The organism is Hymenobacter cheonanensis (assembly GCF_030581075.1).
Lineage (GTDB): Bacteria > Bacteroidota > Bacteroidia > Cytophagales > Hymenobacteraceae > Hymenobacter.
In genome coordinates, this window is the sequence record NZ_JAUQSW010000007.1 from 1 (window position 1) to 56,720 (window position 56,720).

General features: G+C 63.4%; 47 protein-coding genes, 1 pseudogene and 1 riboswitch (1 of these 49 running past the window's edge). Of the genes and pseudogenes, 19 read left to right on the plus strand and 29 right to left on the minus strand.

Annotation, left to right across the window (positions count from 1 at the left end; all coding sequences use genetic code 11):
* Window positions 1-274 precede the first annotated feature (274 nt).
* Together Q5H89_RS13975 and Q5H89_RS13980 are read left to right on the plus strand one after the other, a co-directional pair.
* A complete protein-coding gene (locus tag Q5H89_RS13975; RefSeq protein WP_305019950.1) occupies window positions 275-595 on the plus strand; it encodes a transposase in 321 nt (106 codons plus the stop codon).
* An 86-nt stretch (window positions 596-681) separates the two neighbouring features.
* The gene (locus Q5H89_RS13980; protein WP_305019951.1) at window positions 682-969 is read left to right on the plus strand and encodes an integrase core domain-containing protein; all 288 of its coding nucleotides are present in this window, start codon (window positions 682-684) and stop codon (window positions 967-969) included.
* Window positions 970-1,047: 78 nt separating this feature from the next.
* On the opposite strand, the pseudogene Q5H89_RS23280 reads toward Q5H89_RS13980, so the two are convergent.
* Window positions 1,048-1,834 (minus strand): annotated as a pseudogene (locus Q5H89_RS23280) (transposase).
* A gap of 133 nt (window positions 1,835-1,967) precedes the next feature.
* Here Q5H89_RS23280 and Q5H89_RS13985 point away from each other — a divergent pair.
* Entirely contained in the window at window positions 1,968-2,099 is a 132-nt protein-coding gene (locus tag Q5H89_RS13985; protein ID WP_305019952.1) for a hypothetical protein, read from the plus strand.
* A 597-nt stretch (window positions 2,100-2,696) separates the two neighbouring features.
* Here Q5H89_RS13985 and Q5H89_RS13990 read toward each other — a convergent pair.
* The 18 genes from Q5H89_RS13990 to Q5H89_RS14075 all read right to left on the minus strand — a co-directional run bounded on the left by Q5H89_RS13990 (window position 2,697) and on the right by Q5H89_RS14075 (window position 29,054).
* The gene (locus Q5H89_RS13990) at window positions 2,697-4,022 is read right to left on the minus strand and encodes a TSUP family transporter (RefSeq protein WP_305019953.1); all 1,326 of its coding nucleotides are present in this window, start codon (window positions 4,020-4,022) and stop codon (window positions 2,697-2,699) included.
* Window positions 4,023-4,042: 20 nt separating this feature from the next.
* A complete protein-coding gene (locus Q5H89_RS13995) occupies window positions 4,043-5,755 on the minus strand; it encodes an NADPH-dependent assimilatory sulfite reductase hemoprotein subunit (RefSeq protein WP_305019954.1) in 1,713 nt (570 codons plus the stop codon).
* A gap of 101 nt (window positions 5,756-5,856) precedes the next feature.
* Window positions 5,857-8,754 carry a TonB-dependent receptor gene (locus tag Q5H89_RS14000; protein ID WP_305019955.1) on the minus strand — a complete coding sequence of 966 codons (2,898 nt, stop codon included), beginning with the start codon at window positions 8,752-8,754 and terminating at the stop codon, window positions 5,857-5,859.
* A 213-nt stretch (window positions 8,755-8,967) separates the two neighbouring features.
* Complete coding sequence (locus Q5H89_RS14005) at window positions 8,968-10,794, minus strand: assimilatory sulfite reductase (NADPH) flavoprotein subunit (protein WP_305019956.1); 1,827 nt, start codon at window positions 10,792-10,794, stop codon at window positions 8,968-8,970.
* Window positions 10,795-10,827: 33 nt separating this feature from the next.
* On the minus strand, window positions 10,828-12,123 hold the full coding sequence (locus Q5H89_RS14010) for a sulfate adenylyltransferase subunit 1 (protein WP_305019957.1): 1,296 nt from the start codon (window positions 12,121-12,123) through the stop codon (window positions 10,828-10,830).
* A 24-nt stretch (window positions 12,124-12,147) separates the two neighbouring features.
* Window positions 12,148-13,044 carry a sulfate adenylyltransferase subunit CysD gene (cysD, locus tag Q5H89_RS14015; protein ID WP_305019958.1) on the minus strand — a complete coding sequence of 299 codons (897 nt, stop codon included), beginning with the start codon at window positions 13,042-13,044 and terminating at the stop codon, window positions 12,148-12,150.
* Between the two features lie 38 nt (window positions 13,045-13,082).
* Entirely contained in the window at window positions 13,083-13,838 is a 756-nt protein-coding gene (locus tag Q5H89_RS14020; RefSeq protein WP_305019959.1) for a phosphoadenylyl-sulfate reductase, read from the minus strand.
* Between the two features lie 274 nt (window positions 13,839-14,112).
* Window positions 14,113-14,206, minus strand: a riboswitch (SAM riboswitch).
* Between the two features lie 305 nt (window positions 14,207-14,511).
* A complete protein-coding gene (gene pruA, locus Q5H89_RS14025) occupies window positions 14,512-16,179 on the minus strand; it encodes an L-glutamate gamma-semialdehyde dehydrogenase (RefSeq protein ID WP_305019960.1) in 1,668 nt (555 codons plus the stop codon).
* Window positions 16,180-16,364: 185 nt separating this feature from the next.
* The gene (locus Q5H89_RS14030; RefSeq protein ID WP_305019961.1) at window positions 16,365-16,565 is read right to left on the minus strand and encodes a PID-CTERM protein-sorting domain-containing protein; all 201 of its coding nucleotides are present in this window, start codon (window positions 16,563-16,565) and stop codon (window positions 16,365-16,367) included.
* A gap of 87 nt (window positions 16,566-16,652) precedes the next feature.
* Window positions 16,653-23,153 carry a putative Ig domain-containing protein gene (locus tag Q5H89_RS14035; RefSeq protein ID WP_305019962.1) on the minus strand — a complete coding sequence of 2,167 codons (6,501 nt, stop codon included), beginning with the start codon at window positions 23,151-23,153 and terminating at the stop codon, window positions 16,653-16,655.
* A gap of 142 nt (window positions 23,154-23,295) precedes the next feature.
* Window positions 23,296-24,255 carry a methionyl-tRNA formyltransferase gene (locus Q5H89_RS14040; protein WP_305019963.1) on the minus strand — a complete coding sequence of 320 codons (960 nt, stop codon included), beginning with the start codon at window positions 24,253-24,255 and terminating at the stop codon, window positions 23,296-23,298.
* A gap of 97 nt (window positions 24,256-24,352) precedes the next feature.
* Window positions 24,353-24,892 carry a phage tail protein gene (locus Q5H89_RS14045; protein ID WP_305019964.1) on the minus strand — a complete coding sequence of 180 codons (540 nt, stop codon included), beginning with the start codon at window positions 24,890-24,892 and terminating at the stop codon, window positions 24,353-24,355.
* Window positions 24,893-24,939: 47 nt separating this feature from the next.
* The gene (locus tag Q5H89_RS14050; protein ID WP_305019965.1) at window positions 24,940-25,479 is read right to left on the minus strand and encodes a phage tail protein; all 540 of its coding nucleotides are present in this window, start codon (window positions 25,477-25,479) and stop codon (window positions 24,940-24,942) included.
* A gap of 21 nt (window positions 25,480-25,500) precedes the next feature.
* On the minus strand, window positions 25,501-26,046 hold the full coding sequence (locus Q5H89_RS14055) for a phage tail protein (protein WP_305019966.1): 546 nt from the start codon (window positions 26,044-26,046) through the stop codon (window positions 25,501-25,503).
* A 71-nt stretch (window positions 26,047-26,117) separates the two neighbouring features.
* Window positions 26,118-26,615, minus strand: a complete 498-nt coding sequence (locus Q5H89_RS14060) for a phage tail protein (protein WP_305019967.1) — start codon at window positions 26,613-26,615, stop codon at window positions 26,118-26,120.
* Window positions 26,616-27,589: 974 nt separating this feature from the next.
* A complete protein-coding gene (locus Q5H89_RS14065) occupies window positions 27,590-28,288 on the minus strand; it encodes a YjjG family noncanonical pyrimidine nucleotidase (RefSeq protein ID WP_305019968.1) in 699 nt (232 codons plus the stop codon).
* Between the two features lie 26 nt (window positions 28,289-28,314).
* Window positions 28,315-28,632, minus strand: a complete 318-nt coding sequence (locus Q5H89_RS14070) for a (2Fe-2S) ferredoxin domain-containing protein (RefSeq protein WP_305019969.1) — start codon at window positions 28,630-28,632, stop codon at window positions 28,315-28,317.
* Window positions 28,633-28,664: 32 nt separating this feature from the next.
* Window positions 28,665-29,054, minus strand: coding sequence for an ArsR/SmtB family transcription factor (locus Q5H89_RS14075; protein WP_305019970.1), 390 nt, complete (start codon window positions 29,052-29,054; stop codon window positions 28,665-28,667).
* 105 nt (window positions 29,055-29,159) lie between these two features.
* On the opposite strand from Q5H89_RS14075, the gene Q5H89_RS14080 reads away from it, so the two are divergent.
* Complete coding sequence (locus Q5H89_RS14080) at window positions 29,160-29,834, plus strand: carboxypeptidase-like regulatory domain-containing protein (RefSeq protein ID WP_305019971.1); 675 nt, start codon at window positions 29,160-29,162, stop codon at window positions 29,832-29,834.
* Window positions 29,835-29,920: 86 nt separating this feature from the next.
* The gene (locus Q5H89_RS14085) at window positions 29,921-31,318 is read left to right on the plus strand and encodes an NAD(P)/FAD-dependent oxidoreductase (RefSeq protein WP_305019972.1); all 1,398 of its coding nucleotides are present in this window, start codon (window positions 29,921-29,923) and stop codon (window positions 31,316-31,318) included.
* A 135-nt stretch (window positions 31,319-31,453) separates the two neighbouring features.
* On the opposite strand, the gene Q5H89_RS14090 is transcribed toward Q5H89_RS14085, so the two are convergent.
* On the minus strand, window positions 31,454-32,878 hold the full coding sequence (locus Q5H89_RS14090; protein WP_305019973.1) for an NADH-quinone oxidoreductase subunit N: 1,425 nt from the start codon (window positions 32,876-32,878) through the stop codon (window positions 31,454-31,456).
* Window positions 32,879-33,005: 127 nt separating this feature from the next.
* Window positions 33,006-34,484: a complex I subunit 4 family protein gene (locus tag Q5H89_RS14095; protein ID WP_305019974.1), complete on the minus strand. Its 1,479-nt coding sequence runs from the start codon at window positions 34,482-34,484 to the stop codon at window positions 33,006-33,008.
* A 201-nt stretch (window positions 34,485-34,685) separates the two neighbouring features.
* Here Q5H89_RS14095 and mnmH point away from each other — a divergent pair, with 201 nt between their 5' ends.
* From mnmH to Q5H89_RS14115, 4 genes are read left to right on the plus strand one after another with little or no spacing between them, the layout of a single operon-like run.
* On the plus strand, window positions 34,686-35,762 hold the full coding sequence (gene mnmH, locus Q5H89_RS14100; protein WP_305019975.1) for a tRNA 2-selenouridine(34) synthase MnmH: 1,077 nt from the start codon (window positions 34,686-34,688) through the stop codon (window positions 35,760-35,762).
* Entirely contained in the window at window positions 35,725-36,114 is a 390-nt protein-coding gene (locus Q5H89_RS14105) for a VOC family protein (RefSeq protein ID WP_305019976.1), read from the plus strand. The genes mnmH and Q5H89_RS14105 overlap by 38 nt, the downstream gene beginning before the upstream one ends.
* 19 nt (window positions 36,115-36,133) lie before the next feature.
* Window positions 36,134-37,195, plus strand: a complete 1,062-nt coding sequence (selD, locus tag Q5H89_RS14110; protein ID WP_305019977.1) for a selenide, water dikinase SelD — start codon at window positions 36,134-36,136, stop codon at window positions 37,193-37,195.
* Window positions 37,177-38,064, plus strand: a complete 888-nt coding sequence (locus Q5H89_RS14115) for a glutamate--tRNA ligase family protein (protein ID WP_305019978.1) — start codon at window positions 37,177-37,179, stop codon at window positions 38,062-38,064. Before selD ends, Q5H89_RS14115 begins: the two co-directional genes overlap by 19 nt.
* 240 nt (window positions 38,065-38,304) lie before the next feature.
* Here Q5H89_RS14115 and Q5H89_RS14120 read toward each other — a convergent pair whose 3' ends face one another.
* Window positions 38,305-38,733 carry a winged helix-turn-helix transcriptional regulator gene (locus Q5H89_RS14120; RefSeq protein WP_305019979.1) on the minus strand — a complete coding sequence of 143 codons (429 nt, stop codon included), beginning with the start codon at window positions 38,731-38,733 and terminating at the stop codon, window positions 38,305-38,307.
* 174 nt (window positions 38,734-38,907) lie between these two features.
* Here Q5H89_RS14120 and Q5H89_RS14125 point away from each other — a divergent pair, with 174 nt between their 5' ends.
* Window positions 38,908-39,672 carry an SDR family oxidoreductase gene (locus Q5H89_RS14125; protein ID WP_305019980.1) on the plus strand — a complete coding sequence of 255 codons (765 nt, stop codon included), beginning with the start codon at window positions 38,908-38,910 and terminating at the stop codon, window positions 39,670-39,672.
* 243 nt (window positions 39,673-39,915) lie between these two features.
* On the opposite strand, the gene Q5H89_RS14130 is transcribed toward Q5H89_RS14125, so the two are convergent.
* Window positions 39,916-40,227 carry a winged helix-turn-helix transcriptional regulator gene (locus Q5H89_RS14130; protein ID WP_305019981.1) on the minus strand — a complete coding sequence of 104 codons (312 nt, stop codon included), beginning with the start codon at window positions 40,225-40,227 and terminating at the stop codon, window positions 39,916-39,918.
* 149 nt (window positions 40,228-40,376) lie between these two features.
* Here Q5H89_RS14130 and Q5H89_RS14135 point away from each other — a divergent pair, with 149 nt between their 5' ends.
* On the plus strand, window positions 40,377-41,135 hold the full coding sequence (locus tag Q5H89_RS14135; protein ID WP_305019982.1) for an SDR family NAD(P)-dependent oxidoreductase: 759 nt from the start codon (window positions 40,377-40,379) through the stop codon (window positions 41,133-41,135).
* 112 nt (window positions 41,136-41,247) lie between these two features.
* Here Q5H89_RS14135 and Q5H89_RS23370 read toward each other — a convergent pair whose 3' ends face one another.
* Complete coding sequence (locus tag Q5H89_RS23370) at window positions 41,248-41,307, minus strand: hypothetical protein (protein ID WP_449271982.1); 60 nt, start codon at window positions 41,305-41,307, stop codon at window positions 41,248-41,250.
* Here Q5H89_RS23370 and Q5H89_RS14140 point away from each other — a divergent pair.
* Complete coding sequence (locus tag Q5H89_RS14140; RefSeq protein WP_305019983.1) at window positions 41,278-41,442, plus strand: hypothetical protein; 165 nt, start codon at window positions 41,278-41,280, stop codon at window positions 41,440-41,442. The genes Q5H89_RS23370 and Q5H89_RS14140 overlap by 30 nt on opposite strands.
* 236 nt (window positions 41,443-41,678) lie before the next feature.
* On the opposite strand, the gene Q5H89_RS14145 is transcribed toward Q5H89_RS14140, so the two are convergent.
* Complete coding sequence (locus Q5H89_RS14145) at window positions 41,679-44,879, minus strand: M43 family zinc metalloprotease (RefSeq protein ID WP_305019984.1); 3,201 nt, start codon at window positions 44,877-44,879, stop codon at window positions 41,679-41,681.
* A 181-nt stretch (window positions 44,880-45,060) separates the two neighbouring features.
* Complete coding sequence (gene nfi / locus Q5H89_RS14150; protein WP_305019985.1) at window positions 45,061-45,750, minus strand: deoxyribonuclease V; 690 nt, start codon at window positions 45,748-45,750, stop codon at window positions 45,061-45,063.
* 192 nt (window positions 45,751-45,942) lie between these two features.
* Here nfi and Q5H89_RS14155 point away from each other — a divergent pair, with 192 nt between their 5' ends.
* From Q5H89_RS14155 to Q5H89_RS14170, 4 genes are all read left to right on the plus strand, one after another.
* Window positions 45,943-46,527, plus strand: coding sequence for a DUF1990 family protein (locus Q5H89_RS14155; protein ID WP_305019986.1), 585 nt, complete (start codon window positions 45,943-45,945; stop codon window positions 46,525-46,527).
* A complete protein-coding gene (locus Q5H89_RS14160) occupies window positions 46,520-47,203 on the plus strand; it encodes a DUF1990 family protein (protein ID WP_305019987.1) in 684 nt (227 codons plus the stop codon). Before Q5H89_RS14155 ends, Q5H89_RS14160 begins: the two co-directional genes overlap by 8 nt.
* Window positions 47,204-47,291: 88 nt before the next feature.
* Window positions 47,292-48,341, plus strand: a complete 1,050-nt coding sequence (locus Q5H89_RS14165) for an NAD(P)-dependent alcohol dehydrogenase (RefSeq protein WP_305019988.1) — start codon at window positions 47,292-47,294, stop codon at window positions 48,339-48,341.
* Between the two features lie 170 nt (window positions 48,342-48,511).
* Window positions 48,512-49,102 carry a DUF4468 domain-containing protein gene (locus Q5H89_RS14170; protein WP_305019989.1) on the plus strand — a complete coding sequence of 197 codons (591 nt, stop codon included), beginning with the start codon at window positions 48,512-48,514 and terminating at the stop codon, window positions 49,100-49,102.
* A gap of 12 nt (window positions 49,103-49,114) precedes the next feature.
* Here Q5H89_RS14170 and Q5H89_RS14175 read toward each other — a convergent pair whose 3' ends face one another.
* The 3 genes from Q5H89_RS14175 to Q5H89_RS14185 all read right to left on the minus strand — a co-directional run bounded on the left by Q5H89_RS14175 (window position 49,115) and on the right by Q5H89_RS14185 (window position 53,094).
* Entirely contained in the window at window positions 49,115-51,439 is a 2,325-nt protein-coding gene (locus Q5H89_RS14175; protein WP_305019990.1) for a M20/M25/M40 family metallo-hydrolase, read from the minus strand.
* A gap of 128 nt (window positions 51,440-51,567) precedes the next feature.
* Window positions 51,568-52,266 carry a potassium channel family protein gene (locus tag Q5H89_RS14180; protein ID WP_305019991.1) on the minus strand — a complete coding sequence of 233 codons (699 nt, stop codon included), beginning with the start codon at window positions 52,264-52,266 and terminating at the stop codon, window positions 51,568-51,570.
* Window positions 52,267-52,281: 15 nt separating this feature from the next.
* Window positions 52,282-53,094, minus strand: a complete 813-nt coding sequence (locus tag Q5H89_RS14185) for a ribonuclease H-like domain-containing protein (RefSeq protein ID WP_305019992.1) — start codon at window positions 53,092-53,094, stop codon at window positions 52,282-52,284.
* Between the two features lie 79 nt (window positions 53,095-53,173).
* Between Q5H89_RS14185 and Q5H89_RS14190 the strand changes: the two genes are divergently transcribed.
* From Q5H89_RS14190 to Q5H89_RS14200, 3 genes are all read left to right on the plus strand, one after another.
* Entirely contained in the window at window positions 53,174-54,472 is a 1,299-nt protein-coding gene (locus Q5H89_RS14190; protein ID WP_305019993.1) for a helix-turn-helix domain-containing protein, read from the plus strand.
* Window positions 54,473-54,563: 91 nt separating this feature from the next.
* On the plus strand, window positions 54,564-54,929 hold the full coding sequence (locus tag Q5H89_RS14195) for a hypothetical protein (RefSeq protein ID WP_305019994.1): 366 nt from the start codon (window positions 54,564-54,566) through the stop codon (window positions 54,927-54,929).
* Window positions 54,930-55,134: 205 nt separating this feature from the next.
* Window positions 55,135-56,720, plus strand: the 5' portion of a protein-coding gene (locus Q5H89_RS14200) for a TonB-dependent receptor domain-containing protein (protein WP_305019995.1). The gene runs 940 nt beyond the window's last position; only the first 1,586 of its 2,526 coding nucleotides appear in the window; it begins with the start codon at window positions 55,135-55,137; the stop codon falls past the right edge of the window.

Here is a 56,720-nt window from a genome sequence, read left to right on the forward strand (position 1 = left end):
CCTTCACCGGTGGGAGAGTCGGTCGCCGCCAACTTTATATGCCGGGCCCCGGGGGGTCGCTTTCACCAGCGACCCCCGGGGCTTTTGCTGTTTGGCAATAACACACCTTAGCAAGTGTTAGCAGTCACGCAGCCAGCGGACGGTTGCGGCCAGGTGAATAAAAGCCAGAAGATGCACATCCAGCTTGTCATAACACGTTGCCACCCGACGAAACTGCTTCGGGTGAGGTGGTCTAGGGAGGCCGGACAGAAGCAGGATGTATATTTCTTCTGTCATGGCAACCAAAACCAGCGGGGTGTCGCCCGACAAACGGCGCAAGTACGACGAGGCGTTTAAGGCCGAGGCCCTGCGCCTGGCCAGTGAAAGCTGCAGCACCCAGGCTGCGGCCCGGCAGTTGGGCATCAGCCCCAAGCTGCGCTACCGCTGGCAGCAGGCGCAGCTCGTGGCCGAAGGGGGCAGTGAGCAGGTGGCCCGCGACCCGGAGGCCCGGGCCCTGCGCGCCCGCCTCAAGCGGGCGGGGCAGGAGCTTGACATTTTAAAAAAAGCCTTGGTCAGCAAATGCTGTAGCCGCATTATCGGCCAGCCGACCCGGTGAGCACCTGCCAGCACATCGCCCAGCGCCAGGCTCACGTGCCGGTGCGCCAGGTGCGGCGCGTGGCCGGGCCGGCCTAGCCAGGCGCGGTGCGCGAAGCGTTTGCGTACCACAGCCAGCATTATGGCCCGCGCTGGCTGCGGTGCAGCCGGCGGGGCAACTGCTATGACAACGCGCACGCCGAATCGTTTGGGAGCCGCTTCAAAGCCGAATTACTCGACGGCGGCAGCTTCGCCGGCCTGCCCGAAGCCACGCTCGAAAGCAGCCACCCCATCGCCTGCTACAACGCCGAGCGGCGGCATTCGGCGCTCGGCTACCGTGCCCCAAACCAATTCGAAACACACCTGCAAACAACGTCCCAACTCTGTCCGGCTTAGCTAGGCCACATCATAGTGAGTGTCGTAAAAATAAAAAAATAATTATAAATATTATATTATTAATTTGATTAGAGTGTATCATGAGTTTGTAAATAGGTGCAGCGTGGTGGCCCTGGCGAGCATGAGGCCGACAAAGGCCAGGTAGGGAAACCATTGCAAGCTCCGGGCTAGCAGCTGCTCATAATCGCGCGTCAGCCGTTTGTAGCGGGTGCTCCAACGCAGACTTCGCCCTGCGACGCAGCGGCGCGGCAGCAACACAAAGCTGCGCTTGGGCTGGGACAGTTTGACGACCTGCAAGGCGCTACCCTGCCGGGAAGCGGCCTCGTGCGGGGCGTCTCTGGTAGAGCCGCGGTCAGTATAGGTTGGTTTAACCTGCTGGCACTGCTGCCGCTCGTCTATCATGCGCACGGTTTTGTTCGTTAGCGGGCGTGACAACGGCTGCCGGCAGGTGCCCGAGCGTAGCTACGGTTACGGACACTTTGCGGCCTTTGCGTCGCTTCGCCCCGTCATAGCCCGTGCGGTGACCACTTTCAGGCGGGCTTTGCACGGTGCGCGAGGCCAGAATACCGGCGCTGGGCGCGGCCGCTCGCTACAAAGCCGCAATACCCGACGCCGGTCGGCGGTCAGCGCCCCGAAGACCGGGGCAGCGCGCCTACTGCTGGTAGCAGGCAGCCCAAGGGGGGAGGTGGTGGGGTAGCTGGCGCCAGGAACAGCCGGCGCGCACGACCCGGCGTAGCGCAGTAACCAGCTTACGCAGCGCATGCTGACATTGCCCGGCATCTTCCCGCAGCAGCAGCCAAGAAAGGACAAAAGTCCATTTCTCGTCGCTTACATCGCTAGGATAGGCGTGCTGGCTAAGTTCCAAGCCCTCGATGGGGGCAATGATAGTGCATATGCCATTGTAGGATAGGCACGATGGATAAGTTGCAAGCCCCTAATTTCGTCACAAGTCTACAACAGGAGATAGGAAGTATTAACAGTGGGTAGTGCTTTAGGTTATGGAACAGATGCTGACCGATGTGCAGTGGGCGCGGTTAGCCCCGTTGCTGCTGGGCGGCGAAGGCACGAGCGGCGGGCGCGGGCGTGACAACTGCCAGTTTGTCGAGGCCGCGCTATGCCCGGCGACCTAGGCGAGCCACTGGCGGCTATTTGCAGCAGCCTCTCCTTCAGATGTGCTAGGGTGTATTCTTGAGCAGCTAGCCCCCGGCCCCGGCCTGAAACGCGGCAAAAATGCGAGTCCTCCTGCATGGCGTACACGCCGAGCAGGAGGACCCGCACCTCGGGTAGGCGGGCCCAAATCAGGGGGAGCCCCTCACTGACCGCACCCGGGTAAGCCAATGTCCGGCAGCAGTAGCTGGGGGGGGCGGGCTCTCTCGCTGACAGGGGCGCCAGCAGCTTTTCGACCGAGCCGCCTGCCGCCACGCACCGAAACGCGGGCTGGGCAGCCAGATACTCCTGCCGAGTTTCCCGCATGGCAACCTCCTCTTATCCTCTTCCAGCAGGGCTAGGGCATAAGGAGCTTGCATCGGGCAAAAGTATCGGCTTGGCCAGCGGAGCACTATGACATGAAGCTGTTCTTTTTCGGCGTAGCTGAAGGAGCTGCCTTACGCTAAAAACTGCTCGGGGCGCGGGTGCCCAAAGAAGCGTGGCCGTGGCAGAGCCTTCGGCTCTGCCCAGTTTCTTGTTTTCCGGTGCTTACTTCGGGGGAAGGCTTCCCGGGGGGCGGGCTAGGCAGCGAATGGCAAGTGCGTTTGGGCATAGTGCCAGATGGCAGGGATGTCTACCTTACGCAAAGCCCAGAGGCTCCATACTACCACCATCGACCCAACGCCGATAAACATCCAGCGGGTGGGCAGGCGGCCGGCCAGCCGGGCGGCCAGCGGCGCGGCCGTAACGCCGCCGACAATGAGACCCAGCACAATTTGCCAGTTAGAAAAGCCCATCAGGGAAAAGAAGGTGAGCGCACTGGCAAACGTCACAAAAAACTCCACCAGGCTTACGGTGCCGATAACGTAGTTGGGCGTGCGGCCATTGGCGATAAGGGTGCTCGTAACCAGCGGGCCCCAGCCGCCGCCGCCGAATGAGTCCAGAAACCCGCCCGCACCAGCCAGCCAGCCGGCATTCTTCACCTTGCGGCGCTTTTGGGCTTGCTTGCGCACGGCTTTGCTGATGATGCGCAGCCCTAGCAGGAGCAGGTAGACCGCTAGAACCGGCTTAATAATGCTGGCGTACTGCTCGCCGAAATGCGTGAGCAGCAGGGCGCCGCTCACGGAGCCCAGGATGCCGGGCACCAGCAACACCTTGAACAAGCGCTTGTTAACGTTGCCGAAGCGGTAGTGGTTGTAGCCGGAAGCGCCGCTGGCAAACATCTCGGCCGTATGAATACTGGCGCTCACCGAAGCCGGACTTAGCCCCAGCGACATCAGGCTGATGGCCGACACTACGCCGTAGCCCATGCCCAACATGCCATCGATGAGCTGGGCCACGAAGCCCACGCCGACGAACGTGTAGAAAGTGCCTGAGTTACTGACTACATACCATGCCTGCTGCCAGGTGAAGTAATACGATAAGATATTGACTATCAAGAATAAGGCAAATACCCCTAGCGTGCCGGTGGCCACCCGGCGCCAGTAGTCAACAGCCGTTGCCTCATCGGCGGGGCCTAGCGCGGCCACGGCGTGGAGGCGGCGGGCCGAGGAGGCGGCCCGCACGCGGCCGTGCAGGTCGGCATCGTCGGTGGCAACGAGCACCAGGTCGTGCCCGGTCAAATCGTCGGGCTCGAACGGGCGCGCCCGCAATAGCACCTGGCCATGCTGAGCGGCCAAGGCCTGCAAGGCCGGTAAAAAATGAGGTGCTACTACCGTAACCGCCGCCTGAGGGTGCTTGTGGAGCACGGCGGTGAGCTGCGCCAGGGCCTCGGCGCCACCACCCACCAGCAGCAGCCGGCGCTGCTCCAGGTCCAGGAAAACGGGTAGCCCCGGGCCGGCTAGCAGCCCGGGGCGGCCGTCATCCGTTACCGCGGCGGGAGCGGCCGGGAGAAGGTCAGTAGCCATAATTGCTTGTAAAATAAGGCTTAGTTGTGAAAATCCAGCCCGCGCACCGTGGCTTTTACGATGCCGGTGCGCACTACAAAGTCGCCGAAGCCTTCGCCAGGCTGGCGGTCGGTGGCGTAGGCGGCCAGCAGCGGGGAAAGCTCGCGCAGGATGCCGTCCTCGTCGAGCATTTCGCGGTAGAGCTTGTTGAGGCGCTCGCCGGCGTGGTCGGCACCGAGGTAGAGGTTGTAGCGGCCGAGGGCCTTACCCACCAGGCCAATTTCGCCGAGGTAGGGGCGGGCGCAGCCGTTGGGGCAGCCGGTCATCCGAATGAGGATGCCGGTTTCGGCCAGGCCGTGGGCGCGGATGACGGCGTCGAGCTTGTCGAGCAGGTGCGGCAGGTAGCGTTCGGCCTCAGCGAAGGCTTGCGAGCAGGTGTTGAGAGCCACGCAGGCCAGCGCGCCGCGCCGTAGGGCAGTAAGCTGGTCGGCCTTGGGGGCGGCACCGGCTTCGTCTAAGATGGCCTGGACGCGGGCCACGTGCTGGGGCTCAATATTGGCCAGAATGAGGTTCTGGTTGCCCGTAAGGCGAAACTCGCCGGTGTGGAAACCGCTGATTTCGCGTAGGGCCGACTTAAGGCGGTAGCCGGGGCGGTCGAGCACGCGGCCACCTTCCACAAACAGTACGAGCTGCGCGAGGCCGCCAGGACTTTCGGTCCAGCCGAAGGCATCGCTGGAGCTATGGAACTGGTAGGGGCGGCTAGGGGCTAGTGGATAGCCCAGGCGCTGGTGCAGCTCGGCCACGAAGGCGGGCAGGCCCACGCGGTCGATGGTGTACTTGAGGCGCGAGAGCTTGCGGTTTTCGCGGTTGCCCCAGTCGCGCTGGATGGTTACGATTTTCTCGCACACGTCGATAACCTTATCAGCGGGCACGAAGCCGATGAGGTCGGCTAGCCGGGGGTAGGTTTCGTTCATGCCAAACGTCATGCCCAGGCCGCCGCCTACGGCTACGTTGAAGCCGAGCAACTGGCCATTTTCCTCGATGGCGATGAGGCCGATGTCGTTGGAGAAAATGTCAGAGTCGTTGTAGGGCGGCAGAGCCAGCGCGATTTTGAACTTGCGCGGCAGATAGGTGTGGCCGTAAATGGGCTCGTCGTCCACGGCCTCGGTGGTTTCTACCAAGTTGCCGTCGAGCCAGATTTCGCGGTAGGCGGTGGTGCGCGGCGTAAGGTGGGCGCTGATTTCTTGGGCAATGCGCACGACCTCGCCGTGCACGGCCGATTCGTGCGGGTTGGTGTTGCACATCACGTTGCGGTTCACGTCGCCGCAGCCCGCGATGCTGTCCATCTGCACCTCGTTGAAGCCCTGGATGGCGGCCGGCAGGTTACGCTTGAGTACGCCGTGGAGCTGGAAGGTCTGGCGTGTGGTGAGCTTGAGGGTGCCGTTGCCGTAGGCGTCGGCTAGGGCATCCATGCGCTGCCACTGCGGGGCCGAGGCCACGCCGCCGGGCACACGCACCCGAATCATGAACGAGAACAGCGGCTCCAGCTTCTGGCGCTTGCGCTCGCTTTCGAGGTCGCGGTCGGTTTGCTGGTACGAGCCGTGAAATTTGATGAGGTGCGTGTCGTCGGGGTTAAGGGCGCCGGTGAGGCGGTTGGCCAGGCTCTCGACGAGCGTGCCGCGCAGGTAGCGGCTGGCAATTTTGACGTGCTCAACTTCGGAGAGCTTGGGCGCGGTGGCTAGGGTATCGGACATTTGCTTTTAATTATGAATTGTGAATTATGAATTGAAAACAGAATCGATGAAAGACCTAACAGCCAATTCATAACTCATAATTTCTAATTCATAATTCGCCCCTAGTGCAGCACCGTGGCGTCGAAGGTGACGCTCGCATAATACAGCGCCCCAATGGTGGGGCCGGCGGCGTACTGGAAATAGCGGCGGTTGAATAAGTCGGTGCCGCCGAGCTTGATGGTCGATTTGAGGGTGGGCACGCGCAGGTTTATCTGGGCGTCGATGGTCTGGTAGGCCGGCACCTGGCCGTTGGCCAGGGGGCTTTCCCAGTAAAAGGAATCCTGCCAGCGCCAGTTCACATTAAAGCCGAAGTTGCGGACAATCTCGCGGTTGCCGAACGAGAGGTTGGTGGCCCACTTGGGGGTATTAAAACCAGTGACGAAGACATCGGTTTGGCTGTTGGCCGAGAGGGCGTTGAAGTTGACGTTGCCGGCCAGGGTGAATTTCTGGTAGAAATTGTAAGTCAGGCCCAGCGTGGAGCCGTAGCTGTGGTAGTCCTGGCGCGAGTTGGTGTACACGCGGTATCGGTCCTGGCGGGCGTCGCGGTTAACACGCAGGGCGGCGAGGGCGGCGGCATCGGTGCCCACGGCTACCTGGTTGCCGTTGGCGTCCTTGGGCACGCTCACCTCTACCTGGCCCAGGAAGCCGGAGTACACGTTGTAGTACGCGTCGGCGTCGATGGCTAGCTTATTGTTGAGCAGTACGCTGCGGTAGCCGACCTCGAAGGCGTTGATTTGCTCGGGCTGCTCGGTGGGCAGGTTGGCTACTTGCAGCAGGGCGCGGTTTTGGGGCAGCACGGCGGCCTGGGCGGCGGTGCTGCCGCTGTTGGCGGCCACGTAGGCGTTCACGGCCGCGTTGAACTGGTCGATGCTGGTGCGGGTGTACGAATTTTGCAGGTAGTTCAGGCCCTCGTTGACCCTGGCCAGGCCGCCCACGCGGCGCACGTTGCCGTTGTTGACGAACGACAGGGCCTCAAACAGCGAGGGAAAGCGCCAGCCATTCTGGTACGAGGCGCGGAAATTGTGCTTCTCCGCTAGGGTGTACACGGCTGCCAGGCGCGGGTTGACCTTGGCCGTAAACTCGGGGTTGTAATCGACACGCAAGGAGGCGGTTAGCTTGAGCTTGTCGGCTAGAAAGAGCTTGGTAGCCTGGCCGAAGGCGCCGAACTTCTTGTAGTACACGTAGTCGCCGCCGGGCTGGCTGCGCTCGGCCAGCGGCCGGCTGAAATCCACGAAGTTGTTGCCGTCGGGGATAATCTGGTACACGCGGGCATCGGCCCCTAGCAGCAAATCCACGAACTTGACACGCTGGCCCAGATTCCAGAGGCCTTCGGTGTGGTAGGTGCGGCTGTGCTGGGTGAGGGCCGCACCGCCGGGGATGGGCGCGCCCGGCACGTTCACGCCACTGTCCCAGTTGTTGATGCTGGTAATCTGGTTTTTAAGGTCAGTGAAGGCCTGGGTGCCGGGCTCGGCGCGGCCAGCGTCGGCGGCCTGGCGGGCGGCGGCCATGGCCTGGGGCAGGGCGGCGCCGGCGGCTAGCTGGTTTTGCAGCGCCGTTTTGAACTTGGCGCCCCACACGGCGTTCGAGCCGTTTTGCAGGTCGAGGTTGAGGGCTAGCGGATTGAGGTTGTACGAGTTGCCGGTGTTCTCGATGAGCGTGTAGGCGCGCACCACGAAGTCGCTGCCCTTCAGCTCCAGCTTGTGGTTTTGCACCGTCACGCCGTTGAGCTGAATCTTGTTGCCGCGCTGAAACACGCCGTCCATCAGCCCGAAGCGGTAGCCGTAGCTTAGCTCCAGCTTATCGGTGAGCTTGTAGTGCAGGCTGGCGTCGGCCTTGATGTTGCGCACGATGGGATTCACGAGGTCCTTCTCGTAGTAGCCGGTGCGCGTTACGGTGAAGGCCTGGTTTTTACCCTGGTAAGGAATCGTGACGGTGAGCGACGAGTTAGTGTCGTCGCCGTAGCGGTTCCAGAGGTCGGCGGCCGGGTTGTAGGCGCCCGACAGCTCCGGAAAGCCGGGGTTGGAGGTCGCAAGGCCCTGCGGGTTCTGGTCGGTTTGGGTATTCGAGAGCCAGTCGGTGCCGCGCAGGTAATCGAGGTTCACCTTATAGGCCCAGCGCTCGCCCAGGGCCTGCGCCCAGCGCACCGACGTTTCGGTGAGGGCGCTCGGGTGGCGGTCGATGCCATCGACGTGGTTCACGCCCAGCTTTTGGTACACGCTCAGGCCCTGGTAGGTGTAGGGGCTCTTGGTGGTGAGGTTGGCCATGCCGTTGATGGCGTTCATGCCGTAGAGGGCCGAGGCCGCGCCGGGCGTGATTTCGACACTGGCAATGTCGAGTTCCGTGGGGCCGATGGCGTTGCCGAGCGGCACGCCCAGGGTGGCGGCCTGCATATCCACGCCATCCACGAGCTGCATGAAACGGAAGTTGTTGGGGATGTTGAAACCCCTGGTATTCGGCACTTTAAAGGTGAGGCTGCTGGTGAGCATCTGCACGCCCTTCACGTTTTCGAGGGCGTCGTAGAAGCTAGGGGCCGGTGTTTCCTTGATGGCCCGGATGTCGAGCTTTTCAATGGCAACCGGCGACTTGAGCCGGCTTTCCTCCACGCGCGAGGCCGACACGACCACCTCACTGGTCAGAATTTCCTTGGGCTCCAGCACGATGTCGAGCGGCTGGTTGGCGCTGTTGATGGGCAGCACCACCGGCTCGTGCCCCAAGGCATTGAACACGAGCACGAACGGATATTTCAGGCGTGCCTTGAGGGCGAACTTACCGTCGCCATCGGTTTGGGTGCCCGTGCTGGTACCCTGGACGCTTACGCTCACGCCCGGTAGGGCTAGTCGGCTGCCCTGCTCGTGCACGGTGCCGCTCACGGCCAGCAGCTCGGTTTGGGCAAAGGCCGCGCTGAGGCTAGCCAGTAAGAGAATCAGGAAAAGGATGATGGAAGGGTAGTAAGCTTTCATCGAAAAGCGGAGTTGAAGTCAAGAAAATGCCGGCCGGAGCGGGCGAAAACTGGCGGGAAAGCGGGCGCATACAGCAGCCGGCCAGGCGACAACAACAGGTAGGCATAGTCATCATGGTGAAAGTCAAAGGGTTTTGAGTAGAGTATTTGTCGTGCTGGCGGGGTGCCTCACCCCCCAGCCCCCTCTCCTTGGGGAGAGGGGGAGCCTAGCGATTTAGTACACGTCTTCGAGGTAGCGGCGCTGCTTGCGTAGGTTTTTGACGTAAGCCGTGGCGTCTTCGGGTGAGAGGCCGGCTTCTTTCTGCACTACTTGGGCTAGCGCAGTTTGCACGGCGTGGCCGAGGCGGTTTTTATCGCCGCACACGTAGAAGTGCGCGCCGTTTTCGAGCCAGCCGAACACGTCGCGGCTGTTTTCGAGCAGGCGGTCCTGCACGTAGACTTTCTCCGCCTGGTCGCGCGAGAAGGCCACGTCGAGCCTGGCCAGGCCGCCGCGCTTGAGGTGCTGCTGCCACTCGGCCTGGTAGAGGAAGTCGGTGGTAAAGTGCGGGTTGCCGAAAAGCAGCCAGTTGCGGCCGCTAGCCCCCAGCTCCACGCGCTCTTCCACGAAGGCCCGGAACGGCGCGATGCCTGTGCCGGCGCCCACCATAATGATATCGGTGCCAGCCTCCTTGGGCAGCTTGAAGTACTCGTTGTGCTCCACAAACACGCGCACCTCGTCGCCCACCGCCACGCGGTCGGCGAGCAGCGACGAGCACACGCCCTGCTTCTGGCGGCCGTGGGCCTCGTAGCGCACGGCGCCCACCGTGAGGTGCACCTCATCGGGGTGGGCCAGCAGGCTGCTGGCGATGGAGTAGGCGCGGGTGGGCAGCGGGCGCAGGGTATCGGCCAGGGCCTGGGGCGTGAGCTGGTCGGTGGGGAAGTCGAGCAGCAAATCAGCCACGTCACGGCCGTAGAGGTAGGGCTGGAGGCGACTTGTATCGGCCAGCAGGCCGTGCAGCTCGGCGTGGGGGGCTAGCGCGGCGTAGCGCTCCAGCACGTCGCGGGTGAGCACCGTTAGCTCGCGGCGGCTGGCCAGGGCAGCGGCCAGCGACAGGTTTTCGGCCCCAAGCAGCACCGGGGCCGAGTCGGAGAGGCGCGCGGCACGTAGCACTTCCTCCACCAGCGGGCTGTGGTTGAGTGGCCGCACGGCCAGCGCATCGCCGGGGGCGTAGGTCAGCCCCGAGCCGGCCAGGTCAAGCTCAATGTGGTGCGTTTCCTTGTCCGAGCCCCGGCCATTGAGCTGAATGGTTTCGAGTACCTTGGCCGGCCAGGGGTTTTCGGCCGAAAATTGCGCAGTAGGCTGCGGCTCAGCTACTACGGCGGCCGTGCTGCCAGCCGTAGCGGCTAGGGCCGGCGTTGCGGCCGGCGCCTGGCCGGCCGTTAGTTTGTCCAGCGTGGCGGCTATCCAGTGCACGGCGGCCGGCTTGTAAGCCACGTCGGCATCGATGCGGTCGAGCAGGCGGGTGGCCCCTAGCGCGGCCAGCCGCTCGTCGAAGTCTTTGCCCGTCTGGCAGAAATGGATGTAGCTCGTATCGCCCAGCGCCAGCACGGCGTATTTCAGCTTGGGCAGCTTGGGCGCACGCGGGCCGCCGATAAACTGGTGCAGCTCCTCGGCCGAAACGGGCGGCTCGCCCTCGCCGTGGGTGCTCACGATAATGAGCAGGTTTTGCTCCTGCGCCAGCTGGCGGCCGGGGTAGTCGTTCATGTCGCGCACCTCGGGCTTGAGGCCGCGGGCAGTGGCGGCTTCGGCCGCCTGCTCAGCTATTTTCTTGCCGTTGCCGGTGTGCGAACCGTAGAGGATAGTCAGCTTCCCGGCTGGGGTGGCTGGTGCGCTGGCCTCGGCAGCTACAGCGGGGCTAGCCACTGCGCCCGCCGCCCCGCTCGTGGCCTGGCCGTAGAAATAGCCGCTCAGCCACACCAGCTGCTGCGGCGTGAGGCTAGCCGTAAGCTGCTGAAGGGTAGCCTCATCGAGGCTGGGCGGAAGAATAGGAAGCGTAGGCATGGCTAAGAAAAAGCGGGAGCTGGCAAAGCGGATTTAAATGGAAAACGTGGCTTCCACCGGCACTTCCTGGGTGAAGTACTCGGGGTCGGTGGTGGTGATGAGGCCGGCGGCCAGGGTGGCGCCGGTTTGGTCATCGACCAGGATGAAAGCGCCGGTGTCGCGGTTGTGGCGGTACTCGTCGGCCACCAGCGGCAGGGCAGTTTTGAGGCGCACCCGCACGATGTCGTTGAGTTTGGCCTCGTCGGTGCCCACGCTCTCGAAAGTTTCGATGTTGGTTTTCTGGAGGATGGTCGTCACAGCGGCCTTCACCACGGCCGAGTGGTGCTGCACCAGCAGCTTGCGGCCGGCACGCAGGGGCCGCTCGTCCATCCAGCACAGGGTCGCTTCAAACTCGCGCGCCACGGCCGGGTGGGCATTGAAGGGCACAATGGTATCGCCCCGGCTGATGTCGATGTCATCGCGCAGCCGCAGGATGACGCCCTGCGGCGCCGTTGCCGAGGCCACCTCCCGCTGGTTTATCTCAATGGCTTCGAGTACCGTTTCGAGGCCCGAGGGCCAGATGCGTACCTTGTCGCCGGCGTGGTAGGTGCCGCTCTGGATGCGGCCGGCGTAGCCCCGGTAGTCGGGCAGCTCCTCGGTCTGGGGCCGAATGACATATTGCACCTGAAAGCGCGGCTCGTTAGGATTGGCATCGGCGGCCACGGGCACGCTTTCCAGGTGTTCGAGCAGGCTAGGGCCGTGGTACCACGGAATGTGCTTCGAGCGGCGCACGATGTTGTCGCCATGCAGCGCGCTCAGCGGAATGGCCACCACGCTAGCCAGCTTCAGCTGCTCGGCAATGTCCTGGTAGTCAGCCACAATTTTATTAAAAATGACTTCGTCGTAGCCTACTAAGTCCAGCTTGTTCACGGCCAGCACAAAGTGCCGGATGCCCAGCAGCGAGGCTAGCAGCGTGTGGCGGCGCGTCTGCTCAATCACGCCCTGGCGGGCATCAACCAGCACAATAGCCAGGTCGGCGTTGCTGGCGCCGGTCACCATGTTGCGGGTGTACTGCACGTGGCCCGGCGCGTCGGTGATGATGAACTTGCGGCGCGGCGTGGTGAAGTACTTGTGCGCCACGTCGATGGTAATACCTTGCTCGCGCTCGGCCTTGAGGCCGTCGGTCAGTAAAGCCAGGTCTACCGTGTCACCGTTGGTGGCGGTGCGCTTCTTTTCGAGCGTTGCCAGCACGTCGAGCGAAACGGAGTCGCTGTCATAAAGCAGGCGGCCGATGAGCGTGCTCTTGCCGTCGTCGACGCTGCCGCAGGTAATAAAGCGTAGGATATCCATTGTCTTAAAAATTAATTGATTAGCCTAAAAGTACCCGTTGCGTTTGCGGTCCTCCATGCCGGTTTCGGAGAGGTTGTCGTCAAGGCGCGTGGCGCCGCGCTCGCTCACCTTGGCCAGCAACAGGTCCTGGATAATGTCATCAATCGAGGCGGCGTCGCTCTCCACGGCGGCGGTGCAGGTCGAGTCGCCCACGGTGCGGAAGCGCACGCGGCGGTTCACTATCTCGTCGGTTTCGTCGAGGTTGAGATGCTCGCTCAGGCCTAGCAGCTGGCCGCTGGGCAGCACCACGCACTGGCGCTCATGCGAGAAATAGATTTCGGGCAGCTCGATTTTTTCGCGTTGGATGTAATTCCACACGTCCAGCTCGGTCCAGTTGGAGATGGGGAACACGCGTACGTTTTCGCCCTTCTGAATGCGGCCGTTGTAGATGTTCCACAGTTCGGGGCGCTGGCGCTTGGGGTCCCACTGGCCAAAGTCGTCACGCACCGAAAAAATGCGCTCCTTGGCGCGGGCCTTCTCCTCGTCGCGCCGCGCCCCACCAATGCAGGCATCAAACTCAAACTCCTCAATAACATCGAGCAGCGTGTAGGTTTGCAAGGGGTTGCGGCTAGGGTACTTGCCGCCCGGCTCGCGCAGGCCGCGCTCTCGAATGGTATCCTCCACCTTGCGCACAATCAATTTTTCGCCCAGGGAAGCGGCCAGCTTATCGCGGTAATCGATTATTTCCTGGAAGTTGTGGCCCGTGTCGATGTGCACGAGCGGGAAGGGAAACTTGCCCGGCCGAAACGCCTTTTCGGCCAGCCGCGTGAGGGCAATCGAGTCTTTGCCACCCGAGAATAACAGCGCGGGCCGCTCAAACTGGCCGGCTACTTCGCGCAGAATGTGAATAGCTTCGGCTTCTAGTCTATCTAAGTAATCCATTGGGTAGTAATAAATTGGTGTTTGGTAAGAAGTAAGAGCTAGCTGGGTAGTTTTTCCACTACCGGGTCGAGGCCTTGGTGGGCGGTGGTGTGGAGGCCACACTCCTTGGCGTCGGTATTTTCCCACCACCAGCGGCCGGCGCGGAAGTCCTCGCCAGGCTGAATGGCCCGCGTGCACGGCGCGCAGCCAATGCTCACGAAACCTTGCTGGTGCAGCGGATTCACGGGCACGCCGTGCTGCTGGGTGAAGGCCACGGTGTCGGCCCAGGTCCATTCAAAAAGCGGGTGCACCTTGATGAGCTGATGGCCAGCGTCCCACTCCACCGCGTGCATGTGCTGGCGGTTGGCCGACTGCTCGGCCCGGATGCCGGTGAGCCAAATCTGGGTGCCGGCCAGCGCCCTGGCCAGGGGCTCCACCTTGCGAATGTGGCAGCACTCCTTGCGGTTTTCGATGCTCTCGTAGAAGCTGTTAGGGCCTTTTTGAGTCACCAAAGCTTCGACGCTGGCGGCTAGGGGCGCGAAGGCTTCGATGGGCTGGCCGTAGCGGAGCAGCGTCTTATTCCAGGTCGAGTAGGTTTCCTGAAAATTGCGACCTGTGTCGAGCGTGAACACCCGCACGGGCAGCTCATTGGCAAAAATGAGGTGGCTCAGCGCCTGGTCCTCCATGCCAAATGACGTCGAAAACGACACGCGGCCCGGAAAGCGCTCTGCAATGGCCCGAATAATCTCCAGCGCGGAAAGCCCGGCCAGTTGCTGGCGCAGGTCAATGACCTGAGCCTCAAGTATACTATCCATGATGAAAGGGGGTTCTGCGCAGCTCAAAAGCCGCTGAGAAAAAGGTGCCGACACGCGGGGGCGCTCCCGCTAGGCCCATAAAGACCCAGGGAGCAGCAAGAACCCGAACGGAGTGGTAGCCGGCTGGCCAGAAAGGCGTTGCTAAACGCTAACAGCTCCGCATAGCTCCCGTGCGCATTCGGCAGGGGCAGCACATACAACAACACCCATGCTGTAGGGCAGCAAGCGAGGTGGTCGTAAAGCGGAGGTTACTAGAGCAGCACACGGCAACTTGTTTTTATATGGTCAGGACTTGGCACCGTTCCAGCGAATAGCTAGGGGTTGCCGGCGTTTCGTCGAGCCTGTCTCTCCACGCCTCTGTATAAAAACAATCCTTCTGGCAAGAGGAATTGATGGCACAAAGGTAGAGTCGGAATTTTTAAAATTCCAAACTCCTGAGCAAGTCGCTGAAAATCAACGGGCGGCCCCTCGTTAGAGGAGCCGCCCGTTGGTCCTGACAGCGGTATAAGTTGGGGGCTAGCGGTTTTGTTCTAACGGGCTACCTCACCCCCCGGCCCCCTCTCCTTAGGGAGAGGAGGAGCCACGGCGGCACAGGCGTTGGCTTGCAGTAGCTAATCGTCAGGCTCTCCCTCTCCCCAAGGAGAGGGGGCCGGGGGGTGAGGTCACCCGTTGCTTAAAAGCCGCCCTTGTCCAGGTTCAAATCTTCCTTGGGCGCGGCGCCCATGAAGGGATAGGGGTACTCCACGGGCGGGTTGAACGTTTCCTTAATAGCGCGCGGCGACACCCAGCGCTGCAAGTTGAGCAGCGAGCCGGCCTTGTCGTTGGTGCCGGAGGCGCGGGCGCCGCCGAAGGGCTGCTGGCCCACCACGGCGCCGGTGGGCTTGTCGTTGATGTAGAAGTTGCCGGCCGCGTTCACCAGCTTCTTGCTGGCCAGGTCAATAGCGTAGCGGTCCTGCGAGAAAATGGCGCCGGTGAGGGCATAGGGCGAGGTGCTGTCTACCAACTCCAGTACCTGCTCAAACTCGTTTTCGTCGTACACATACACCGTCACGACGGGGCCGAAGAGTTCCTCGCACATGGTGGTGTATTTCGGGTCTTTGGCCCGGATGACGGTGGGCTGCACGAAGTAGCCTTTCGACTTATCGTAGCTGCCGCCGACTACAATTTCGGCGTCGGGGCTAGCTTTGGCTTCGTCAATATACTTGGCGAGCTTGTCGAAGCTGGCTTCGGTAATCACGGCGTTGATGAAGTTGGTAAAGTCTTCGACATCACCCATTTTCATCGACTCCACGTCCTGCTTCACGTAGCCCAGGATTTCATCGGCCAGGTTAGAGGGCAGGTACACGCGCGAGGCGGCCGAGCACTTCTGGCCCTGGTACTCAAACGCGCCGCGCGAGATGCCGGTGGCCACCGCCTTGGCGTGGGCCGAGGGGTGGGCGAGAATAAAGTCCTTACCGCCGGTTTCGCCCACAATGCGCGGATACGACTTGTAGCGGTGGATATTCTGCCCGATTTCACCCCAGATGGTCTGGAATACCTTGGTCGAGCCCGTGAAGTGAATGCCCGCAAAGTCGCGGTGTTTGAAAATGACGTCGCCGGCCACCGGGCCATCCACGTAAATCAGGTTGATGACACCGGCCGGCACGCCGGCTTCGATGAACAACTCCATCAGCACCTGGGCCGAGTAGATTTGCGGGTAGGCGGGTTTCCACACCGTCACGTTGCCCATGAGGGCGGCCGACACGGGCAGGTTGGCAGCGATGGATGTGAAGTTGAACGGCGTGAGCGCAAATACGAAACCTTCGAGCGGGCGGTGCTCCAGGCGGTTCCACATGCCGGGCGACGACTCGGGCTGCTGGCGGTAGATTTCCTGGGCAAAGTGCACGTTGAAGCGCAGAAAGTCAATGAGTTCGCATGCGGCGTCAATCTCGGCCTGGAAGGCATTCTTGCTCTGGCCCAGCATGGTGGCCGCGTTGAGGCGGGCGCGGTAGGGGCCGGCCAGCAGCTCGGCCGCTTTCAGAAACACGGCGGCGCGCTCTTCCCAGGGCAGGCCAGCCCAGGCGGTGCGGGCGGCCAGCGCCGCCTCAATGGCCTGGGTTACGTGGCTGGCATCGCCCTCGTGGAAGTGGCCTAGCACGTGCTGATGGTCGTGGGGCGGGGCTAGCGGCAGCTTGCGGCCGGTGCGCACTTCCCGGCCGCCGATGTGCATCGGAATGTCGCGCTCAACCTGCTTGATGCGCTTCAATTCTTTAACCAATTCGATGCGCTCGGGCGAGCCGGGCGCGTAGCCTTTCACAGGCTCATTAAGGGGGGTGGGAACTCGGAAAAAGGCGTTCGACATAAGCGGGAAAAACGAGGGGCGAGCTGAAAGAAACGAGGCGCAAAGGTAACCGGCAGGGCTAGAACGGGGTGGCTGGGGCTCATGCGCCCCCTGGCCGGCCCGGCCGCCCCAATGGGCATAAAAAACGGCGCCCAACCGCTCGGCAAGCAGTTGGGCGCCGTAGAGAGGGCTAGTAGCCTCGGGGGCTAGCTGGCCCGGCGTTGGCGCAGGCGTCGCAGGCCATAGGCCACGCCCGAGGCTAGCAAGAGCGAGGCGCCGCCATCAATGGGCACTTCAGTCGGGTTGGCATTGGGGTCGGTGGGCGTGGGCCCGCCCGTGGTGGGGGCCTGCGCCCGGCCCACAAAGGCGACAAAAACAAGGGCCGCAGCCAGGTAAAAGCGATTCATAAATACAAAAAGAAAATACGGTTGAGAAATAGTGGGCAAGTGCTTTGCCGGGCAGCTGGCGGGGCTAGCCACCCGGCAAGGCGTTTCTTATTCCACTACAAGCTTCTTCACCACGACCCCGGCGCTGGTGCTCATGCGCAGGGCGTACACGCCGGTGGCGAGCTCCGTGAGGTCGAGCTGGTGCGCCAGGGCCCCCTGCGCGGGCAGGGTGACGGTGCGCAGCTCGCGGCCCAGGGCATCAACAAAGGTGGCCGTTACGGCCTGGCGGCCGAGGCTGGCGGGCAGCTCCACAAAGGCCGTTTTCTTGGCCGGGTTGGGGTAGAGCGCTACCTGCTGGGCCAGGGCAGCGGGCACCGTGGCCAGCGCTTTCTGCGGCGAGAACACCAACTCGAAGCGGCCGGTAATCAGGGCCGAAGCATTGGTGACCGTGAACTGGTAGCTAGGCGTGAGGCGCAGGTCGGTGAGGGTGCCGAGCTGCACGTCGCGCAGGTACACCGGCGTGGCGGCCAGGTTCAGCAGTTGGGTCGAGGTCAGCGAGTAGGTGCCGGGCGTGGGCACGCCCACCGCCAGCGGGATAATGCGCTGCACCGAACCTATTTCGGGGCGGCCATCGATGCTGAACTGCTTACCCACCACGCTGGCCGAGAGGTTCAGGCCATTGGTGTTGGGCAGCTTCACGGCATCGTACTGCGGGTCGAAACCTTCGGTAGCTCCGCTTTCAAAGTACACAAAGGCGTCGTCGCTCACCGAGCTGCCCGCGCCTTTCAGCGAGAGCTGCACTAGGGGCCGGGTTTCGGCGGCGGTGCGGCGGTAGGCAGTGTTCGAGTACGTGGTGGGGCGGTGGCTGTTCTTGAACGTGAGCGTGGCGCCCGTCTGGCCTGGCGTCACCCGCACAAAGAAGCCCTGGCCCAGCGGCAGCACGGACGAAATGTTGCCGACACCGTTGTTGTAGGTGCCGTACGTGCCGGCGTAAGGATTGGTCGGGTCGTTGCTGGTAAACACGTAGATAACCCCATCCAGGCCGGGGCGGTCGGCGGCAACTACCTGGCTCCAGTCGAGGGGCGAGGGGTAGGGGTTACCCACCAGGGCCAGGCCCGCGTCGTCGGCCGTCACGCCGGTATTGCGGGCCAGGTTCAGGGCCACGTTGCCGTTGTTCTGCGGGCCAGTCAGGCTAAAGGTCTGATTGGCAGCCAGGTTTACGGTGTAGCCCTGGCCCACGGTCAGCGGGTCAGCGGTTGAAGCGGGCGAGAACCATCCCTTATCGAAGAGCGGCAGGTTGTTGGTGGCCGTAGCCAGGCGGCTCTGGTCGTAGCCATACACGGTGGGGAACGGCCGCACCTGGCTAGGGATGGCTGCCGTGTTGTAGGCCGGGTTTACCACGGGCGAGAAGCTGCCCGTGGCTAGGCTAGCCACCGTGGCCGAGCTGATGGGCGACGAGAAGTGGCGGTAGCCCAGGTTGGGGTTCAGGTCGGGCGAGATATAGCGCTGCACCGTCACGTTGCCGCTTAGCGCGTTGCTGCCGTTGTTGACGACCATCGCCGTGCCGTTGGCGTTCGACTCCAGCGTGAACGGGTTGCCGTTGATGGCAAAGTTGCCGTTGAGCGTGAGCACGCGCTGCACTGAGGTGCTGGCCGAGGTGCTCTGCTGCGCCCCGCTGCTGCCCACCGTCAGGTTCCAAAAGCGGGTGTTGCTGGCGCCCAGAATGTTGCTCTGGCTGGTATTACCCAGAATCACCGTGCCGCCCGTGGCCTGGAAGGTACCGTTGTTGGTCAGGTTAGCGGCTAGCGCTAGTACGTTGTTGGTCTGGGTCAGGGTAGCGCCGCTGTTAATGGTCAGGTTGCGGACCTGGGCATTGGCCGTGTTGCTAGTGATGGCCGGGAAGCGGCCGCCGCTGGGCGAAGTCGGGATGGCGGCATCAATCGTGGCATCCGGCACCTGGCTGGGCGACCAGTTGCTGGCTGTGAACCAATCGGTGTTGGTGTTGCCGGTCCATGTCACGGCCGTCACGGCCGGAGCCGCGATGGTGAGCGAGTAGCTGCGCGAGCCACTGTAGGGGCCGGGGGCAGCCGAGGCGTCGGTCGCCGTCACCGTAAAGTTGAACGTGCCATTGGTCGTGGGCGTGCCGGCAATCGTGCCGGTGCTCAAGTTCAAGCTCAGGCCAGCCGGCAGGGCGCCAGCCGTGATAGCGTAGGAGTAGGTACCCGAGCCACCCGAGGCCGATAGGGCCTGGCTGTAGGCCGTGCCCTGGGTGCCGTTGGGCAGCGCGGCCGGCGTAATCGCGATGGTGGGCGCCTGGAAGGTGAAGGCGTAGGAGCTCGAAGCCGGGTTGTTATTGCCGGCCTGGTCTTGGGCGGCGTTGGCCCGCACCTGTACCGCCACGTTGCCCGCTGCGCTGGGCGTCACCTGGAAGGTATAGATATTGCCGCTGCCCGCCGTCGGGCCGCTGGTCACCGTGCCGTTGGTGACGGCGATGCCGGCGGCGGTGAAGCCCGTCACCGGCTCGCTGAAGGTAGCCGTGAATAGTACTGGCGAGGTCGAGGTCGTGCCGCCGCTAGCCACGGTGGAGCTGCTCAGCGTCGCGGTCGGCACCGTGGTGTCCACCGTGAAGGCGTTCGTGTTCGAGTTGGCGCTCGCGGTCGAGCCGCTGGTCTGCGCCGTGGCGTACACCTGGTACCTGCCATCGGTCAGGGCCGAGGGCTGGGTCAGGGAGAAATTACCGCTGGCGTTGGCCGTGGTCGTGCCGATGGCCGAGGCCGTGCCCGCGCTCGGCCCTACGTACACCGTGACGGTGCTGTTGGCCGGGGCCGTGCCCGTGTAGGTCGGCTGCGGGTTGTTGGTCAGGCTACCGTTGGCCGGCGCGGTCACCACCGGCGCGGCCGTCACCGGTTGTGTGCTGATAGTGAGGGTGTAGGCGCGCGCGCCGCTGTAAGGGCCGGGGGCCGTCGAGGCGTCGGTGGCCGTCACCGTGAAGTTGAACGTGCCATTGGCCGTGGGCGTGCCCGAAATCGTGCCGGTGCTCAGGTTCAGGGTCAGGCCGTTGGGCAGCGCGCCGGCCGTGATGGCAAACCTGTAGGGTGCCGTGCCGCCCGAGGCGGTGAGGGTCTGGCTGTAGGCCACGTTCTGCGTGCCTTGCGGCAGGCTAGCCGGGGCCAGCGTGATGGTGGGGGCCTGGAACTGCACGCTGACCGAGTTGCTGGCCGCGTTGCCGGTGTTGTTGGCGTCGGTGGCCACGTTGGCGGCCAGGCTCACCGTTACGGTGCCCGTGCCGCTGGGCGTTACGGTGAAGGTGTAGGGGCCCGCGCCGCTGCCGCTGAAGCTGCCGCTGGTCAGCGTGCCGCCCAATACCGTCACGTCCGAAGCCGTGAAGCTGGTGCCCACGCTCTGCGAGAAGCTCACTGAGAAGGGGATGGGGGCGGTGCTGGTCGGGCTGGCCGAGGTCGTGCTTACCGTCGCCGTCAGGGCCGGGGCTACCACGTTGAAGGTGGACGTCAGGGTCTGCGCGCAGGGAGCTGCTACCGTCAGGTTGCCGCCCCCGAGGGTAGCGCCGTTGGGGACTACGAATGTGAAGCCGGTTGCCGAGAGGCCGCTCACGGTAGCCGTGGCGCCATTTACTACCACACTGTTCACGCCGCTCAGGTTGGTGCCGCTTACCGTTACGGTAGCGCCGCGCTGGGCCGAGGTGGGGCTCACGCTGCTGATGGCGATAGCCGGCGGGGCATTCACCGTTACTTGGGCTACCGAGGTGCTGGTGCTGGTGCCGTTGCTCACGGTCAGCAGCACGTACTGGGTTTTGCCGGCTTCGGTGCAGTCATAAGTCAGGCTGGCGGCGTCGGCCGAGTAGCCCGCCTGCACGGCCAGCGCCTTGGGCGTGCCGCCGCAGGGGTCGCCCAGCACGGGGTTGTTGCGGGTGTCCGTGTTGCTGGCATACATGCTGCCGCTGCTACGGCCCACGTAGGCGTTCTGGGCGGCCGCCAGGCTGTTGGCGGCGTTGCAGGAGCCCAGGCTGTAATTGCCATTGGCGTTGTTGTTGGGCGTGCCATAGCTGGCGAAGCGAATTTGGGTGAAATTCGCCCCGTTGGGCGTCGTCAGCGTAAGCGGCGTGGTGCTCTCCGGGATATAGCCAAAAGCAACTTTCTGAATGGTGTAGGTGAGTGTACCTGGGCCGCTGCTGCCGTTGTTGACGCTGCTGGCCGTCAGGGTAGCGTTGCCGTTGGCGTCGAGCTGCACCGTTACGGCCTGCGAGCTAGCCACTAGCGGCTGCTGGTAGGTAACGCTGAACTGGCTGGCGGCCGTGTTGCCGTTGCCGGCCGCGTCCTGCGCCGTGTTGGCCGCTACGTTCACCGTTATGGTGCTGCCGCTGCTAGTCGGCGTTACGTTGAAGGTATAAGTGTTGCCCGAGCCCGAGAAGCCCGAGAGCGTACCGCCCGCTACCGTCACGTCGCCCTGTACGAAGCCCGTCACGGTTTCCGAGAACGTAACCGTGAACGGAATGGGGGTAGTAGCCGTGGTGCCGCCGTTGCTGTTGCCCTGCGAGCTGATGGTCGTCGTCGGAGCCGTCTTATCGATGGTGTAGGTTTCGCCCGCAAACGGCAGGGGGGTGCTGATGCCAGGCGAGAGGTTCGTGGCGTTGGCTAGGTTCAGCGTTAGGGTGCCGCTGCCCGTGCCCGTAGTTACCGGTACCGTCCAGGTGCTGCCCGTGCCCGTACTCACTGGCGTACCCACCGAGGCACCGCTTACGCTGCCGGTCGTAGTCAGCGAGAAGTTAGCAGCCGTCAGGCCCGTTACCGGGGCCCCGAAGGTCACCGTGTAGTTAACCGTGGCGGCATTGGTAGGGTTGGTGCTAGCCCGCGCGATAGACGTGACGGTGGTGGGCTGCTGCACCGTGAACACAACGCCATTGCTGGTGCCCGCAGGCGTGGTAACGGTCACGTTACCCGTGGCGGCCCCGGTGGGTACGTTCACGGTAATGGTTTGGGTGCCGGTGCCATTCACCGTTACGCTCGTCACCGTGTTGTTGCTCGCGCCGCTAAACGTCACTACCGTAGCCCCGGTCAGGTTGGTGCCCGTCAGGGTCACGCTTGTGCCTACCGGCCCGGCGTTCGGGTTGATGCTGGTCAGCACCGGCGCCTGCGCCAGCTTGGCAAAAAAGCCAGAGTTGTTGGCCGGTACCGTAATGGTGCCGGTAACCGCCGGCGCAAACGTAGCTGGCGAACCAAGAAAGCCGCCCAGCACCACCTGGTTGCCGCTCACCGATACAGTGGAGGCGCCAGTAGTAGCGGCCCCGCCGGCAGATGGTCCGCCGTCGATGGCTCCTATCGCTGAGAAGGTAGCTCCCGTGTCGGTATACTTGGCTACGTAAGCGTCATCGCCGTTGCTCGTCAGGTTGCTACCGGCAATGGTAGTTGCCGTAGTATAGCTGCCCACGACGTATACCGTGCTGCCACTCAGTGCCAGGTCACCCACATTGTCCGAGTTGGCGCCCCCGTCCCGAATGGCGTAGCCGTTGCTCAGGCCTGAGCCCGAGTCGGTGTATTTGGCCAGGAAAAGGTCGCGGTTGTCGCTTGATAGCGTCGAGCCGCTGATGCTAACCGTGGCCGGAGTGCCGGGTGTCGCATTCTGATTAAAGAAGCCGCCTACGTAAATGTTGGTGCCGCTCACGGTCAGGGCCGTGCCCTGGTCACTGAACGCGCCGCCGCTGCGCACTGCCAAGCCGTTGTTCAGGCCCGAGCCCGTGTCGGTGAACTTGGCCACGTATATGTCGTTGCTGCCGGCCCCGGTAAGCGTCGAGCCGCTGATAGTGGCGGTAGCGTTGGTTGCCGCCGTGAAATAACCAGCCACGTAGATACCGTTGGTGCCTACCCCGATGGCGTTGCCCCGGTCAAGGCCGGTGCCGCCGCCGCTCAATGCGCCCCCGTGGGCTAGGGTGCCGTTGTCCGTAAACCGGGCCACAAACATGTCCTGGCTCCCACTGTTGCCCAGCGTCACCGTGCCAAACTTAACGTTCGTAGACGTGGTGGTGTTAGTAGAGATGAAGCCCGTGATGTAGATGTTGGTACCATTTACCGCGATGGAGTAACCCTGGTCGCTGCCGGTGCCCCCCCCGCTGATGGAACCGAGCGGGTTGCCGTTTTCATCATATTTAGCCACGAACACATCGACACTCGAGTTCACTGCCGTCAATGACTGGCTGCCCGCGTTCGAAGTGTTGGAGAAGCTGGCGGAGCTGTTGTAGTAGCCGGTGATGTACACCGTACTGCCATTAACGGCCACGCCCCGCACCTCGTCGGCGCCGGTGGTGCCGCCCATACTCACCGCCCAGGTGCAGAGATTGGTCGTGCCGTTTATCCGGGCCAGAAAGCCGTCAGTGTAGGTCTGGTCCGAGCTCGTTAGCGACTTCCCATTGCCAAAGTCGGCCGAGCCGGTGTAAGAGCCCACGATGTAGTAGTCGCCGTTGGTAGCTAGGGCGCTTCCCCGCACTGTAGTAGCGGTGCCCGTAATACCGGACACGCTCTGCCAGACAGGGGCTTGCGCCCAGGCTACCCATGCCGGCAGCAGCAGTAGCAGCAGCAGTAGTAGTTTATTTTTCATAAGGAAAAAGTGAGAGGGTGGGGTGCCGCTGGGTTTGGCGGCGGAGTAATAAAAAGAAAGTGAAAAACTGAGTTGAACTCCAGATGGCCAGCAGTAGGCATGAAAAGGAAAGCGGTAGTGCAGGGAGTAGCAAAGCCAGCCGCTAGGCTGGCGCGGCCGCCAGTGGCAGCGCCGCCGAGGTCAGCACCTCGCCCACCGGCACCCCTAGCGCGGCCAGCTGCCCCCCGGTAAAGTAGCCCTCGTCCAGGGCCACTATATCGAGTTGCACTAGCTGGCTGGCGCCGCAGGCCACTAGTAGGCCCTGCCCGGGCTCGGCCCACACCACGGTGCCGGGTGGGGCGGCTGCCGTTTCGGGGCGAGCGGTGGCCGCCAGCACCCGCAGCGGCTGCCCGCGTAGCGTGGCCAGGGCCCCCCGGTTCCAGGGGTTGGTGGCGCGCACCAGCCGGGCAATGGCCTCGGCCGGCTCGTGCCAGTTTATACACACGTCGGCCAGCGTAGCGCGGGGCCAGTAGTGGGCTGCCGCCTCATCCTGGGGCTGCTCAGGAGGCAGGGGGGCTTCGCCGCGCAGGCCGGCCAGTAGCTGCTGGCCCACGGCCACGGCGGCGTGCGCCAGCCGGGTGCGGTGCAGTCCGTGCGTATCACCGGGCCCGATGGGTACGGGCTGCGCCAGCACAATTGGGCCGGTGTCGAAGCTGGCAGTCATGCGGTGCACCGTCACGGCCCCGGCCGGCTCACCGTTGCGCAGCTGCCAAAACAGCGGCTCGGGCCCCCGGTAGCCCGGCAGGGCCGCCAGGTGAAAATTGAGAAACCCTAGCCGGGGCACCGTCAGCAACGCGGCCGGCACCCGCCAGGGTAGCATAAACACCAGCACTGCCGCCGGCGGATTCTCACCCAGCCAGGTCCGTAAGTCGGCGGCCAGGCTGGCGTGGTGCAGGCGCGTCACGGGCAGCCCTAGCGCGGCGGCGGCCTGCGCCACTTGCTCGGGCTGGTCGGGGCGGGCCGGGACGTGGGGCACGGCCACGGCCGCTACCGCGCCCTGCTCCGCCAGCACCTGCAACAGCGGCAGCCCCAGGGTACTACTGATAATGACGGCTACTTGCATAAGGGGTGGTGAAAATTGAAAACAGGAAGGCGGCTAAGCTGGACCCGGAGCCGCTCCGAGGGGGCAGCAGCGGCCCCGGCCAGACCAACCGCCGGGGCTAGGCGCGCGAGGGGTAAAGGCCGCTGATGGCAATGCAGTAGTTCAGTACCTGCACCGGCTGGCGGTTTTCGTGGGGCTGGCTGCCCCCAACTGACGCCGTAGTGCCCGTTATCATGCCGGGGCTCATGGTCGCGTTGGGTGCGCCGGTAGAATAGGCCCCCGTGCCGTCTTCCGTTGCGGCGGGGAAGGCATTGGCTGGGCTATTGTTATCGGGGCCCGTGGAGGCCTTCAGCCCCGCCGATACCGTGTGCCCGTGGCTTGGCATTTGGTTTGCAGTGAGCGACGCCGATTCGGTGCCCCCCTGCTGCCCCCACGAGTAGGGCTGCAGGCCTGGGCCCGCGCCAACGCCGAGGATAGCGCGGCCGCGCAGGTCGGGCAGGGCAAACGTGGTGCGGCCATCACCCCCGTAGGTAGTGCCGAGTAGGGAAAACAGCGCTTGGTTTTGGGCAATAGCCATCAGCTGGCCTTGGCAGACCATCCAGGTTTTCGGCGCGAAGCCAAAGCTCATGAGGCGAATTTCGCCGAGGTAATAATCCATACTAAACTAAGGAGTTAAGGAAGTGATAACTAACTTAAGACGGCTGGCTACGACTGCGACGGATAAATCCCTTGCCAGGAAATAATGTAGTTGATGACCAGCGACGGCTGGGTGTTGGCGTGAGGCTGGCTGCCCCCGGCCGGGCCGACCTGGGGGTTCGTCACACTACCGGCGCCCAGCTTGGTGCTCCCGTTGTTGGCGCCGTAGCTGCGGCCACCCTTGTCGCCGAAGTAGGCCCCCTCGGGCGAGTCCTGGGCGGGGGTGCCCGTGTGGGCCTGCAAGGTGGCCGACACCGGGTGCTGGTGGGCCGGCATCTGGTTGGTCGTCAGGGTCACATTCTCCTGACCAAGCTGCTGGCCCATTTGGTAGGTGCTACCGCCGGGGAGCTGGCCCTGGCCCAACACCGCCCGCGACCGCAGGTCGGGCAGGGCAAACGTGTTTACCCCGTCGCCCCCGTAGGTGGTGCCTATCAAGGAGTACAGGGTGTCAAATTCGGAAATTTGTACTAGCTGGCCTTGACAAAAAAACCAGCCTTGCGGTGCAAAATTGCCCGCGAAGATTCGGATTTCACCGATATAGCTTGTCATGATGGATGCGAAAAAAGGTGACTAGGCGCGCTGAGGGAATTCGCCTTGCAGGGCAATGACGTAGTAGAGCGGCAGGTAAGGCATCAGGTTGGAGTGGGCTTGCGTTCCACCCGTTGCGGCGGCCGTGCCGGTCACGCTGGTAGTCGACATCTGGGCGTCAGATGAGGAGCTGTATTGCTGCGCGCTGGTATTAAGGGCGGGCACGTTGCCGGCCGGCGTACTGGAGGTGCCGGTGGCGTTGTTGGCCGCTACTGCGATGTCCGAACTCAGGCCGTGCGTGTGCGCCGGCAGCTGATTGGTTGTCAGGGTCACGGTTTCGGTACCACTGCGCTGCCCCAGCACGTAGCTGCTCAGCCCGGGGCCCTGCCCTGGGTTTACCAGAATGCGCCCGCGCAAATCGGGTAGGGCAAACGTGGTGCGGCCATCGCCCCCGTAGGTAGTGCCGAGCAGGGAAAAAAGGGCAGTAAACCGGCTGATTTGCAGCAGTGAGCCATCACAGAGCGCCCAGCCATTGGGAACGAAGCCGAAGCCTACAGCCCGGATTTCTCCAATAAACACGTCATCCATAAGGTAAAAAAAAGAAGGTGAAAAAAGAAAGCAAAAAGGGACCAGAAGAAAAAGAAGAACGGCCGCTAGTACTACGCGGCAGTGCGCCGAAGCCGAGATAGGTGCACGAGGTGCAACTCGGCCACGGCCGTAGTGATAGCCGGTGCGTTGGCCACTTTTACCGCGCAGAGCCGGCCAATAGGTAGGGCTCCGGCCGGGCGGCCGTTATCGAGCGCAGCCATGTCTGCCATGTCGGCGCGCATGTCGGGCAGGGCGAAGGTGTGGTGGCCATCGCCGCCGTAGGTGTCCCCTAGTACTTTGAACAGGGCCGGATATTGGGCTACGGTCAGGGCTTGGCCCTCGCAGAGCACCCAGCCCTGCGGCACTACCGTGCCGGTAAGGAGCTTTACAGTGCCGATAGCTTCGGCACCGGCAGTGGCCTCCGGGGCTAGGGCCAGCGCCTGGGCGGGAGCACCTAATACCGCCAGGCCCAGTAGCGCGCCGGTGCCCTTGAGCCAGCTGCGGCGCGAAGCAGAAGTAGTAGTAATAGCGGCCGAAGTGGTATCGGCCAGCGTAGCGAGTGCAATCATACAGAGCGGAAAAAAGGTAGAAGGAGGCGAGAAAAGAAATGGATAATAGAAGGCCCGGTGCATGGTACTAAGCTCCAGCAAAGGTCAGGCGTAGAAGCAGACAGCGGTATAGCATAAACATGTCATGTCGGGCCTGCTTTGGTGCAGGCTAAACATCATTGAAGCGGTTTCTTTTTTGGCTGGCGCGCAGGGCCAGCCGAGGGCGGGGCTTGCACTTGCTGCTTCCTGATTGAGTCCGAGCGCTTGCAGGTGGCTTGAGGCTGTTGCCCCGCCATTAGTAAGGTAGGTTTTCGACCCTTTACTAAAGGCAGAAGCTATTGCGTCGGCGGTGGCAATTGTACTCATCAGGTAAAAAGCAGGATTAACAAAATGTCATAAGCGACAACTACTAGCTGGCGGTAAATATAGCCAGTGTCAAGCAGGCTCAAGTGTTATTAAATTGCTGAATGGCTGGCAAGTTACCGGTCTGGTATCAGCCCCAAATACTAGTATGCTGTGAGGCCGGGAAACACTAGCTGAGTGCCATCTAAGAGCGGGTGAAGCACTGGTAAAACAAAGTGAAAAATTATTTTTCCGGGAAAGCGACAGCCAGGCTACTGCCGTGTGAAAGCCGAATAGCTCTGCTTTGGCAGTTGCGACAGCCCCGCATAGGGCTGTCGCAACTGCCAAAGCAGAGCTATTCGTAAGCTGAGCAAGCTTTATTAGCAAGTAAAGGCCTAACGGGAAAACCCGAACAGGCGCGCGCAAAAGCTAAGCTGATTTCAATAGCGTAAAAAGAGAGCGTAGTGTGCCTGCCCTGAGTAGACATCCACGGTGCGAAATAGCAAGCCCGCGCTGACTTTTTTTAGCGTATAAATACGTGTTTCAGCAGCTACGCATTTTTACTAGTAAGGCAGTTGCGAGGTGTGCTGCCTTCGGTAAGGAGAGCCGGCGTAGCGGCAAGAGCGTGCCCGGCCCTTTTCCTATTTGCCCGGCTATAGGAAACCGCGCAGCTCATCTAAGCTAGCGATTTCGTAGGTGGTTTGGGCAAAGTGGCGGCGCTTGGCAGGGTTGAAGTACACCTGGTCGATGCCCGCGTTGTAGGCCCCTAGCACGTCGCACTCCAGATTGTCGCCTACCATTAGGCTTTCGGCGGCGGTGGCGCCGGTGCGGGCCAGCGCGTGGGCAAACATGCGCGGGTCGGGCTTGAGAAAGCCGCTGTGCTCGGAAGTGATAACTTCCTCAAAATAATCGGTGAGCTTAGAGGAGATAAGCTTAATGTGCTGCACGTCCTCGAAGCCATTGGTGATGAGGTGCAGGCGGTAGCCTTTGCGTTGCAAGTACCCGAGCACCTCGTGGGTGTGCGGAAACACGGCCGCCTTGCGGGGTAGAATGTCGGTGAAGCGCGCCGAGATATCAACCGGTATATCAGCTTCGGCCACCCCTAGCCGGGTAAGCGTGCGCACGAAGCGTACTTCACGCAGCTGCTTTTGCGTCACCTTATTGCTTTGGTAAAGGCGCCACAGCGCGTGGTTGACCTCGCTGTAGCGCTGGCTGAACTCGGCGAAGGTGAACAGGCCGTGGCGGGCCAGGTCGTAGTCGGCAAAAAGCTGCGCGAGCGTTTCGTGGGCGTTGGTTTCGAAATCCCACAGCGTATGGTCGAGGTCGAAAAACAGGTGGCGGTAGGCTTTCATGCGGGGCTAGGGGAGAGGATAGCGGGCTATTCGGCATCGAGCAGCAGGTCGGCCACGGGGCGGCCGGTGGCCAGCGACTGCACCAGGCGCTCGGCGTCTTTGGGACGCGCGTTGCCATACACCAGGCCTTCGGGGTACACGACCAGGGCTGCACCAGGGCCTTTTTTGCACTGCTTGCACAGGTCGAGGCAGTTGCAGGTCTGGATGCGGGTGTGCAGCTTCTGGCCGCCTACAACCAGCGATTTCACGCCCTGAATTTTCAATTCTTTTTTGAGGGCTTTGGCCAGGTCTTCGCCCACGCCCGATTTCTGATTAGTGCAAACGAATAAGCGGCGTTCGGCCATGATAGCTGGTAGTTTAGGAAATAAAAAGGCGCCTACGCTGGCGGCAGCCAGCGGCGGTTCTGAATTTTGTAGGCCGCCAGCTCGCGGTTGCTCCACAGGGTTTGGTACACCTGCTGGTCGCGCACGAGCTGCGGGTCGCGCTCCATCAGGCCTAGTAACTGCTGCAATAGCTCGGCCGTTTCGTCGCGCAGGAAGTAGAACATCCAGTTGTCGAGGCGGCGCACGCCCACCAGGCCCGCGTTTTTGAGGTAGGCGAGCTGGCGCGAGGTTTTGGTCTGGGTGAAGTCGAGCACCTGCTCCAGGTCGCCCACCACCATTTCGTGGTTGCGCCACAGCAAATGCAGGATGCGTACGCGGCTCTCATCGCCGAGGGCCTTAAAAAGCTGCTGCCCGAATGCAACCGGGAAATGTTTTACGCGCATCTACCGTTGAGAATGGCTGAGCCAGCTTGGCTAGCCCCAAAAGTACGGCCGGCGCGGCGGGCAGGTTCGTATATTTGTTACAGTATCCTTTTGATAAGCTCCTTCGTGAACACTCGCCGTTTCCTTCTGCTGCTGAGCCTGGTTGTGCTGACCGGCCTGCTGGCTAGCCCCAAAGCCTGGGCCCAGGGCAAGCGCCGGGTGGTGCAGTTCACGGGTATCGTGGCGAGTGGCGACAGCCTGCTGGGCGTGCCCGGCGCCTCGGTGTACGTGCCCAAGGCCGGGCGCGGCACTACTACCAACGCCTACGGCTACTTCTCGATGCCGGTGCTGGCCGGCGACAGTATCGTGTTTCGCTCGCTGGGCTACCGCAACCAGACCATCATTATCCCGGCTGACTACCAGCGCCAAAGCTTCTCGGTTATTATCTCGCTGCTCGAAGACCCCACCGTGCTACCTGAGGTGCGCGTGTTTCCCTACGCCACCGAGAAGGAGTTTAAGAAGGCCTTCCTGGCCCTGCGCCTGCCCAACGAGCGCGGCTCGGCGGCGGCCGACAACCTCAACGAGGACCTGATGCGCAAGATTTTCAACTCGCAGCCTATGGGCCCCACCGCCAACTACCGGCAGTCGATGTCGATGCAGCAGCTCGACCTGGACCGGCGCATGGGCATTGCTCCTAACCTGCAGAGCAATAACCCCTTGCTTAATCCCTTTAGCTGGCTGCAGCTGATAAAGCAGGTGAAGAATGGCGAGTTCAAGAAGAAAGAAGGCGTTGATTATTAGCGGCTAGCCCGCTTGGCAATACAACCCCTAGCCGGTTTTTGGGGTAAAGTAGAGGTGGCAGATTATTGCCACCTTTTGCTTTTTCTATGGATACGAACCTTCCAATTTCGGCGCAGCCGCGGGTGGTAATAGTAGGCGGCGGCTTCGGCGGCCTGCGGTTGGCCCAAAAGCTTGCCGACGCGCCGGTGCAGGTGGTAATGGTAGACCGCAACAACTACCACAATTTTCAGCCGCTGCTCTACCAGGTGGCTACCGGCGCGCTCGAGGCCGACAGCATTGCCTACCCCATCCGGAAGATTTTTTCGGGGCAAAAAAACTTTTTCTACCGCATGGCCGACGTGCGGGGCGTGGTGCCCGCCACCAACACCGTGCAAACGAGCGTGGGCGATATTCGCTACGACTACCTGGTGCTGGCCACGGGCTCGCTCACCAATTTTTTCGGTATCGAGAGCATCGAGAAGAACGCGATGCAGATTAAGAGCATCCCCAATGCCCTGAACCTGCGCAGCTTCATCTTCCAGAATTTCGAGCAGGCGCTGCTCGAAACCAACCCCGAACGGCGGCAGGCGCTGCTCAATATCGTGGTGGTGGGCGGCGGCCCCACGGGCGTCGAAATCAGCGGCTCGCTGGCTGAGATGCGCCGCCACGTGCTGCCCAAAGACTACCCCGAGCTGGACCTGCGCAAGATGCAAATCTTCCTGGTTGAGGCCGGCCCCGCCCTGCTAGGGCCCATGTCGAAGGAGTCGCAGGCCGATGCCAAGCGCTACATGGATGGGCTCGATGTCATCGTGCGGCTCAACACAGCCATCAAGCGGTTTGAGGATGGCAAGGCGTACTACTCGGACACCGAGTTTATTCCGACCGAGAACATGGTATGGGCCGCCGGGGTAAACGGCGCGGCCATCCCGGGCTTGCCCGAGGAAGTAGTGACCCGCAACAAGCGCCTGACGGTGAACGCCTGGAACCAGGTGCCCGGCCAGCCCAACATCTTCGCCATCGGCGACGTGGCCAATATGGTGACGCCCGACATGCCCAAGGGCCTGCCCATGCTAGCCCCCGTGGCCCAGCAGCAGGCCGACCTACTGGCCGAAAACCTGCAGCGCATCATCCGGGGCGAGGCACCCAAGGAATTCACCTACCTCAACAAGGGTGTGATGGCCATCATCAGCCGCAACAAAGCGGTGGTAGACTTGCCCAAGGATGTGCACTTTAAGGGGTTTCTGGGCTGGCTGGCCTGGCTCTTTATTCACCTCATCTTGCTCGTAGGCTTCCGCAACAAAGTGGTGGCGCTGGTCGACTGGGCTTTCAGCTACTTTAATTCCGACCAGGCGCTGCGGCTGATTATCCGGCCTTTTTCGCGCAAGGATATGAAGGATGACAAGGGCAAGCGCGCTGCCGAGCACGCCACGGCCACCACTGAATACAATGCCACACCGCCCGCCATCCAAGAAAACGCGCCGCCTGCGCCGGCTCCAGCGGCGTAAAAACCTAGTTTAACGCCGCCGCCCCGGTAGCGTCCTGCTCCCTTCGTCAGCAGGACAGCGATTTTTGAAATAGCATGCAAAGCAAAAAGCCGCTGATTTCAGCGGCTTTTTTGCTTTTACTGGAGGATGCGAGGGCTACAGCAAGCCGCTCAAAAAGCCGGGTAGAATACCGAGCACCAGCGTGAGCACCGCCAGCAGCACCAGCGTGGCCGACTGAAAGCCATCGACCACAATCGGGGCGTCGTTGCCCGGCTCGGCGGGGCGCAGGTACATGGCGATGACGGGGCGCAGGTAGTAGTAAATGCCCACCATGCTCATCAGCACGGCGAACACCACCAGCCAGATGTAGCCCTGCCCGGCCACCGCCGTGAAGATGAAAAACTTGCCGAAAAAGCCGCCCGTGAGCGGAATGCCGCCCAGCGAAAGCATGGCTACCGTCATCACGAAGGCCAGCAGCGGGTTGGTGCGGGCTAGCCCGGCCAGGCCGGCATAGTCTTCGCGCTGGCGCTGGGCCGATACAAGCTTGAGTACGCCAAAAGCCGCGACTGTGGCAATGGAGTAGGCGAGGCTGTAGAAGAAAATGCCCTGGGCGGCCGGGCCGCTCAGCTGGCCGCGGCCGGCCACGAGGCCTAGCAGCAGGTAGCCGGCGTGCGATACGCTGGAGTAGGCCAGCATGCGCTTGGCGCTGGTTTGCACGGCCGCGCCCACGTTGCCGAGCAGCAGCGTGAGCACGCACATGGCGATGATGGTGGGCAGCCACACGGCGCTGGTGCCGGGCAGGGCTACCACCAGCAGCTTCAGAAAAGCAGCGAAACCAGCCGTTTTCACCACCGTGCTCATGAAGGCGGTGAAGAAAGTCGGCGTGCCCTCGTACACGTCGGGCGTCCAGAAGTGGAACGGTGCGGCCGATACCTTGAAGCCGATGCCGATGACCATCATTAGCACGCCCACGTACAGCATGGGCTGCAGGCTGGCGTTGGCCGGGTTGGCGATACCGGCGGCCAGGCCATCGAGCTGGAAAGAACCCGTGGCGCCGTATACCAGCGCAATGCCGAAGAGCAGAATACCGGTGGCAAAGGCACCTTGCAGAAAGTATTTGAGGGCCGCTTCGTTCGAGCGCACGTTGCGCTTGTCGGAGCCGGCCAGGCAATACATGCTGATACTCAGAATCTCGATGCCCACAAACAGCATGATGAGGTGGTTGTAGCTCACCATCATGATGGCGCCCACCAGCGAAAACAGCAGCAGCGAGTAATACTCGGCCAGGTTGGGCTCGCCGGCCGCCACGTAGGAGCGCGAGAAGGGCAGCAGCACCAGCGCCGTGAGCAGCACAATGCCGCTGAATGCCACCGAGTAGTTGTTCACCGTCAGCATCTGGGCCACGTAGGGCGAGTCGAACAGGCCCGGCAGGCTACCGGCATGGTTCCAGTCGAGCAGGTTGAGGCCGAACACGAGGGCTAGCACCACCAGCGCAAAAGGCAGCAGCACCCGGTTGGAGCGCAAAAAGCCTAGGAACAGGTTAACAATGCCGAAGACGGAGAGGAGAACGATGGGGAGCATATCCGGCCCCACCCCCCGGCCCCCTCCCCTGCGGGGGAGGGGGAGCCGAGATAGGTGGAAGTAAATGGTTTACAACAAAATAATCGTCAGGCTCCCCTCCCCCGAAGGGGAGGGGCTGGGGGTGGGGCTACCGGCCAACCAGGGTCAGAATCTGGCTGATGGCCGGCTCCGACAAATGCAGGAACGTGCCCGGAAACAAGCCGAGCCAGAACACCAGCGCGATGAGCGGCACGAACATGAACAACTCCTTGCCGTTGAGGTCGGTAATGGTGTCGGAATAAGCTGAATCGGGCCCGAGCATGGCGCGCTGATACATGCGCAGCAGGTACACGGCCGAGAAAATAATGGTGAGGCCCGCCACGGCGCCGGCCCACATATTGAACTCGTACACCCCCGCTAGCAGCAGAAACTCGCCCACGAAACCGCCCGTGAGGGGCAGCGCTACGGTGCTCAGCAGCATTACCAGAAAGCATACGCTCAGCAGCGGCGTGCGGCGGGTGAGGCCGCCGAGGTCGGCCAAATCGCGGGTGCCGGTGCGGCGCTCAATGGCGTCGGCCACCAGGAACATGCCCACCACGTTTACGCCGTGGGCCAGCATCTGCACCACCGCGCCTTGCAGGCCGATGGCCTTGAGCGAGAACACGCCAGCAATCATCAGGCCCACGTGCGAGAGCGACGAGTAGGCAATGAGCCGCTTCATATCGCGCTGCCGAATGGCAATAATAGCACCGTAGATAATGCCGATAATGGCGAGCACCATCACCAGCTGCTGCCACTGGCTGACCCCTAGCGGCACCACCGGCAAGAGCCAGCGCAGGCAGCCGTAGATGCCCATTTTCAGCATGATGCCCGAGAGCAGCATGGTAGCCGGGGCCGGCGACTCGGTATAGGTATCGGGCTGCCAGGTGTGGAAGGGGAAAATCGGCATCTTCACCGCGAAGGCGGCGAAAATGAGCCAGAACACCCACGACTGCTCCGAGGCCCCTAGCTGCTTGCCAGCGGCGTAAAACGCCTGAATATCGGAGGAGTGCGCGGCCAGCGAGCCAGCGCCCGGGCCGGTTTGCAGATACAGGTACACAAAGCCGGCCAGCATGAACAGCGAGCCGATAATGGTGTACAGGAAGAACTTGAACGTAATCGGGATACGGCGCTCGGAGCGGCTCCAGGCGCCGGCCAGGAAATAAATCGGAATCAGGGCCACTTCCCAGAAGAAGTAAAACACAAAGGCATCGAGCGACGTGAATACCCCGAGCAGGCCGGTTTGCATAAACAGCACCAGGGCGTAGAAGGCGCCGGGGTTCTCGTACTCTTCGTGGCGGAACGCCGTGGCCAGGATAATGGGCACCAGCGTAGCCGTGAGCAGCACCAGGCACAAGCTCAGGCCATCAATACCAAGGTGAAAATTGATGCCCGCCGAAGGTATCCAGCTCAGGTTGAGGTCGAAGCCGCTTGGCCCATTGCGGGCGTAGGCAATGGCCGCAAACACGGCAACGGCTAGTTCGAGGAAGGATGCCCCCAGGGCCAGGGCGCGGGCCGCGGCGCCTTTGGCAAAGTGAAGGAGCAGGGCGGCGGCCAGCGGAAAAAAGACGAGAAAAGCTGTCAGCATTAGCGAAAGCGCACGGCAAACCGGCCGGAAGCCCGGTGAGTTTACCGCGAATTAGCTGCAAACTTACTGCCCGCGTGGGGAAGGTGGGCAAGGAGTTCAGCTAAAAAGCGTGGGCTAGCCTGCCAGTTGCCGGGCCGGCCGGCGCCCGGCGCGCACCCGCCCGGCGCCGGAGCGCGTAAGTTTGACTTCTAATACCCCGCCATGCCCCGCCACCCGATAACCGATTTTCTCGACACCGCCGCCGGCCCCATCCTCGACGTGCGCGCCCCGGCCGAGTACGCGCAAGGCCACATTCCGGGCGCGCTGAGCCTGCCGCTTTTCACCGATGAGGAGCGGGCGCGCATCGGTACTACCTACAAGCAGGTAAACCCGGAAAAGGCCGTGCTGCTAGGCCTCGATTTTTTTGGCCCCAAGATGCGCGCCATGGTGGAGCAGGCCCAGAAGCTAGCCCCCGGCCAGGAGGTGCGCCTGCACTGCTGGCGCGGCGGCATGCGCAGCGGCGCCGTGCTGTGGCTGCTGGAGCTGGCCGGCTTCCACGTCAACTTGCTGGATAAGGGCTACAAGGATTACCGCCGCTGGGCGCTGGCCGAGTTTGCCCGCCCGCGCCAGCTGCGGGTGCTGGGCGGCTACACCGGCAGCGGCAAAACGGCCGTGCTGCACGCGCTGGCCCAGCGCGGTGAGCCCGTGCTGGACCTCGAAAAGCTGGCCAACCACCTGGGCTCATCGTTTGGGGCGCTGGGCCAGCCGCCGCAGCCCACCCAGGAGCAGTTTGAGAACGACCTGGCCGCCGCCCTGGCCAGGCTGCCCACCGACCGGCCCATTTGGGTCGAAGATGAGAGCCGCACCATCGGCAGCCTGGGCATCCCGAATGCATTTTTTGAGCAAATGCGCGCCGCGCCCCTGGTGGTGATAGATGTGCATAGCGAAGCCCGCGTGCAGTACCTGGCCGCCGACTATGGCCGCCACGACGCGGGCGGGCTGGCCTCGGCCGTGCTGCGCCTGCGCAAGCGCCTCGGCGGCCTCGTTACCAAAGAAGCGCTCGGCGCCATCGCCGACGGCGACATGCCGCGCATGGTAGAGCTAGTGCTAGCTTATTATGATAAAACTTACGGCTACGGGCTAGCCGACCGGCCCGCTACCACTGTGCCCGCCGCCACTACCGACGCGGCGGCCAACGCGACGCTGGTGCTGGCGGCTAGCCAGGGCAATCAGTTAGCGGTAGTAACTACTCCGGCAAACCATGATTCCGACACTGCGGGTGGCCCGGCCCACCAATAACCTGGCTGCCCTGCATCATTTTTACGTCGACGGCCTGGGCTTATCCGAACTGTATACCTTTACCGGCCACGATGGGTTCGACGGGCTGATGCTCGGGCACCCGCAGGCGCCGTATCACCTGGAGTTTACGCAGCAGGCCGGCCACGTGGTGCCGCCCGCACCCACGGCCGAAAACCTGCTGGTGTTTTATTTGCCCGAGCGTGCCGAGTGGGAAGCGGCCGTAGCCCGGATGCGCGCCCACGGCTACCACCCGGTGCCGGCCCACAATAGCTATTGGGACCGCCAGGGTCTCACCTTTGTCGACCCCGACGAGTACCGGGTAGTGCTGCAACATGCCGCCTGGAATTTTTAACTGTCGCTAGCCACCTCTCATGACCCCGACCGACCTCGACAAGATTCGCCTCACGCAGTACAGCCACGGCGCGGGCTGCGGCTGCAAAATTGCGCCTAGCGTGCTCGATAAAATCCTGCACAGCAGCCTGCCGCAGCCCAACTACGACAACCTGCTAGTGGGCAACGGCTCGCGCGACGACGCGGCCGTGTACCGCCTGCCTAATCAGGCCGGGCAGTGCGTTATCAGCACCACCGATTTTTTTATGCCCATCGTCGATGATGCCTTCGACTTCGGGCGCATCGCCTCGGCCAATGCTATTTCCGACGTGTACGCCATGGGCGGGCGGCCGCTGCTGGCCATTGCCGTGCTGGGCTGGCCCATCGATAAGCTGCCGCCCGAAGTGGCCGCCCGCGTAACGGAAGGTGCCCGCGCCATTTGCGCCGAGGCCGGCATTCCGCTGGCCGGCGGCCACAGCATCGACTCGCCCGAGCCCATTTTTGGGCTGGCCGTGACGGGCCTGGTGAGCGAAGCTAATCTGAAGCGCAATGACACGGCTACCATCGGCTGCCGCCTCTACCTCACCAAGCCGCTAGGGGTGGGCATTCTCACCACGGCCCAGAAGCGTGAGATACTGCGCCCCGAAGACGCCGACGTGGCTCCCGCCCAAATGCGCCAGCTCAATAAAATAGGGGCCGACCTGGGTGAGATTGCCGGCGTGCGGGCCATGACCGACATCACGGGCTTTGGCTTGCTCGGGCACCTGGCCGAGGTGTGCGAGGGCAGCGGCGTGCAGGCCATTCTCAACTACTGGCAGGTGCCGCGCCTGGCCGAGGCCGAGCGCTACCTGCTGCAAGGCGCGGTGCCGGGCGGCACGGTGCGCAACTTCCAGAGCTACGGCCACAAAGTGGGCCCGCTTACCGACGAGCAGAAGTTTTACCTCTGCGACCCCCAAACTTCGGGTGGCCTGCTGGTGTGCGTAGAGCCCGGCGCCGCCGAGGCCGCCGCCCAGGCCGTATTTGCCCGGCACGGCTTGGCGCTGGAAAGCTTCGGCGAGTTGCGGGCGCACGCGCAGGGCGAGCCGTGGATAGTGCTGGCGTAGCGCTGCCCCCGGCCGTGGTGGGCCGGCTGGCCCCTACGCCCAGCGGCTACCTGCACCTGGGCAACGCCGTCAACTTTGTGCTTACCTGGCTGCTGGTGCGCCGGGCCGGTGGCACGCTGCACCTGCGCATCGACGACCTCGACCGCGCCCGGCTGCGACGCCCCTACCTGGAGAATATTTTTCGGGTAATCGACTGGCTAGGCTTGGATTATGACCACGGGCCTAGCAGCCCCGACGACTTTTTGCGGCACTACTCGCAGCTGCTGCACCTGCCCGCCTACAACCAGGTGCTGCGGCGGCTGGCCCAGCGGCCGGGCCTCGTGTATGGCAGTCTGCGCTCGCGCACGGGCGGCGCGGGCGAGGCCGTGGTGCCCTTAAGCACGCCGGGCGTGGCGTGGCGGGCGCGGGTACCCACGGGCACCACCATTACGTGGGCCGATGGCTGCCAGGGCGTGCTGCGCGTGCCGCTGGCCATCGAAATGCCCGGCTTTGTAGTGCGCAAAAAAGACGCGGTAGCAGCCTATCAGCTAGCCTCGGTGGTCGATGATTTGCGGCTGGGCACCACGCTCATCGTGCGGGGGCTGGACCTGCTACCCAGCACGGCCGCCCAGCTGTGGCTAGCGGCCCAGCTACCCGAAACGAGTGCCTTCAACCCGGCGCGCATTCAGTTTTTTCACCACTACCTACTCACCGATGCGGCGGGCAATAAGCTGAGCAAAACCACCCAGGCGGCCGCCGACCAGGGTATACTAGCCGCTGCCGGCCCGGGCGTGGTGTACGCGGCCGTGGCGCGGCTGCTAGGCCTGCCCGCCGCGGCGGGCGAGTCGCTGGCCGGCCTGCGGGCGGCATTTAGCCAGGAAACTGTTTGAATTAGCCAAATTGGAGGCTGCGCCGGGCGTTGGCCCGGATTATCCAGGCTATGCCAGTCACTCGCGCCTGAACCTCAAGCTGGTGCCCTAGCGGCTGCGGCTTTTCCTTCACTGGCCGCCGGGCCGGGCGTGATGAAGCAAAAAGTAATGTTTTAAAGCACGTAAGGTGCCGTATTTACCCCGTGGCCGCAGTCGCCACCTAACCCGGTTGCGCCCGGCGAAGTGTGCGTACGACCTGGTTTATAGTGTGGCAGCTGGCCGCGCGGCGGCCCGGGCCAGCTCCTGGTACTTGCGGATGGTGCCGGCCTGGTCCTGGCGCAATTCCAGCATTAAGGCCGTATCCAGGACGTTAGCGCAGTGCTTGTGGCCCCACAAAATGAACTCCCCCATCAGCGGGGCCAGGTCCAGCCCTTTCTCGGTGAGGCGGTAGATGAACTTCGATTTTTTATCCGCCGCCACGGTCTTGGTCACGATGCCCTGGCACTCCAGCAGGGCTAGCCGGTCGGCCAGAATGTTGGTGGCCATTTTTTCTTCGGACTGCGCAAACTCCCCGTAGGAAGACTTGCCGATGAAGAGCATGTCTCTCAGTATCAAGAGGGTCCATTTGTCACCCAGAATGTCGAGCGAGGAACTCAGGGCACAGGCCGAACGCTGTTTGAGCGGTTTCATTACGCGGAAAATAAATTTTACTTGCAATTAGCAAGTTTAATGGTCTACCTTTGTACTTGCAAAAAGCAAGCGAATATACGTGCTGCTGGCTCTTGTATTCCGCGCTGGTTTCAACGCCAGGCAGTTCAACCAAGGGGGCGGTGTCCACTGCCCTACTCATTCAATTTTTATCTTATGAAACTACAAGGCAAAGTAGCCGTCATCACTGGCGGCAACAGTGGCATTGGCTTCGGCATTGCGCAGGAATTCAAGAATGAAGGCGCCAAAGGGGCCATCGTCGGCCGCAACCGCGAAACGCTCGACGCCTCGGCTCAAGTACTGGGCAACGACTTCATCGCCCTCCAGGGCGATGTGACCCAGCTCGCGGATTTGGAGCGCGTGTTCCAGGCCGCGGCCGACAAGTTCGGCAAGTTCGACACGCTGGTTGTGAGCGCGGGCGGGGCCATTGGCGTGGGCACGGCGGTTTCGGTGGCCAGCGCCACGGAAGACGACTTTCAGCGGGCAGTAGACCTGAACCTGAAAAGCGTCTTCTTCACGGTGCAAAAGGCCTTGCCGCACATGCACGACGGCTCGTCCATCGTGCTGGTGGCGTCCAATTCGGCTCATCAGGGGTCGGCGGGGCTAGCGGCCTATTCGGCGGCCAAGGCCGGCGTCATCTCTTTCGCCCGCTCGTTCTCCCTGGATTTGCTCGACCGCAACATCCGCGTCAACGTGCTCAGTCCCGGCTCTACCGACACGCCGGTGTTCGGCAAATTCGGGTTGCCGGCCGAGGTCGCCGCCCAGGTCAAGGCCGGTTTCGTAGAGTCGATTCCGCTCAAGCGCATTGGGCAGCCCCGCGAGATGGGCCGGGTCGCCGTGTTTTTAGCATCGGAAGATTCCTCCTTCATGCTGGGCAGCGAGGTGCTGGCCGATGGCGGCTCTGCCATGCGGTACGCCTAAGGCAGAGGCAGGGCGGGTGGGCGGCCCCGGCGAAGCAAGCCATCTACCGGCCGTTTACTGATTGCAAACGGCCGGTAGTGCGTTAGGGGTAATAGAGCGGCGAATAACTGCCGGCTCAGCCCCGCCAGGGTCCAGCCGGCAGCAGCTAGGCGGCAACCAACTTCCTGGCAAACGGATTTCGGCTGGCTGGGGCTGGTCGCAGAAGTCGTGCTCGCCGGGCAGGTTTAGGAAGTGGCAGGGGCGCTATTTCGCGAATATTTTTTCGTGATGCGCGATGCCCCACTCCACCAGGTTGTCGATGATGGTTTTGAGCGTTTTGCCGTGTTCCGTCAGCTCATACTCCACGGTTATGGGCTGGGTATCCAATACGGTGCGCGTGACCAGCTGATTGATTTCCAGCTCTTTCAATTCCTTGCTCAGCATCTTGTTGGAGATGCCCGCTATATCAGCCAACATGTCCGAAAACCGTCTTTTGTGGTAGCAGCAAATCGAGGAGATGATGGCAATTTTCCATTTGCCGTTCAGCACGTCCATCGAATCCTGGACGGCCCGCATGGCTCGTTTATTCTCTTCAAACTGCTGGGGAATGCACTCCATAATGTTACTGGGTTACCTCGGGGTTACTGTTACTTTCGGATACAAAGTTACCAAAAGTAACCTTGTGATTCTAGCTTTGCAGCTCAATTTTTTAACTGAACCAGAAGATGAGCAAGCTCAAGAATAAAGTAGCCATTGTAACCGGGGCCTCGAAAGGAATCGGCGCGGCCATCGCGACCTATTTCGCCGCCGAAGGGGCTAGCGTGGTCGTGAATTATGCCGCCAGTAAAGCGGGAGCGGATAAGGTGGTACGCGCCATCACCGACAACGGCGGCACGGCCATTGCGGTGCAGGCCGATGTGTCGAACGAAGCCGATGTCAGCCGCCTGTTTGCCGAAACCAAGGCGGCGTTTGGCACCCTCGATATTTTGGTCAACAACGCGGTTTATCAGCAATTCCTGCCCATTGACCAGGCCTCGGTCGAATCGTTTCATCAGCATTTCAACGTCAATGTGTTAGGGCCCATTCTCACTATCCGGGCCGCGTTGAGCCTGTTTAGCGAAAAGGGCGGCAACATCATCAATATCAGTTCGGGGGCCAGCAAAACGCCGATGGCGGGCGTCTCATTGTACTCGGCCACGAAAGCGGCCTTGGATGCCCTCACAATTTCGTTGTCAAAAGAGCTAGGGGCCAAAAACATCCGGGTCAATTCTATTTTGCCGGGCGCGACGGCAACTGAAGGGGCGGCCAGCGCGGGGGTTACGGCGGGCAGCGACTACGAAACGATGTTTATTGCGAAGACCCCGCTGGGTCGCCGGGGGCAGCCCGCCGATATTGCGAAAGCCGTCGTATTCCTGGCTTCCGACGAGGCCGCTTGGATTACGGGCGAGCAGCTTTCCGTTTCGGGGGGGATGTATGGGTTTTAACAGGTAGTACTCCCAGCCTTCGTGCTGGTAGCTCAGCCGGCTGGTCGTTGACCGGGATAAGGCAAAGGCCCCGCTCGGATTTTTCGGCTGGGCCTTTCGCTTACGGCTGGGCTTAGTAGGGACTTAGCTGCTTCAGGGCCGAATGACGACGCTTTTCGTTGTCGTGATGCACGACTTGGTCAACGAGCAAACGAGCCTGCGCCAAGCCGGCAAACGTGCTGCATTTCCGCTCGCTGAGCGCATTGCCAGCCCCCTAAAAGGGCGGGTCGGAAAGTTCACCTTGGTTGTTTATATGCTACCCAGGTAGCACAATTGGCGCCGCCGCCCGTTGGCCTAGGCTATCCAGGCGCTAGCCCGTACCAAGCGGCGGCCGTATTGCTTCGACAGCAGGCAGTGAGCGCGGAGCTACGACAAGGTGCGCCCAACGAGCCAGCGTTTTTAGAAAGAGCAAGGCAGAAGCGCTTCTTTTCTAGCGCAATAGGCTTCCAGCAAAAAGGCCCGCTCTGCCAGGAGCGGGCCTTTTTCGTTTAGTAGGGGCTAGCCTTACTGGCGCACCACGGTGAGGCGGGCCGTTTGGCCGCCCTGCTGCACCACGAGGATATACTTGGCGGGGGCCAGCTGCCCCGAGCCGGGCAGCGTGAGGGTGCTGGTGCCCACCTCGACTGAGGCCAGCGCCTGGTCGTAGAGCAGGCGGCCCAGCACGTCGTAGAGCTTAGCGCTGAGCGGGCCGGCCGTGGCCGTCGTTACCTGTATCGACAAGCCATCGGCGCCGAAGGGCACCGGGAAGGCATTGATGGCGTAGGCGCTGGCGGCCGGCGTGGGCGGGCTGGCGGCGCTGGCAAGCGTCCAGCGGCCATTGAGGTCCGTGACGTAGGCGCGGCGCACGAGGTGGGCGGCGGCGTCGCGCTGGGTGGCGCCCTCGTTGGTCCAGGTGGCGCCGGCATCGGCCGAGCGGAACATCGTCAGTTGGCTCTCGGGCAGGCTATTAAGCTCATGCACAGCGTATTGCTGGCTGAGGGTGGCGCCCGGCAGGCTGCGGCCGGTGGCGGCCGTGATATCAAAATACCGGCTGATGCTGCTGGCCGGGCCCACGCCCTGCGGCTGGCCGGTGGTGCGCACCACCGTGGTGGGGCCGGGGGGGCTAGCCGCCGCAATAAGCAGGCCCAGCCCGCCAAAGCTATCGGGCGTGGTGCCCAGGGTGCGGGCGGTTTGCACTTTGCCCAGCACGTAGCTAGCGTCGGTTTCGGTGAGCGTGGCCGTGGGGGCCAGTGTGAGCGTGGCCGGGCCGGTGCTGAGCACGGGGCCCGCCAGCGTAAGGCTGCTGCCAATGGTGGCCGCTCCAATCGTTTTGGGGCCGGTGCCGGCAATAAGTAACGTCTGGTAGCTGCTGGGGCGCAAGGTTTGGGCCGCGGCCCCGCGCGTAGCCACGGCGCCGCCGGTTTGGGTGAGGGCGCCGGTGCCGGCGTAGTCGCCATACAAAGCCAATTCGCCCGCCGCCAGGGTCAGGCTGCCCTGCTGCGTGAGGGTGCGTACCTCGGCCGTGCCGCCCGCCAGGGTAGGGTAGGGCGTGCTTAGGCCCGCCGGAATAACGGCGTCGGTAGCGCGGGTGGGCACGCAGCCGCTCAGCCAGTTGGCGGCGTCGAACCAGTTGCCGTTGCCCGCCGCGCCGCTCCATACGGGTGCTGCCAGCCGCACCCCAATCGTGTCGCTTGTGGTGCAGACGAAGCTCGGGCTGCTCACCGTAACGCGGTAGACAGAGCTTTGCGTGGGGCTCACGGTGAGGGTGGGCCCGGCGGCGGTAGCCGGCAGGCCATTGCCGCTCACCAGGCTCCAGGCGTAGGTAAAGGGCGCCGGGGTGCCCGTCACGGCCACGTTATCGATGGCCCAGAAATACGCCCAGGTGGCCATATAGTGCCAGCGCAGCTGCACGCTAGGCTGGCTCACATAGGCATTGAGGTTGATAAGGGAGCTAGCCGGCCGCGACGAAGTGCCCTGGCCATCAATATAAGTAGCTACCGGCGCCCAGGTAGTGCCGCCATCGGTCGATATCTCGACCGTGGCCAGGTCGCCGGGGTCGTTGCGGTAGTATTGCTGAAAGGCAACTTGCAGCGTGCTGTAGCCCACGGTGCTGAACACCGGCGAAACCAACGTGGTATTGGTGGTTGAGTTGGCCCCGCCGATATCGGAGTTGGCCAGGGCAAAGCGGCTGCCATTGAGCGAGTAGCTACTCAGCTCCACATAGGCGCTGGAATAGCTGAAGGGTGCCGGCCGGTACTGCCAGGCCGTGCTGGCCAGGCCCGCATTGCCGATGGTCCAGCCCGGAGCGGTGCCGTTGAAGTCCTCGCTGGGCAGGCTGCCCGCGGCCGGAATGGTGGCCGACAGCGTAACCGCCGTGCCCGGGCACACCGCCGTGGCCGAGCGGGCTAGCGTGGGCCTGGGCGGCGCCGGGCTTACTACCACGGTGGTGCTGGCCGTGCCGGGGCAGGCCCCGCTGCTGTTCGATACCGTGACGGTGTACACGCCCGCCGTCATCAGGCTCACGCTGGGCAGCGTGGGGTTTTGCTCGGTGCTCACGTAGCCATTGGGGCCGTGCCAGGCGTAGCTTACGCCGGCCGGGCCAGTGGCCGTCAGGCGCACGGGGTTGCCGGCGCAGGTGGCGCCACTGTTGGTGGCCGTGGCCACCAGCGTAGTGGTGCACAAAGCCGGCGAGGTGAGGAGTACCCCGCGGCGCGGCGTGTTAGCGGCAAATACGGCCTGCATCCGGTCCTTCTGATTACCCGAAAACATGGCCATGCAGGCATCATCCACGTAGTCGAGGTAGTTCATGAACATGTCGCCGCTCGGGCCGTTCGAGCACGTGATGTGCGGAAACGTGGGGCAGCCGTAGTTGCCGGTTTGCTGGGTGGGCGTGTCGGCGCAGTAGTCGTTGCCGCAGTCGGCATCGCCCCACACGTGTAGCAGCCCCAGCCAGTGGCCCAGCTCGTGGGTGAGGGTGCGGCCCTTGTTGTAGGTGCTGCTGAGCGTGCCCACCCGCCCGAAGGCCGAGTACAAAATCACCACGCCGTCGGTAGCCGCCATGCCGCCCAGCGGGCTCAGGCCGCCCAGGCCGGCCGTGTTGTCCGGAAACTGCGCGTAGCCCAGCACCCCGCCGCCCAGGTTCATCACCCAAATATTGAGGTACTGGTCGGGGTTCCAGTCGGTGCCCGGCTTGATGGTCGTTTCGGCATAGCTCAGCGAGTAGGGCGGGGCCGAGAAGCCCTTGGCCGTGCGGTCCACGCGGTCGATGCCCGGCTCGGCCATCGGCGCACCACTAGGGTCGCGGGCAGCCAGCACAAACTGAAACTGGGCATCGGCCCGCAGCGGCTGAAACACGCCAGGCACCAGCGCGCCGTCGGCATTCAGGTTACGGTAGTCCTCGTTCAGTACATCGAGCTGCGACTGCACCTGCGCCTGGCTGATGTTGGTGCCCGTGCCCACGGCCTCGCCGTTGTGAATGACGTGCACCACCACCGGCAGCGTGTAGGTGGCGGCTGCCGCGCGCAGCGCCCCCGGGGCCACTGTGCTAGCCCGCTTGGCGGCGCTGTAGCCGGGTAGCTGCCGCTTGAGGGCCGCTTGCTGCCAGGCATCGGCCTGCGGGGTGGCGCAAACGCGCGGGCCGGGCGCGGGCGCCTGGCCCGCCGCCGGCGTGGCTGCCCAGGCGCAGGCTAGCAGGCAGTAAAAAGCAAAAGAATAAAGTTTGGACATAGAGCCAAATGCGGAAATTGCAGAAAACAGGGTGGGTCAGGCTCCGGAATGTGCTAAGCAACCTAGGAATATTTCTTTGCCCGCAGGCAAATTAATCAAAGATAAACCCGGGCTTTCTGAAAGCCATAGCCCGGCCAACTAAAAGAAATTCAAGGCCGTTAGCAACGGCGGCGTAAAGACTTTAGCGCACCTCTTTCTTGAATTCTTCGGCCCAGTGGTCGGCTAGCCGGGTGGGCTCGGGCAGCTTGTAGCCGCGCAGGCAGGCTAGGGTGAGGCGCGTGGCCGTGGCCTGGTTGCAGCGGTGGCCGGGGCTCACGAAGAGCGGCAGCACCTTGTCTTTGCTGCGGATGACCTCGCCGATTAGCTCGCCCGTTTTAGCATCCAGCAGGGGCGTACTACTGCCTTTTTCGGGCGCTGGCTCCTGGTAAGTACCCGTCAGCTTTTGCTTGGCTACGCCGAAAGTGGGCCAGTCGAGCAGCACGCCGAGGTGCGCGGCAATGCCCACCCGGCGCGGGTGCGCAATGCCGTGGCCATCCACCATAATTACGTCGGGCTTGTTTTCGAGCTTGGCAAAGGCCTGAATAACGTTGGGCGCCTCCCGAAAAGACAAAAAGCCCGGCACGTAAGGCATGGTAACGGGGCCGTAATTATAGACCTTTTCTACCAGCTCCAACGACGGAAATTTCAGCACTACAAATACGGACAAAATCGTGTCGGGCGTCGGAAACGACGAGTCGCAGCCCGCAATAAGCCGGGGCTCGCGGGCCAACGGCTCGGCCCGCACGCGCTGGCGCAGCGCGTGCTGCTGCTCGGTGAGGCTGCGCACCAGGGCGGGGTCGGGCGAGGGGCCGGGCGGGCGATAGTAGGCCATATTTTTAGTTATGAGTTAGGAATTAAAAGTTAGGAGTTGGTGGCCGGGAGACAATTGGTGGCGTACCTACGCTTTTCTTTTTGGCTAGGCTACGTAAGCAGCGTAAAAGCAATGAGAGTCTGGGGCAACGCAACGCGCCATTTCGCAGCCGGCAACTCCTAACTCCTAACTTTTAATTCCTAACTCAAAAAAATGTCCGAGCATTCAACCGCCGCCCAGCCGGCTGCCCAGGGCAGCGGCCCGGAGCTGGAGCGCCGCTATTATATCGACCTGGAGCGGCCGCGCCTCACGCCCGCGCAACTGATGGCGGCGGTGCAGGCCGATGTGCCGGGCTTCTCGCCGGGCCTGCTGGCCGATTTTGAGCGTACTCGTGGCCAGGAGGGCAGCCTGCGCGAGGGCGACGAGTTTCACATCAGGATTTTTGGGCCCTGGAACGGCAGCGTGCGCGTGACGGCCGTGGGCCCCACGTTTTTTGAGCTGCTGACCCTCGAAGGCCACCCCGAGGCCGGGCGCATCCGCTTCGAGGTGCACCCGCTCGATGGCCGGGCCGATGCGTTGCGCTTCGAAATTCACTCGCTGGCCCGCTCGCGCGATGGCCTGGTGGCCTTTGCCTACGACACGCTGGGCGGCGGCAAGCTGATGCAGGAAGCCACCTGGGTTGAGTTTTGCGAGCGCGTGGCCCAGACCAGCGGCGGCCAGGCGCTAGGCCCCGTCACGGTCGAAACCACCCGCCGCACCCCCAATGGCACCACCACGCAGCAGCTAGCCCATGAGTAGCCCGGCCACCTCCGCCCCCGCCTGGGAGCAGTACCGAGCCTTACTCGCCGCCTATGCCCACGCCCGGGTCAACTACGACTACGAGCAGGTGCACGAATACTCGTCGGCCACGGGCTGGCGCATTGACCACTACGTGGCCGACCTACCCGCCGAGGCCCCCGGCCCACCCGCCGAAGCCGGCTCGTTTGCGGCGGCCCAGGTAGTAATGCGCCGCTACGCCTTTCCGCCGCCCGACCTCATTACCGGCTACTTCGACCCTGGCCAGCCCCTGGACAAGCGCATTATGGTGCTGCGGGCGCACTTTCTGGTATTCAACTTTTACTTCGGCGTGCGCGTGGTCGATGTCGTGGACGCGGCGGCCCAGGCTAGCCCCGCCGGCCCCGAGCGGGTGTGGGGCTACGGCTACCGCACCCTGGAGGGCCACTTCGAGAAAGGCCAGATAAACTTCTCGGTGCACAAAAATCTGGCAACCGGCGCGGTGCAGTTTCGCATCCAGGCCATGTCGCAGCCGGGGCATATTCGCAATCCGTTTTACTGGCTGGGCTTCAAGTTGTTAGGGCGCATGTTGCAGCGGCGCTTCGGCCACCAGTCGCTGGCCCGTATGCGCCGGCTGGTGGCCGAAGCACTGGCCCACCCCGCCGCACCGGCCCAAACAAAGCCCGGGGCCGGGAGTTAACCCCGCACTTAGCCGCCAGCGCCGCCGCAACCCCTTGGGGGCGCGGCGGCGTTTTCGTAAGTCCATTTCAACCAAACCAACCCCTAGTATGTCTGCTACGAAAGCGTATGCGGCCCCCGCCGCCAATATTCCCCTCGAACCCTTCCAGCTGGAGCGCCGCGCGCCCGGCGCCCACGACGTGCAGATTGACATCCTGTTCTGCGGCGTGTGCCACTCCGACCTGCACCAGATTCGCGATGAGTGGGGCGGCTCGATTTTTCCGATGGTGCCCGGCCACGAAATTGTGGGCCGCGTGTCGGCCGTGGGCGACCACGTGAAGAACTTCAAAGTAGGCGACCTGGCCGGCGTGGGCTGCATGGTCGATTCGTGCCGCGAGTGCTCGTCGTGCAAAGAAGGCTTGGAGCAATACTGCGAAACTACCGGCATGATTGGCACCTACAACAGCCGCGAAATCAAGACCGGCAAGCCCACCTACGGCGGCTACTCGCAAAGCATTGTGGTGGATGAGAAATACACCCTCAAGGTGAGCGAGAAGCTCGACCTGGCCCGCGTGGCCCCGCTGCTGTGCGCCGGCATCACCACCTACTCGCCCCTGCGCCAGTGGAAGGTGGGCCCCGGCCACCGCGTAGCCGTAATGGGCCTGGGCGGCCTGGGCCACATGGCCGTGAAGTTTGCCGTGGCCCTGGGTGCCGAAGTAACGGTACTCAGCACCTCGGCCGGCAAAGAGGCCGACGCCAAAGCACTGGGTGCCCACAAGTTTGTGGTAACCAGCGACAAAGACCAGTTTAAGTCGGTAGGCAACTATTTCGACTTCATCATCAACACCATCTCGGCCCAGATTGACCTCGGCGCCTACGTGAACCTGCTGCGCCTCGATGGCACCATGATTCTGCTAGGGGTACCCAGCGAGGCGCCGCACCTGCACGCCTTCAACCTCATCAGCAAGCGCCGCCGCGTGGCTGGCTCGCTCATTGGCGGCATTGCCGAAACGCAGGAAATGCTTGACTTCTGCGCCGCGCACAACATCATGTCGGACATCGAGGTAATCGATATCCAGCACATCAACGAGGCCTACGAGCGCATGCTGAAAGGCGACGTGAAGTACCGCTTCGTCATCGACGTAGCGTCGCTGAACTAACCAGCGAGCAGCAGTTGCTAAAAGGGCCGTGGCTGAAAAGCTGCGGCCCTTTTTTGTGGGCAATAAGTAGTAATTGGCCCGAGTTTGGCACTGGCCGGGCGGCCGGCGGGCTAGCCCGGCCGCCCGGCCGGGCACCAACTAGCCCGCCGGGCCTCGCGTAAAACCTGCTTATGAAATACGTATTAGTTGCCGTAGCGCTGCTCGGCGCGGGCCTGCCGGCCGCCGCCCAAACCCAGCTGAAACTGCCCAAGCTGCACGGCTGGGTAAACCCGCTGCCCGTAGATTCGGCCACCGGCAAGGTTTCGTTTCGGGCGGTGGTGCAGGTGCCGGGGGCTAGCCAGGCCCAGCTGTATGCCCGCGCCAAAGAGTGGTTTGCCACGGCGCCCGGCGCCGTGCAGCCCGTGCTGGAGCAGGCCGATGCCGCCAGCGGCACGCTCACCGGCAAAACCAGTGAGCTTGTAATGCAGAATATGCTGGGGGCCAACGTGCAGGTGCCGCTGTGGCGCACCATCATCATTCAGGTAAAGCCGGGGCGCTTCCGCTACCAGGTTACCGATTTTGCCTTCGACGGCGGCAAGGGCCAGGGCGCCGTTACGCCCATCGAGAACTACCTCACGCCCAACGCCCTCACCTTCGACGACAAGGGCTACCCGCGCCCGGTGCTGCAATCGACCATCGACGCCGTTTACCGCAGCGGCCGCCAGCAGGCCAGCAGCATTCGGCAAAAAGTAAGCGGCAAAGCGGCCGATGATAACTGGTAAACTACCAAGTGCTTACAGTGAGAATTCCTGGCGTACCTGGGTAGTAAAGCTGTTGTAGCCCGGGGCTGGCACCACCGTGGAAGGCAGCGCAGGCGCCAGGGTGCCGGGCAGGCCCAGCGTGCGGGTAGTCACGACGACCGGCACCGGCCCAGCCCCGGCCAGCTCCAGCGTCAGGTCTTCGCCATCGGCGCGCGGTGCCAGAAACAGCAGGCTCACCTCGCCGGCTTCGGGGTGCAGGCTGGCGGCGGGCGTTAGCTCGTCGGCCACGCGCACCGAGCGCAGCCGGGCAGCCTGGCCAATGCGCAGCGTGAAGCTGCTTACCTCGGTGCGGCCGGGCAGCAGGCGCAGGCGCAGCCGGCGCTGGCCGGCCACCACCTGGTCGGCCAGCACCGTGAGGCTGGCCGGGGCTAGCGGCAGCACGGGCGCCGCCTGGTGCAGCACCGGACCGGCCGATTGCGGGAAGAGCGCGGGTAGCGGTGCCACCTTCGGCCGGGTAAATACCTGGCGCGTCCAGGCATCGGGGCTAGGGGCCGACGACAACCAGTAGGCCTGGCCGTGCGCCGCATCGAGGGTATAGTACAAGTGCGTTTGCTGGGGCTGATTGGCCGTGGGCTGCCGGCCCAGGTGGCCGATGAGCAGCGCCATCAGCACCTCGGCCAGGGCCAGGCCGGGCAGCAGCCAGTTGGTGGCCGGCGGCCGGTTGGGGCCCACCGCCGGGCGCAGCACCGGCAGCAGCACGGGCAGCAGCAGCCCCAGCAGTATTGCCAGGAAAAGCAAGGCTACCAGCGCCAGCACATTAAGCCCAAAGATGACCAGCAGCAGGTAGATAGTCGGCGCCAGCAGCGCCACGGCGGGCAGGGCCAGCAGCCACTCGACCGGGCTGCTGGCGGGCTGCCGGGTGGGGCTGGCCACCCGGCGCAGCCGCACGCCCCAGGCCAGCACGGTAGCCAGCAGTGGCCACGCCAGCAAAAACGCCGACGAGGGTGCCTGCCACTGCAACACCCCCAGCAGCAAAGCCAGCACCAGCAGCACGCCCCCCAGCAGCGACCCCGGCCGCAAAAAGCGGCTCAGCCAGCCGTAGTAGGCCGTGAAGGCGGCTAGCCCCAGCGCCAGCAGCGCCCCTTGGTAAGCCAAGGCATTGTAAGAAGCGCGGTCGTAAAAAATACCGTATTGCGGATAGAGCCGGGCCACTAGCGCCAGCAGGCCCCAGCCGCCTAGTAGCAGCAGGGCCACGCCGCCCAGCCAGCCCAGCGCCCCGCCCAGCAGGCTGCCCGCGCTCAGCTGGCCCCGCACGTAGGCCAGCACCAGGGTCAGCACAATGAGGCTGATAGTGAGCTGGGTAAGCCATAGGTTCCAGGCGGCGGGGTAATGCACCAGCCAGGCGCCCAGGGGGTTGAAAAATGTTTCGTCGGGCCCCTTGGTGTGGATGAGCGGGATGTTGCCGAAGTGCCGCACCAGGCTCAGCATGTACGAGCCGTGGTGCTGCAGCGAGCCCAGGTCGAGGTGGGCAGGCGTGTCGGCCGGGCTGTGGTAGTAGGGGTGGCCGTCGACGAAGGCAAAGTTCAGCCCCGTGATGCCTGCCTGGCGCAGCGGCGTGAAGTCGGTATTGTTGGGCAGGTGCCGATAGGCTTCGTAAAACAGCGACGACGCGATGGGGTAGGGTGCCGCCCGCGCGTACTCGCGCATTACCCAGCCATTTTGCGGGCTCACCTCAAAGGTGAGGCTGGGGCCGGCGTTGCCGCGCCCCTCAAAGTTGAGGGCCACGCCCACTTCGCGGCGCAGGCGGGCCGTGTCGGCGGCGTAGGCGCGGGCACCCAGCAGGCCGGCCTCTTCGCCATCGGTAAACAGCCAGATAACGTCGTTGGCCAGGGGCGGCCCGGCGCGCAGGGCCCGGATGGTTTCGAGCATGGCGGCCACGCCGGCACCGTCGTCGCCGGCGCCGGGGGCGTGAGGCTGCGAGTCGTAGTGGGCCAGCACCAGCACGGCCGGGCCGCCGGGCTGCCGGCCGGGCAGGCGGGCCACCACATTCTGCACCCGCGCAGCGGTGAGGGGGCCTTGGTCAGCGGTTACCAGGCTCAGGTCCTGCACGCTGGCGGCCAGGCCTAGCTCGCGGCAGCGGCTCAGCAGGTAGTCGCGCACCTGGGCATTGGCCCCGGAGCCCAGCGGGTGGGGCTGGCCGGCCACGGCCACCAAATCGGGCCGGGCCCGGTAGGCCGAAAACTCGGTGGCGGGCGCCGTGGCGGGCACCGGGCGCGGCGGCTGCACCAGCCACACGGCCAGCCCCGCCACCAGTGCCAGTCCTAGCAGCGGCAGCCAACGAAAGAAGGGGTTTGTCATAGGATATACAAGCCGGCCAACGTACCGGCGCGCCGGCGCCGGCAGGCCACGGGTGCGGCGGCGTGCAAGTTATTGAGGAAGCCCACTATACTGGCTCCGAGCTGGGGTTGTGAGGCGCTCCGCAAAGGCTAGCTGGGTTCGTCGGGCACCTGCGGTGGGCTGGCTGCCTCGGGCTGGCGGGCCTGCACAAACCACGAGGCCAAAAACCCGGTGAACGTGCCAAACAGCCCCACGCCCACCGTCATAAGCGCCGCCGCAATGAGGCGGCCGGCCCCGGTTACGGGGTATTTGTCGCCGTAGCCCACGGTGGTAATCGTCGAGTAGGCCCACCACAGGGCATCCTCGGCCGTTTTAATGTTGCTGTCGGGCCGGGTTTCGACCTGCAGAATGGCGATGGACGAAAACACCACCAGGAGCGCCGCCACCAGCGCCGCCGCCGCAAATGTGCCCTGCACCCGGCTCCGAAACAGGTGGTGCAGCAAGTGCTTGGTCGAGCGGAAGGCCCACAAAATGCGCAGCAGCCGCACCAGCCGCAGGGTGCGCCCGGCCCGCAGCCAGCCCACCTGCGGCACGCTGGCCACCAGGTCTACCCAGCCCCATTTGAGAAACGCCAGCTTGCTTTTGGCGCGGTAAAAGCGCACGCTGAACTCAAGCAGAAAAAAACCGCACACGGCGTTGTCGGCCAGGCCGAGCAGGTGCGCAGTTTCGGGCGGCAGCCGAAACATGGTGCTGGCAAACAGCGCCGCCAACACATACACCGACAGTACGATAACGGCGAAGTTGAGCACGCCGAGCCGCCGCTCGGCCAAGGGCTTGGGCAGGCGCATGGCGGGGCCTGGGGGCTAGCCCACGGCCACGGGCCGGGGCGCCCAGGGCGTTTGGGTGAGCTGCACTACGGGCCACAAATCTTTTTTGCCAGTATAGTGCAAAAAGATGCGGGCGGTGGTTAGCACGTCCTTCTCGCAATAGGCCACAATGCGGGCCAGGTCCTTTTCTTCCCAATACACCTGCGCCACCTGCGAGCCGTCGATGTCGTCTTTGGGCGACGGGATGCCGAACACGCCCGCCAGCAGCGGCAGCGAAATGTGGCCCTTATTGTCGCCAAACTTCCACAGTTCCATCGTGTCGAGCAGATGGGGCAGGTCCCAGGGGCGGTGGCCGGCCACGTCGAGCATGGGCGGAATTTCCTGCCCGCAGATGAGCATGCGCCGCCCCAGGTAGCCGTAGTCGAACTCGCGGCCGTTGTGGGCGCAGAGAAAGCTGCCGTCGGGCCCGGCCGTTTCGAGCTTGGCGTAGCGGGCGGGGCCGTAGGGCGCGTAGCGCTGCAAAAATTGCCCGAAGCTGCGCAGCACCTCGCACTCATCGTCGTCGGCAAACGACTTGGTGCGAAACTCCAGCGTCTCATCCTTCAGCAGCCGGAAGTAGCCCACCGAAATGCACACCACCTTGCCAAACTCGGCGTAGAGGCCGCCGTTGGCGAATAATTCGGCGTGGGTCTGGCCATCGGCCAGCTCCTTGGCGTGGCGCTTCTCGCAAAACTTCTGCCACAGCGGCTGGTGGGCGGGCGGCAGCTCGGCGTGGGTGGCGCAGCCCGGCACGGTTTCAATGTCGACAAAGAAAACGCGGGTCAGGTCGACGTGGCGCAGGATGTTCATAACTATCAATAGGGAAGTGCCCCAAAGCTACACCAGGGGCCTACATCGGCCGCCCGGCCCCGCGCCGTACTTTCGCTGCATGTTGTTTGCCTTTGGCCCGCGCAGCTCGTTGCTACTGCCTTTTGTGCTGCCCGGTGCGGTGGCCACGCTGTGGCTGCTGGGGCGGGCGTGGCGGCGCGGCAGCACCCCCGATGCCCTGCTGGCGCTGCTATTGCTGCTGCCCACGCTCATCGTGAGCCAGTGGATGCTGGGCTACGCCGGCTGGTTCGACAGCCACGATGGCTACTCCACCGTCATGTTTTACGTGCCCTGGCAGCTTAGCCTGCTTATGGGGCCGGGCTACTACCTGTATTTCCGCAGCCTCACCAACCAGGAGTTTCGGCTGGGGCCGCGCGCCTGGGGGCACCTGCTGCCGGGGCTAGGGCAGGTGGCACTGTTTGCGGGCGTGGCCCTGCTCGACCTGGGCTGGCGGCGTGGGCTGCACCACGAGGCGCTGCCCGACTTCTATGGTACCAAAGGGGCGGCGGCCACCTGGCGCGACACCTTGTTTGCGCCCCTCAACTGGCTGGCCGTGGCCCTGCTGGTAGGCTATGGCCTGCGCATGCTGGCCGACTATCGCCGCTACGCCCACTACCTCAACGACAATTTCTCCGACCCCGAGCGCCTGCGCTTTGCCGGGCTGCGGCAGCTGCTGGTGCTGCAGGCCTTGGTGCTGGCGCTGGGGCTAGTGGGCTCGGTGCTCAACTACTTGTTTGACCTGAGCTACGATGCCGCCTGGTACCTGTTTGCCCTGCGCGGCGTGCTCATCTACGGGCTTATTGTGGTGGGCCTGCAGGCCAATTACGCGGCGGCTACCAGCCCGCTGCGCTTCGAGCCCGATGCAGCCCCCACGCCCGGCAGTAAACCCGATGGCGCATCGTGGTTGGCAGAAGCGCCAGGCGGCGAACCCAACGACGTGCCGGATTTAGCAGCCGGCGGGCCGGGCGCATCTCAACCGCTGCTTGCTGAACCCACCGCGCCCGCAGCCTTGCCGCCCGAGCTGCTGCCCTGGCGCGATAAGCTGCTAGCCCTCATGGCTACCGAGCAACCCTGGCTGGAGCCCGAGCTTACGCTGACGGAGCTGGCTCAGCGCCTGCGCACCACGCCCAACGTGCTGTCCAAAGTCATTAACGCGGGCTGCGGGCAGAACTTCAACGACTTCGTGAACACCTACCGGGTGCACGAGGCCCGCCGCAAGCTAGCCGACCCGCGCCTGGCGCACTACTCGCTGGTAGGCGTGGCGCTGGAAAGCGGATTTAACTCAAAATCAACGTTTAACCGCGTGTTTAAGAAGCTGCTGGGCCAGGCGCCCAGCGAAGTAGCGCGGCCCAAATCATAAGTTGGGACGGCCCAGATAATGACCTGGAGCGCAACGCGCAGCCAGCCCGAGGACCTTTGGAACGTTGTTTCACTCTCTTCCGCTGCCTGCCATGCGTACCCTCCTTGCCACCGCCCTGCTGGGCAGCCTCGGGCTGCTTGCCGTCTGCGGTCCAATCATTTCCCAAACGCTCATCGATCCCGGCAAGCAGTTTGTGCTGGGCGGGGGGCAGCACGGGGCGTTTCGGGTGGCGGCCCACAATGTTGGCCCCGTGCCAGTAAGTGTGGCCGAGCGCTGGCCCACCGGTGTCGTGCAGGAGCGGGGTAGTCTGGAGCCCGGCCAGCGGGCCGAGCTAGCCTTCGGCGCTGGCTCAACGGCGCTGGTGCGCAACCTGGGCGAGCGCCAGGCCCGCCTGGCTTTCCGGATTACCGGCAGCACCGCCGGCCTGGGCATGGGCTACGAAGCCCTGCACAAGTAGCTGCCCCTAGCGACCTAGCCTGCCGAATGCCCGCCGCGCTTACATGGGCTAGTGGACTTAAAAACAAGGTGCCTGCCCGATGACGAATTCCCGCGCCGGCCGACGGGCTGGGCGTCGCTCCACAAAATCTTCATCTTAATACGCAACTACCGGGCTGGCCAGCGCATCCATAGGGCTAGCCGTGCGGCGCTCATCCTATTTATTTATGAAAACGACTATCCAGTGGCTGGTATGCCTGTTTTTTACCGCGAGCCTAGCCCCCACGGCGGCGCTGGCCCAAGCGCCCGCAGCAGCCCCGGCGGTGCCCGCCACCGGCGCGCTCACCGGCACGGTGCTCGACTCGCTGGGCCGCCAGCCGGTGGCCTACGCCACGGTGGTGCTGCTGCCGCCCACCGGCGACAAGCCCCTTACCGGGGTGGCCGCCGACGACCAAGGGCACTTTGCCCTTACCAAGCTGGCGGCGGGCAGCTTCCGGCTGCGGGCCAGCTATGTGGGCTACGGCACCCGCACCCGCCCCGTGGTGGTGGGCACCGGCCCCACGGCAGTGGGCACGCTGCTGCTACCCACCGCCGCCCAGGCGCTGGGCGAGGCGGTGGTTATCGGCACCAAGCCAGTGGTGGAGGTAAAGCCTGACCGCCTCGTATACAACGCCGACCAGGACGTGAGCAACGCCGGCGGCACCGCCCAGGATGTGCTGCGCAAGGCCCCGCTGCTGGCCGTGGATGGCGACGGCAACGTGAAGATGCGCGGCTCGGCCAATTTCAAGGTGCTCGTCAATAACAAGCCTTCGCCCACGCTGGCCCGCAACCTGGCCGAGGCCCTGAAAAGCATTCCGGCCGAGCAGATTAAGAGCGTCGAAATCATCACCACGCCCTCGGCCAAGTACGATGGCGAGGGCACGGCCGGCATCATCAACATAGTGCTGAAAAAAGGTGTAGACCAGGGCCTGAACGGCCGCGTGGGGCTAGCCAGCGGCAACCGCAACACCAATTTTAACTCGGCCCTCAATTTCAAGAAGGGCAAAATCGGCTTCACTTCCTCGGCCAACGCCGGGGCGTGGTACAACCCAGGTCAGTCGAGCCGCGAGCGCATCGGCTACGCGGCGGCCGTGCCCGATACGCTGCGCCAAAGCTCGAGCAACCACAACCTGGGCGGCTGGTACTACGGCACGGTGGGCCTCGACTACGACCCCGCCGAGCATCACAGCATTTCGCTGGCCGGCTCGGTGAATGGCTACGGCGGCAATTCGACCCAGGACCTGGTAAACCAATACATCAACGTTAACCCGGCAAATAATCAGCTTTTTACCCGCGCTACCAAAAGCGTTTTTAGCGGGCTGAACGTGGAGGGTACCGGCACCTATACCCGCACCTTTGCCACGGCCCGCAAGGAGTGGAGCGTGCTAGGGCAGTACGCGCTCAACAGCGGCACCTTCGGCTACGACTTCGACCAGTATGCCAATTCCTACACTGCTCTGGAGCAAAGCCTGGCCAGCTACCGGGAGCGCAGCCGGGGCCGCACTCCCGGCCACGAGGTAACGCTGCAAACCGATTTCACCCAGCCCTTCGGCGACAAGCGCACCCTGGAGCTGGGCCTGAAAGCCATTTTCCGGCGCACCGGCTCGCAGGCCACCGTCGATACCCTGCGCACCATGTATGGCCCTAGCCTGACGCCCGACGGGCGCCGCGTGACGGATTTTACGTATGCGCAGAATGTGCAGGCGGCTTACGCCATCTACTCCTTCAGCGCGGGCAAGAAGCTGACCGGCAGCCTCGGCACCCGCATCGAGCG

Coding starts and splice junctions, on each gene's coding strand:
- Q5H89_RS14075 (WP_305019970.1), bottom strand. CDS start 29,054: ATGCGCGTAAAACATTTCCCGGTTGCATTCGGGCAGCAGCTTTTTAAG.
- Q5H89_RS14055 (WP_305019966.1), bottom strand. CDS start 26,046: ATGGATGACGTGTTTATTGGAGAAATCCGGGCTGTAGGCTTCGGCTTC.
- Q5H89_RS13990 (WP_305019953.1), bottom strand. CDS start 4,022: ATGGCTACTGACCTTCTCCCGGCCGCTCCCGCCGCGGTAACGGATGAC.
- Q5H89_RS14185 (WP_305019992.1), bottom strand. CDS start 53,094: ATGAACATCCTGCGCCACGTCGACCTGACCCGCGTTTTCTTTGTCGAC.
- Q5H89_RS14095 (WP_305019974.1), bottom strand. CDS start 34,484: ATGCTGACAGCTTTTCTCGTCTTTTTTCCGCTGGCCGCCGCCCTGCTC.
- Q5H89_RS14090 (WP_305019973.1), bottom strand. CDS start 32,878: ATGCTCCCCATCGTTCTCCTCTCCGTCTTCGGCATTGTTAACCTGTTC.
- Q5H89_RS14045 (WP_305019964.1), bottom strand. CDS start 24,892: ATGGATTATTACCTCGGCGAAATTCGCCTCATGAGCTTTGGCTTCGCG.
- Q5H89_RS14160 (WP_305019987.1), top strand. CDS start 46,520: ATGAGTAGCCCGGCCACCTCCGCCCCCGCCTGGGAGCAGTACCGAGCC.
- Q5H89_RS13995 (WP_305019954.1), bottom strand. CDS start 5,755: ATGTCCGATACCCTAGCCACCGCGCCCAAGCTCTCCGAAGTTGAGCAC.
- cysD (WP_305019958.1), bottom strand. CDS start 13,044: ATGGATTACTTAGATAGACTAGAAGCCGAAGCTATTCACATTCTGCGC.
- Q5H89_RS14195 (WP_305019994.1), top strand. CDS start 54,564: ATGCGTACCCTCCTTGCCACCGCCCTGCTGGGCAGCCTCGGGCTGCTT.
- Q5H89_RS14155 (WP_305019986.1), top strand. CDS start 45,943: ATGTCCGAGCATTCAACCGCCGCCCAGCCGGCTGCCCAGGGCAGCGGC.
- Q5H89_RS14040 (WP_305019963.1), bottom strand. CDS start 24,255: ATGCAAGTAGCCGTCATTATCAGTAGTACCCTGGGGCTGCCGCTGTTG.
- Q5H89_RS14180 (WP_305019991.1), bottom strand. CDS start 52,266: ATGCGCCTGCCCAAGCCCTTGGCCGAGCGGCGGCTCGGCGTGCTCAAC.
- Q5H89_RS14165 (WP_305019988.1), top strand. CDS start 47,292: ATGTCTGCTACGAAAGCGTATGCGGCCCCCGCCGCCAATATTCCCCTC.
- Q5H89_RS14085 (WP_305019972.1), top strand. CDS start 29,921: ATGGATACGAACCTTCCAATTTCGGCGCAGCCGCGGGTGGTAATAGTA.
- Q5H89_RS14190 (WP_305019993.1), top strand. CDS start 53,174: ATGTTGTTTGCCTTTGGCCCGCGCAGCTCGTTGCTACTGCCTTTTGTG.
- Q5H89_RS14170 (WP_305019989.1), top strand. CDS start 48,512: ATGAAATACGTATTAGTTGCCGTAGCGCTGCTCGGCGCGGGCCTGCCG.
- Q5H89_RS14050 (WP_305019965.1), bottom strand. CDS start 25,479: ATGACAAGCTATATCGGTGAAATCCGAATCTTCGCGGGCAATTTTGCA.
- Q5H89_RS14035 (WP_305019962.1), bottom strand. CDS start 23,153: ATGAAAAATAAACTACTACTGCTGCTGCTACTGCTGCTGCCGGCATGG.
- pruA (WP_305019960.1), bottom strand. CDS start 16,179: ATGTCGAACGCCTTTTTCCGAGTTCCCACCCCCCTTAATGAGCCTGTG.
- selD (WP_305019977.1), top strand. CDS start 36,134: ATGACCCCGACCGACCTCGACAAGATTCGCCTCACGCAGTACAGCCAC.
- Q5H89_RS14125 (WP_305019980.1), top strand. CDS start 38,908: ATGAAACTACAAGGCAAAGTAGCCGTCATCACTGGCGGCAACAGTGGC.
- Q5H89_RS14000 (WP_305019955.1), bottom strand. CDS start 8,754: ATGAAAGCTTACTACCCTTCCATCATCCTTTTCCTGATTCTCTTACTG.
- Q5H89_RS14030 (WP_305019961.1), bottom strand. CDS start 16,565: ATGAATCGCTTTTACCTGGCTGCGGCCCTTGTTTTTGTCGCCTTTGTG.
- Q5H89_RS14145 (WP_305019984.1), bottom strand. CDS start 44,879: ATGTCCAAACTTTATTCTTTTGCTTTTTACTGCCTGCTAGCCTGCGCC.
- Q5H89_RS14130 (WP_305019981.1), bottom strand. CDS start 40,227: ATGCGGGCCGTCCAGGATTCGATGGACGTGCTGAACGGCAAATGGAAA.
- nfi (WP_305019985.1), bottom strand. CDS start 45,750: ATGGCCTACTATCGCCCGCCCGGCCCCTCGCCCGACCCCGCCCTGGTG.
- Q5H89_RS14005 (WP_305019956.1), bottom strand. CDS start 10,794: ATGCCTACGCTTCCTATTCTTCCGCCCAGCCTCGATGAGGCTACCCTT.
- Q5H89_RS13985 (WP_305019952.1), top strand. CDS start 1,968: ATGGAACAGATGCTGACCGATGTGCAGTGGGCGCGGTTAGCCCCGTTG.
- Q5H89_RS14140 (WP_305019983.1), top strand. CDS start 41,278: ATGACGACGCTTTTCGTTGTCGTGATGCACGACTTGGTCAACGAGCAA.
- Q5H89_RS14105 (WP_305019976.1), top strand. CDS start 35,725: ATGATTCCGACACTGCGGGTGGCCCGGCCCACCAATAACCTGGCTGCC.
- Q5H89_RS13975 (WP_305019950.1), top strand. CDS start 275: ATGGCAACCAAAACCAGCGGGGTGTCGCCCGACAAACGGCGCAAGTAC.
- Q5H89_RS14065 (WP_305019968.1), bottom strand. CDS start 28,288: ATGAAAGCCTACCGCCACCTGTTTTTCGACCTCGACCATACGCTGTGG.
- Q5H89_RS14070 (WP_305019969.1), bottom strand. CDS start 28,632: ATGGCCGAACGCCGCTTATTCGTTTGCACTAATCAGAAATCGGGCGTG.
- Q5H89_RS14060 (WP_305019967.1), bottom strand. CDS start 26,615: ATGATTGCACTCGCTACGCTGGCCGATACCACTTCGGCCGCTATTACT.
- Q5H89_RS14120 (WP_305019979.1), bottom strand. CDS start 38,733: ATGAAACCGCTCAAACAGCGTTCGGCCTGTGCCCTGAGTTCCTCGCTC.
- mnmH (WP_305019975.1), top strand. CDS start 34,686: ATGCCCCGCCACCCGATAACCGATTTTCTCGACACCGCCGCCGGCCCC.
- Q5H89_RS14020 (WP_305019959.1), bottom strand. CDS start 13,838: ATGGATAGTATACTTGAGGCTCAGGTCATTGACCTGCGCCAGCAACTG.
- Q5H89_RS14175 (WP_305019990.1), bottom strand. CDS start 51,439: ATGACAAACCCCTTCTTTCGTTGGCTGCCGCTGCTAGGACTGGCACTG.
- Q5H89_RS14135 (WP_305019982.1), top strand. CDS start 40,377: ATGAGCAAGCTCAAGAATAAAGTAGCCATTGTAACCGGGGCCTCGAAA.
- Q5H89_RS14010 (WP_305019957.1), bottom strand. CDS start 12,123: ATGGATATCCTACGCTTTATTACCTGCGGCAGCGTCGACGACGGCAAG.